Here is a 57,671-nt window from a genome sequence, read left to right as displayed (position 1 = left end):
CGACGGCAAGCGCCCAGAAAATCTTTTTAGCAAGCGTGCGTGCACGATTACGCAAGTCGCCTGTCACACGCAGGGTCAGGAATACAAGGCCGTGATACAGGCAGAGTAGTGTTATCAACAAGCCACCCAAGACACTGTATCCATTGACGATATCAAAGAAGCCCGCGTGCATGTTCATGTTCTTATCAATTGGGAGTCCCTGAACAAGTGTCGAGAAGACAACGCCCCACAGGAACGGTGCAAGCAGTCCGGCTACGAAAATCAACCAATCCCAAGTTGCCGTCCATTTCGAATTCGGAATTTTAATTCGAAATTCGAAAGCAGTCCCGCGACCAATTAATAGGAAGAGCATCAGAACAAGTGGGACGTAAAAGCCACTGAAAAGTGTTGCATACCAATTCGGAAAAGCAGCAAACATTGCGCCGCCTGCAGTAATCATCCATACTTCGTTGGCATCCCAGAATGGCCCGATCGCTTGGTTCAAAACGGTTCGTTCGTCCTTATTGTGAGCGACAAACCGAGTCGCCATCCCAACACCATAATCATAGCCTTCAAGAACGAAAAAGCCAATAAACAGGACTGCGATAAGTAAAAACCAGAGGTTACTCAGTAACAATATGATACGCCTCCCCGTCAAATGGATCACTGGATTCCATGGCATCTTTCTGATTCAACGTCGGTCCTGCCTTAAACGTTTGAACAAATAGATAGACCATAATGATGCCAAGCAGTGTATACGCACTGACAAAGACAATGATAGAAAAGAGTAATTCACCAGCCGAAACATTAGGTGAAACGCTAGCAGCTGTCTTCATGAACCCGAAGACTGTCCAAGGTTGACGGCCGATTTCCGTCATCAACCATCCTGTCGTACTACCGAGATAAGGTACAGCAATTGAGGCAACAAACGCACGGAGTAACCATTTGCTTTCCGTCAGTTTATTTCTCCAAAGTTGAATCACGCCAATAATGCTGAGCAAACAGAGGATGCCGCCCATCACAGTCATCACACGGAAACTCCAAAATGTCGTTTTAACCGGAGGAATATAGTTGCCAGGTCCATATTTTTTGACATATTGGCTTTGAAGCGTGTCCATTCCCTTGACGTTACCACTGAATGTACCATAAGACAAATAATCGAGAAGATAAGGTATTTTAATTTCTGCGGAATTTGTATGATTTTTCGTATCAATGGAAGCACTCAGCGTCCAAGCTGCAGGACTGCCACTGTCTTTCCATAATCCTTCACTGGCAGCCATCTTCATCGGCTGTGTTTTAACCAGATACTGTGCTTGAAAGTGGCCAAAGAACGTGAGGAGAATTGATGAGAACAAGCCGACAGTCAATGCGATTTTCATTGATTTCTTGAAAAATTCAGTATTGCGTTTCTTAAGCAGGGCAACAGCGCTGATACCAGCGACGACAAAAGCACCCGTTGCAAAAGAGCCAAATACGGTATGCGGGAATTCAACCCACAACTGACCATTAGCTAAAAGCGCGCCAAAATTATTCATAACTGCTCGGCCATGTTCAACAGAGAAGCCGACAGGGTGCTGCATAAAAGAGTTTGCTGTTAGAATCCACAAAGCGGATATTGTCGTTCCGGCTGTTACAAGCCAGATACAGAGACAATGCACCTTTTTCGAAAGACGATCCCAGCCGAACACCCATAAGCCAATGAAAGTTGATTCAAGAAAGAAAGCCAGTAATGCTTCGATCGCAAGCGGTGCACCGAAAACATCACCCATAAACCGTGAATATTCGGACCAGTTCATACCGAACTGAAATTCCTGTAAAATACCAGTGACAACACCAATAGCAAAATTAATTAGAAAGAACTTTCCCCAAAATTGAGCCATTGACTTATAGACTTCTTTTTTCTTGACAACATACAAAGTTTCCATAATTGAGACCAACAAAACAAGACCAATTGATAATGGCACGAAAAAGAAATGGAAAATTGTTGTTGCCGCGTACTGAAATCTTGCCAAACTCAATACGTCCATACGCTCTCCTCTTTTCTCTATAATAAACGAGTGACAGTTTTTTGAGAGCGCTTCAATAGTGACGAAAGCACTACTCTTGTAACAGGTGTCACACATCACACTTAATACTTTACAACTTTTTGTAACACTTCTAGCCGCCTTTTGTGTCAAATCATTGTCTTATGTGTGACTTATTTTTGTACATTATTTGTCAATTGATATCCATTATCAATTATTAAAATAAGCAGGCATACAGGCGATAAATTGTTATAGCCATTCTTCTTTTCACGACAAAAATCAGCTATTCCAGCAATTAAAGCGCTATTTTCAAAGAAATTTAGAACGTCTATTGTTATTATTTGGGAAATCCTTTCCGATTGAAGCGCTATCATATAAAAAAACAAGCTAATATACCAGAGATAAAAAAATCACAACGCGAATTGGTTTATTTGTTCCGCAGTACTCGCAACGACAAAAATCACAACCGAATGAGTAGCAAAGTCATACGCTTTATTTTTGATAAGACAAACCGGTCTACCATGTCCTTTTTCAGCAGTTACGCTACGGCTGCTTGCCTCTTCACTACGTTTTAGCTCCAAAATTATGTACATGCTGAACTCAGAAAACTTGGCAAAGCCAAGTCCTTTTTCAACAATTGCGCTTCGGCTGCTTTTCCCGCAAAGCGCCAGAGCACTGCGCTGCATTTTTGTGCAAAAATCCTTATACCTTCTCATCTCTGCACAAAAAAGGAAATTTTCCATCAAAAAGGAAAATTTCCTGTATAAACAAATTTATTTTCTTTCAAAGCCTGTGTATTTCCATACTCAATCCCGCTTATTAAAATAGGCGTTTAATTGGCCTTTAATCATTCGTTCACGAACTTTTGCATCATAACGCTTGCCCTGTTTTTTTTGCATTTCTTTTCTGAGTTCGGAAGTTTGCATGCCATCTTCCATTTTATTCGCAATGTCCATCAACGCTTCTACGTCTGAGAAAGAATATTTACGATTGCCACGCTCTGAGCGTTCAGGAAAAATTAGCTTCCGCTTCTCATAGTAACGAATCTGTCGTTCACTTAATCCCGTTAATTCGCAGACTGTTCCGATTGTAATGACTTTCTTGTAGAGATAGGCATCTTTTTGCGAGTGCGCCGCCATTGTTCACGCCTCCGTTTAAGCATTCATTTTTAACGTCCATTCGCCAATTTACTTTGTAAGATAATATTACATCAAGACTTTGTAGCATACAATTATATTGTCAGATATTTTTACATAGAAATGGATTCATTTTTGATAGTTGGGTACAATAATAAAGAATTAATTGCGCTTATTGCAACCTATTCAAGAATTTCGAAAGAGGTATCCCGAGATGAACCCTCGTGTTGCAAGAAAAGATAGGACCATTAAAGAACAAAGGAAACAATTTATCATTGAACAATTACTTGATAAAGGGATTTATAAATGCAGAAATCATCAACTATATGAATTATCGCTTGATGAACTTGAGAACACATATCAACAATTATCCTGTGCGAATTAAACCTCATAATGTTTCTTACCTAGGCCTGTTATGTGCCTGTGCCCGAATAATTAAAAGGGACGTCTAAAAAGTCGAACATTCGACTTTAAGACGTCCCTTCGTGTTTAGATTTGTTACCAAACAAAAAAATCATGCTTTTTGCATTCAAAAACGAAATGTCTATTATTCACGATTATTTTCGTTCATTTTTCGGTGAAAAGCACCTTCTTCAGCATCACGAACCCGGTGAGCTAACCTGCTTGATGCATCAGCCGCAATGCTGGCGACCAAATCGTCTAAAAAGGTATTCACTCGTCCATTTTTCATTTGATCTAATTCACCAATAATTCTTGGCTTCACCTTATCCAGATAACCAAAAGTTGTCGAGGCAATGCTTCCAAACGCCGAAACAGCTCCGAGAGCAATCGTTTCGTCAACACCGAACAGTCCTTCGTCCTGATCTATAAGTGATTGAAGCGGTTCATCGAGCAGTTTCTTTTCTGCAAGTTTATCCAGTTCAATGCCGACAAGAATCGCATGCTGCAGCTCACGTTTTGCCAAAACACCGGTCACGTTTTCAATGCACATGGCAAGCGATAAATTCCGCACAAATGGCTTTTGCAAGTCAAAAACGATCTGTGCGATATCTTCAATCGACACACCGCGATCTTTCAGTGCGCGTACAGCTGCTTCTTCAACTGCACGAGAGGTCACACGTTTTTTATTTGCCGAAAAAAAAGTGGCATCTTGAGGAAGACCGGGTGCGTACGTCATTTTCTTCGAGAATTCCTTTTTGTTTAACATCAGTGATGAACTCCTTTCCTGATCAGCACGGTGCTGCTCAAGCACCATTTAATAATAGCCGTCAATCCAAACGGCGCAGAAATCCTTCTATCCATTTTATGTTACTTTAATGAAAAAAATGAGTAGCGTGAACGAATTACAAAAATTCATGGAAATATGATCCGTTTCTCCCCTGTCTCTGTTGAAGTCGGTTGTTGTTATTAATCGTTTTATTGGCCATGTGTTTGCTTGCCGCGGGCGTACCGCGAGCCTCCTCGACTAGGCACTAATCTGCGGGGCTCTCTGGCACGCCGTTCCCGCAAGGCACCATCACACATTGCCTTTTTGGGTAAACAGCAACATTTAATTATAACAGAGCGTTTCCCTGATAATCGATACAAACAAAATTAGATATAAAACGACTTCGTATAAAATCAAAACCGTGCAGAAAACTAAATAAATAGATCCGGTCTGTTTGCGCAGTCGGCACTATTTTTTGCACGGGGGGATTATTCTGGAATCTTATGGGGCAATTATCATCGAATTGACCGTCGGCCTGTTCGGCCTGCTCTTATTGACAAAAATCATGGGGCGATCCTCGCTATCAGAAGCTACACCACTTGATCTGATCGCCATGATCGTTGTCGGTGATTTTGTCAGTGAAGCAATTTACGATCCAGAAACATCAGTGATTAAAATTCTTTTTTCGATCTCTTTTTGGGGATTTTTAATCTACCTGATTGATTTAATCACACTTAAATTCCATAAAATGCGTGCTTTTATTGAAAGTTCACCTGCAGTCGTTATTCACGGCGGAAAAGTTGATCGTGAAGTAATGCGCAAAAATAGAATGGATATGAACCACTTGCAAATGCTACTGCGCGAGCGAGAAATTTTTTCAATTCGTGAAGTGGACTACGCCATTTTAGAGACGAACGGAAAAGTCTCCGTTATTCGCAGCCCGGACTATCAATTTCTCAATCGCCGAGATAGCCAAAGTTTGCGTCCGCCGGTTACCATGTCCTATACATTAATCAGCGATGGGATTATTCTTGATAAAAATTTGTCTGCTGCCGGTAAATCGAAAAGATGGCTCAAAAGCGAACTACAAAGCCGGTCGATACAGAACCCCGCATCCGTCATGCTCGCAGAATGGCGTAAGGAAGACGGCTTGTATGTGCAAACTTATGAGGAATCCTGATCAGTTACAACAAAAAACCGGTGTTTGAAAAAACACCGGCCTTTTTCTACCCGAATTGACGCTTATTCTTTGGTTCGCTGATCGATGACTTGAATCGGCACTTTTTCATTTCCCAACTTCGGAAACCCGAGAATCTCGCGATTGATATGCGGTTCGGAAATATGTGCGCGAACAGAGTCAGACGAAGCAGACGCTTGCCCACTCTGCTTTACAATTACTTCATCAGCATAGATGATCAGCTTATCCACATGAATGATTTTGGGTTCATTTTTCTTCGCCTCAGCCAATTGAATCCCTCCATAAGTCTGTTCGCCACACTATATGCAAGCGGAAGACAAACCGGACCCAATCGACGTGCTCGATTTTCTTAAAAAAGCGGCAGAGAAAAGATTATATACTAATAATATTGAACCCGGCATCCACGTGAATCGTTTCGCCTGTAATATTTTTTGCGAGGTCACTGAACAGGAATAATGCGGTGTTGCCCACGTCTTCCGGACTGATCGATCGACGAAGCGGTGCTTTTTCTTCAATGACTTTTAGTACACTATTGAATTCGGCGATGCCTTTGGCTGACAAGGTACGCACCGGACCTGCTGAAATACCGTTCACACGAATATTGTCTTTGCCAAGATCGTTTGCAAGATATTTAACGCTCGCGTCAAGACTCGCTTTCGCAACGCCCATCACGTTATAATTCTTGACAACGCGTTCGCCGCCGAGATACGTCATCGTCACAACGCTGCCGCCATCGGTCATTAATGATTTTGCTTCCTTAAGGACCGCTGTTAAAGAATAGGCACTGATATTCTGTGCCAGAAGAAAACCATCACGGGTTGTATTCATATAATCGCCGTCTAATTCATCTTTCTTCGCAAAGGCAATGCAGTGAGCTAATCCGTGAATCACTCCTGCATCCTCTTTGATCTTCGCGAAAGTGGCAGCAATTTCTTCGTCGCTTGTCACATCACATGGGTAAAATAAACTTTCTTTGCCTTCCAATGTTTCAGCGAGTTTTTCAACTGGTTCACGGAAACGTTCATTATTATAAGTGAAAATCAATCGAGCTCCGGCCTTGTCAAGCGCCTGAGCGATACCCCAAGCGATGCTCCGTTTATTGGCCACACCCATAACGACATATGTACGACCCTTCAATGTCAGATCCATGCTTCAACCTCCTGATAGTTACCAAACTTCCAAAATATATTATAGCAGAAACCGTTAGGCAAGTCCTTATTGTCATGTTCCGCGCCCTCAATACAGCCTAGGCAAAAAAACGGTTATAGGATGCCACGATAAAGGGTTCTGCCCCAGACGCTTACCCCTTTTTACCTGTTTCTTTTTTTATTGCTTTAAGCTATCATTATTGAAGTGTCACTTGATTGACAGGACATCAAACTGAAGCGCTCGAGGGACTAAAAACATGATGACTAAAGACTCGTTATCAAAAATTGATTATATATTACTTTTCATTATTTTTTTATTAGGCTGTGTCAGCTACATCGCGATTTCAAACGCGCCAGGACTTAATGGTGGACGTGCGATCGGAAGCGCGCATCGTCAGATTTTCTGGTATGTACTCGGTTTTATTGTTTTTGCCGGTTTTAGTTTTTTGGACTATGAACGTTTGAAACGGATGCACTGGCTATTTTATGGGTTCGGCTTATTTATGTTGTTCGGTCTAACACTTGCGAAACTCGGTCTGCCGATCCCGCTCGCCAACCAAACAAACGGTGCTTGGAGTTGGTATTCTTTTACAAGTTCTATAAAATTGGAACCTGCCGAATTTGTAAAAATCTTTTTGATTTTATCACTGGCTGCGATTATCGATAAACATAACGAAATGTATCCAATACGGACGGCACATGAAGACTGGCTGTTACTCCGCAAAATCGCCTATATTTCGTTGCCGCCGTTTGCCTTGATTTTCATTCAACCCGATCTTGGCAGTGCGCTCGTACTTTTTTCAATTATCGTTTGCATGACTGTCGTCAGTGGCATCCATTGGAAATTTATTAGTGGCATCCTTTCGACCATCGTTGCCGGTTTAATATTCTTTGCGATTGCCTGGTTCAAATTTCCTCAACTTGTCAATATTGTTCTGGAAGCCCACCAGCGCGAACGGTTCTATGCCTGGACCAATCCCTATCAGTATTCCTCACAAGCCGGTTTTCAGCTGATTCAATCTCTGAACTCTATTGGCTCGGGACAATTTTTTCACCACGGTTATAATCCGGCGATCACGCTCCCAGAAGGAAATACCGATTTTATTTTTGCGATAATCGGCGGAACATACGGTTTCCTAGGTGCAGTGATTGTCATTCTACTCTATTTTCTTCTGCTCTCGCGTATTGTCCGAACCGCGAGCGGGACGCATGATCCATTCGGCAGTTATATTTGCACAGGCATTATCGGCCTGCTGATGTTTCAGATTTTCGAGAATATTGGCATGACGATCCAAGTCATGCCCATTACTGGAATTACCCTTCCCTTTCTCAGTTATGGAGGGAGCTCACTTATCTCCAGTATGATTTGTATGGGCCTCGTGCAAAGTGTGCGCATGCAGACGCATCGCTTTATGTTTTCTTGAAGCACCCGCTCGCGGTGCTTTTTTTGTCAGCGGAATGAAGCATTCAGAAAAACTTGGCAGAGCCAAGCTTTTCTAATAAATAGAGAATGATTAGGCAAACAGAAGGGGAATACTAAAAAAAACAATTGTCTCAGGGGCTGAATCATTGTGTTTGACATTATTGGCGACGTGCATGGCTGCTTCGATGAATTTAAAAAGTTAACGATTGCCCTAGGCTATGCGTGGGTATCGGACATCCCCGTTCACCCTCAGGATCGTCGTCTAATCTTTGTCGGTGATATCACCGATCGCGGGCCTCAATCTGTGAAAATGATTGAACTGACAGTCAAACTTGTCAACGAAGGCAAGGCCTTGTATGTTCCTGGAAATCATTGCAATAAACTTTACCGTTATATGCAAGGACGAAAGGTTCAGATTATTCACGGACTCGAGACAACCGTTCATGAGCTGACGCTTCTTTCTCCCGCCCGACGGATGGCCGTTTCGTCAGGCTTCATACATCTCTATGAACAATCAAATTTGCTCCTACGTCTCGATAACGAGCGACTCATAGTCTGCCACGCCGGCATCAAAGCCAGCGATTTAACACGACCAATTGATAAAAAGCTGCGTTCAATTTTGCTTTACGGCTATACTACCGGACGAACAGATGAACAAGGTCATCCGGAGCGTCTGGATTGGGCCAAAGATTATCAGGGGAAACCTTGGATCGTCTACGGGCATACGCCCGTCACCGTTCCGCGTTGGGTCAACCACACGCTGAATCTCGACACCGGATGCGTGTTCGGCGGCGCGTTAAGTGCCCTTCGTTATCCGGAGATGCTCACCTGCTCCGTGCCCTCATCGATGCCAAAGATGCCCGAACACTTTAGAGCTTTTCCAGAACAAGAGACGTATCTGCAAGCCGTGCCATGTCCGGTGGATAGGCCGCATGCAAATGGATCAATTGATCGGTAAAGGGATGAACGAATGAAAGTTCAAAACTGTGCAACGCCTGTCTCGAAATTTTTTCCATTGGACCGCCATATAAATCGTCACCAAGGAGCGGATGGCCAATCGAAGAAAAATGAACGCGGATTTGGTGCGTCCGGCCCGTCTGTAGTTGGACAAGAACGAGCGTACGATCTGGGAAACGTTTCAGAACTTGATAATGGGTAATCGAGCGACGTCCATCGATCCAATCCACTTGACGCTCAATGACACTGCCCTCACGACGCCCGATCGGCGCATCAATTGTTCCCGCATCATTTTTTACTTCTCCGGAAACAAAAGTTAAATAACGACGATGGACTTCTTTATTTTTTTGCATCTTAAAGAAGCGTTCATGACTGAAGCGGTTTTTAGCGACGAGCATCAAACCTGATGTATTGCGATCGAGCCGGTTAATGATATGAACCGTTGAAGCAAGATTCTGCTTTTCAAAATACGCGAGCAGAAAATTGGCAAGCGTCCCTTGAGGATATTGATGCGAGGGTATCACAGGAATTCCAGCGGGTTTGTTGACGACCAACAGTTCGTGATCCTCATAGACAATAGCCAAGGGCTGTTCCTCGCTTTTCAAAAACGCACTATGCGCCTCTGGAGGAAAAACGATGGTTAGTCTCTCGCCTGCTTTCAAAATATGGCGAACCGTTCGTTCTTCACCGTCAATCAGCAATTTTCCACCCTTGTATTTAATCGCCGAAAGCGCTCGGCGTGACACGCGAATTTCTTTTTTCAAGAATTCTCGGAGCATAACCCCGCTATACGATTGATTGATAACCTTTTCAATTTTGTAACAATGCTTCATGAAAAAACCTCATTTTATTTTCTTGACATTATATCCTTTACTTATTTATCGATCCACGGTTTATCCTGCCACGCTGCGCATCGCTATTCATTAACCAATAAATGAATCCCGTACCCGGCGCCAGAAAGGAAAAGGTCGAAAGCGGGCAAAACAGATTTTTTCCTTTGCCACGGCACATTCAATCTCCTCCACCTTTTCATGCAGGGTGGCTATATGATCGATACTCAAATTAAAACCGCTGGCGTCCACTGGGCGTACCTGACAATGATGATGCTTAGGCAGGATAATCGGTGAACCGAGCGTTCGATAGACACGATTATTGATCGACGCAATCTCCGTCAATTGAATCGATTCAAGTGATGGATGAACAATAGCGCCGGACAAACCTTTATTGTAGGCCGTTGAGCCCGTCGGTGTCGAGAAACAGAGCCCGTCACCACGAAAACTCTCAAATAGTTCATGACGGATAAAGACGTCTGAGACGAGTAATCCCTCAGCGCTACGAATCGTGCATTCGTTCAATGCGAGATAGTTCGCAGACTCCTTGTTATCCTTAAAGGTCACTGACACACGCAGTAGCGGATAGATCACACTTGTATATTTCCTATTCGCTATTGCCTCAATAAGCAGCGGCAATTCCTGAGCGGTCCAATCTGCATAGAAACCGAGATGTCCGGTATGGACACCGACAAATGCTGTCTGCCCCAGCCGCGCTACATAGCGATGAAATGCCTGGAGCAGCGTACCATCACCGCCGACCGAGATAACAAGATCAGGGTTCGCCGCATCATAGCGAAAACCGATCCGGGTCAATTCACGAACAAGCCGTGACTGCAATTGATTGGAAAACGAGTCTCCACGTGTTTCAATAGCAAATGTCGTCAGGTTGCCAAGCTCTTCAGTTGCATGTTCCCCGGATAACAAGTCGTCTTTCATTTTGCCGTTCCCCCCGGCCAAGACTCAAGATGTTCTTCTGCATTCTTTTGCGAAAACCGTTCCTGTGCCGCCCATATTTCCTCACGTATTTGTGACATTTCTTCATCCAGACGAAAAGCGGCTTCAGCAGCACGCAATAAGCGTTTTTTTACATCCGTTGGTATATTGCCCTTATATTTATAATTCAGCGAATGCTCAATGGTCGCCCAAAAATTCATCGCTAAAGTTCGTACTTGAATTTCTGCAAGAATTTTTTGTTCACCCGTAATCGTCTGTACGGGATACTCGACGACGACATGGTAGGAACGATAGCCGCTTTTTTTCTTATTATTAATATAATCGCGTTCCTCGACCACAACAAAATCGGTCCGCGCCCGAATCCATTGAACCACTTTCATAATATCGTCGACGAATTGACACATGATACGAACACCGGCCAAATCCTGCATTTGCGTATTCAGTTGATCGAGCGGGATATCTTTACGTCTCGCTTTTTCCAATATGCTGGGCACGGGTTTCACCCTTCCAGTCACAAACTCAATTGGCGAATTCTGTGACGAGGCACCGCATAAATCGCGATAGCCGCGCAGTTTGACCTTTAATTCATCAACGGCCTGACTATATGGTGCAAGAAATACTTTCCAATCCATAATCCAACCACCTGTCTTTACTCACAGCAACTGGGCAATCGTTTCGTTTCTTCTCAAAGCCTAAAAAACATCTTTGTTATTTTCCAGAAATCGCATCATTCTGCTGTTGTTTCTTCTCTTTCATTATGTCATAATTTATTGGAAGTTACGAGTTTATCCTGGCAATCAATGAGAATCAATAAGCAACAGATTTCAAGGAGCTCCGGAAATGACTCAAGAATTGGAAATTGAATTTAAGAATATGCTCACTGCTGAGCAATTCAACAAACTATGTCTCTATTTTGAATGTACCCCCGCATCCTTTTTCAAGCAGGTGAATGACTATTTCGATACACCGACACTTGCCCTCCGCGATCAGCATTCGGCACTTCGAATCCGCCACCTCCCAGGGATTCACGATCTGACGCTGAAACAGCCGCATGATGGCGTCATTCTTGAAACCCATCAGCAGCTTACAGACGATGAAAATCAGGACATGATTCATTTCGGTGTGATGCCTGCAGGTGATGTGGAACAGCAAATCACTCAGATGGGCATTGATGTGGACAAACTGATACATCTTGGTCAGCTGCGTACAGAACGCTGTGAGTTTCCATACAAAGGCGGCACATTATTCCTCGATCACAGCTTCTATTTAAAGCACGAAGATTACGAGATCGAGATGGAAACATCAGACAGCCTGAACGGGAAGCCGCTTTTTGAACAATTGTTGCGTGCGCACAATATTGAACGTCAGCCTTCGGCTAGCAAAATCGCTCGACTCTACAAGGCACTAAAAAAGGCTTGAAAAAACATGCATTGATATTACAGATAAAGGAACAAAAAGGAGAAGAGCCAAATGAATGCTTCGATCACACCGGATATGTTGACGAAATTACTTGCAGTTGCATCATTCCCGAGTGATACCGGAGACGAGGCAAACAATGCTGCGAGCAGCAATTCCGCAGATTTTTCCTTGCTGCTTGGCTCGCTATTGCAGTATCTCGATAACACGGGCAGCAATTCCACCACCTCTATGAGTAGTAGCTTGAATCCAGGAGGCGTGTCTGCGACCCAAGCCCTTTGGGATCAATTGTCGCTGAATCAATCCCTAAATCCAATCAACAGCAAGAAGCAAACGACTGCTGCATCAACAACTGTATCACATTCGTCTGCAAGCGATAATTTCACAGCGATTATTCATCAGGCGGCATCAAAATACGGTGTTGATCCATCACTAATCCGCTCAGTGATGGAGACCGAATCAGGCGGAAATAAGGAGGCTGTCAGTGCGACTGGCGCTCAAGGGCTGATGCAATTAATGCCTGCGACTGCCCGAGCACTTGGTGTATCCAACAGCTTCGACCCCGTTCAGAATATTGAAGGCGGGACGAAATACTTAAAACATTTGTTAAATGAATTTCAAGGAAACACACGTCTTGCACTGGCGGCGTACAATGCCGGTTCCGGTAGTGTCAGAAAATATGGCGGCGTTCCACCCTATTCAGAAACCGTAGCTTATGTCGATAAAGTGATGAATAAACTCAATACATACTCCGTCTAAACAATTTCCCTTTATGAGATGCGACTGACGGAGCAATTTTACCTTGCAAACAATTTCGCTGATTATTCAAAGAAACCCCCAACAGCAATGAGCTGTTGGGGGTTTTCGACTAATAAATCTTTAAAAATTAAAATTGACTGTCATCCACTTGATTGAGCCAAGAAGAAACCGCATCGATTACCGTTGATACACAGCCCTCTTTAAATGGGGACTCAAGTTTCGCTGTTTGAACCAAATCAAGGAATGATTGACTCCCTCCCTGCTTGCACAGGTGGAGATAATCTTTCCATGCTGATGCAAAATCCTCTTGAGACTTCTTCCAGAACTCAAACGCGCATACCTGAGCAAGCGTATAGTCGATGTAGTAAAACGGTGATTCATAAATATGACCCTGGCGCTGCCAGACGCCGCCGCGCTCAAGATAGTTCATGCCATCATAATCCCGATGCGGCAGATATTTCTGCTCGATTTCTTTCCAGGCTTGCTTTCGCTCTGCAGGAGTCATCTCCGGATGTTCATAAACCACATGCTGGAATTCATCGACACTCACACCGTACGGCAAGAAAAGTAAGGCTTCACTTAGATGGGCAAATTTTCTTTTTTCCGTTTCTTCTTTGAAGAATAAATTCATCCACGGCCAGGTGAAGAATTCCATACTCATCGAATGAATTTCTGCACCTTCGTACGTTGGCCAGCGATAATCAATTAAATTATTTTTTGTCGAATACACTTGGAATGCATGTCCAGCCTCATGAGTCAAGACGTCAATATCTCCTGCAGTTCCATTGAAATTCGAGAAAATGAACGGCGACTGATAGTCAAAGATATACGTGCAATAGCCGCCTCCAGCCTTCCCTTTCGTCGCCAGCAGATCCATCAGATGGTGATCGATCATATAATCGAAAAATTCTCCGGTTTCAGGCGACAATTCATGATACATTTTCTTGCCATGCTTCAAAATCCAATCGGCATCGCCTTTTGGTTTCGCATTACCCGTTTTAAAATAGTAGGGTTCATCATAAAAATAGAACTTTTCCACTCCGAGACGCGCGCGTTGCCGCTCGTACAGTTTATTCGCGACAGGAACGACATAGCGACGAATCTGCTCACGATAGTTCTTGACCATTTCTTTGTCATAACCGATTCGCGCCATTCGGTAATAGCTCATCTCGGTATAATTTGCAAACCCAAGCTTATGGGCAATTTCTGTACGAATTTTTACTAAGTGATCATAAATTGTATCGAATTCCTCTTCATGATCAGCGAAGTAACCGAAATAAGCAGCCGTCGCAGCCTTACGTACCTCGCGATCCTCCGATTCACGATCGGCCATCAACTGCGCCAACGTCCGTTCCTCGCCGTCAAAAGCTATTTTCGCCGCCGCAATCAATTTAGTATACTTAGAAGCCCACTTATTTTCTTCCTGCATTAGTGGGATTACATCATCGGAAAACGACTTCAACTGAGCGTTAGCGAGCGAAAAAAGCTGTTTTCCCCATTTTTTTTCAAGTTGCGCCTGATATGGCGACTGCATTAGAAGCTGATAAAAGGCAGTTGTTTTCCCCTCGAATAGAGGCATCGTCTCATCCATATAATCGTTCTCTTCCTTATAGAAGGGATCTTCGGTATTAATCGTATGTCTGATTTCGACGAGATTAAACAGCGTATCCAAATGTTTCCTCAGTTCATTCACTTGCAGAAAAGCCGCTTCTGCTGCTTCAAAAGATTTCGCAGATCGAAAAGCATCAAATGCGTTTTCGAATTTTTTTTCATACGCCGCAACTTCCGGGCGCGTGTATTGAAAATCCTCAAATACTGTCATCGCCAATCACCTCGACACTTTCCTATCACTAAAGGCCGTTCCGACCTCCTGCTTCCATTATAAGGTTGATTACAAGTGAAGGAAAGGAAGCCCTGGGCAAAAGAGAAAAACTTAGCTTTGGCTTAGCCAAGGCCTTGGACGATAGCTAAGTCATATATTTTCTTAATTCCAATGAAACCGTATACATTCCAGCGTATAAAAAAAAAGCCGGGCAAAACGTCCGAACTTTTTTTGATCGAAGACTATAGGGTTAAATATGTTGACCAATCATTCGGTGATGGCTGCGATGGCGGCGGTAATCGCCATGGAGCACCATCCGATGAACAATTAGTGTCACTACCACACCGCATAAGCAAAGCACAACAACGGCAGAAACGACACCCATCCAGCCAAATCGCTGCAGAAATAGTCCGCCTGTCGATCCAACGATACTCGATCCTACATAATAGAAGAGTAAGTAAAGTGAGGACGCCTGCGCCTTTTCCCGCCTGTTTGCTAGAATACCGACCCAGCTGCTAGCTACTGAATGACCGCCGAAAAATCCGAAAGTGAAAAGTGCAAGTCCAAGAATTTTTACTGGCAGCGAAACGGCCATAGTTAGTGACAAACCGCCTGCCATCAAGAGCAGACAAAAACCAATGACACCTGACCGGCTCATGTGATCGGATATTTTCCCCATAACTGTTGAACTAACTGTTCCGACCAAAAAGATGATAAAGATGAAGCCGACAACGGTCTGACTGAGATCATAAGGGGGCTGCATTAACGGTATACCGATATAGTTAAAAACCGTCACAAAGCCGCCCATCAATACAAAACCAAGCACATAGAGCATGACAAGCGCCGGCGATTCTATATTTTCAATAAACCCTGCCATCGTCCGTTTTAACGACGTCCGTTTCGCTTTAAAATGTTTTGATTTCGGTAGAAATATGATAAAGCAGGCACACATGATTAAATTGAGGAGACCGAGGCCGGCAATGGCGATATTCCAAGAAAAGTGATCGCTGAGAAAACCGACAATCAAACGGCCGGACAAACCGCCAATACTATTGCCACTAACGAAAATGCCAATGACATAACCGAGAACTTTCTTATCAAACTCTTCATTTATATAAGCCATCGCGATCGATGGATACCCGGCGAGTAACGCACCTTGAATAAACCGTACAGCAATCAGCAATGGTAGATAATCGATAAAACCAATGATTATTGAAAGTATTGCGGATGACAAAAGTGCCAAAATCATCACTTTTTTTCGGTTAAACATTCCCGAACAAAACGAGACAAACAAAAGACAGATTGCCAAAGCACCAGTCGCTCCTGACAATGTCAGACTGGCAAATGCCGGCGATACATGAAATTTGTTTGCGATGACCGCAATGACCGGCTGCGTACTGTATAAATCGGCATACATGATAAAGCTGCCCAGAAACAGGGCTATTAATGTCTTTTTGAAGCCCTTGTTTTCTGGTGATAAATAATCCATGAAAGAGTCCATCCCTTCTGTTTCTTGGTAAAATCCATAGTATGACAGATTACTGGTGATGTCTAATATAATTCTTGAATAATAACTATGCACCGAGGGTAATAATACAAGCGACTCTGAGTGTTTTCAAAACTCAGAATCAAGCAAGTGACGTGTTATTGAAGCGTCAGTGAAAATCTTGAGTACCTAATCAGCTTTTCTCTCTTACTGTGCGTTTTGTCAGCAATTCGAGCGCCACTGAAGCAACGCGTTACTTACTTCATGCGAAAGGCTCAAATTTTGTTTTTTTATAGAATTTATGTATCTTTTTCATGCGCATTAGGAATATTATGGTATCTTAGAATTAGGTAAGTATTGACTATCGGAAGTCCCAGGAGTGATTGGATGGAATGGCAGCAAATTGAATATTTTCAAGTAGTCGCGCAACTGCAGCACATGACAAAAGCTGCAGAAGCGCTCTCGATTTCTCAGCCCGCGTTGAGCCGATCCATTGCCCGTCTTGAGGAAGAATTAGGTGTCGCGCTTTTCGAACGTCAAGGGCGGAGTATTATCCTCAATCAATATGGACGGCTGCTGCTGAAACACGTGAATAATATTCTAAAGGAAATAGATGATACAAGACGTGAACTGAAAACTTTAATGGATCCAGAATATGGTGAGGTTTCGCTTGGGTTTCTGCATACACTCGGCGTCAATGTTATTCCCGACATTTTGCGTTCATTTCAGAAACTGCATCCCAATACAAAGATTAAGCTCTATCAAAACAACAATACAGCATTGCTCCATCAGCTTGAAACGGGTGAAATTGACCTATGTTTAGTCCATCATTCTTTTGATGAACCCCATATCCTTTGGGAAAAATTATGGGAAGAAGAACTTTTTCTAATGGTCCCAGCTGATCACGCACTTGCTGAGAAAACCAGTGTGTCCTTGAAAGAAATAGAAAAGGAACCGATCATCTCGATGAAACCTGGATACGAACTGCGGAAAATTGCTGACAAACTTTGCCGAAAGGCGAATTTTGTCCCAAATATTACTTTTGAAGGCGAGGAAGTGACAACACTTGCTGGACTTGTCGCGTCCGGTCTTGGTGTCGCCCTGCTTCCTGATCAAAAGGACATCGACGAAACCAAGGTTAGAAAGGTTCACATCACTTGGCCAAGTTGCAAACGACAAATTGGACTTTCTTGGTATGAAGGCCGTTATATATCCCCTGCTGTAAAGCAATTTATGAAATTTATTTTTCAGAAATACAGTCAGACGCACGTCTTTTAAACCGCTCCTTCAACACGTTTTATCGTTTTTTAATCGCCGCTATTAACGAGCAATATAGAATAGGTTATTTTGCAATAAATGCGCTTCGGCTGCTCGTTTACCGCGGGCGATCCGTGAGCCTCCTCAAACAGGCTGGAATCTGTGGGGGCCACCTGGCTCGCTTTTCCCGCAAGCGTCTCGCGCCTTCGCTTAATATTTCATCAAAAGCCATATACATTCTTATCTTTTTAGAAAACAGAAAAAAGCACATCAGCTTGGCCGAAAGGGCCGTTGATGTGCTTTTAGTTTTCTACTTCTTTTTTTCTTCTTGCTTCAAACAATTGCAGAAAATAGCGATAATCTTCTTCACTTAATGCAGAATTTCTGACAGGAAGGCTTTCACCATGTTTCATCTGCTGAACAACGCGCTGCTCTTCCTCGTTATGAAAACAGCCGATAATTTTATTTGTTTCTAATATATTCGTAAATGCTTGCGGATCAATTTGTTTAATTAATTGTTCCATCCGGTACAATTCATAGTGGCTGATAACGATCATAATTGAACAATGCTCAGCTCCAGTAAAACCACCGTAAGACGGGATAAGGGTCATGCCGCGATCAAATTCGTTCTGAATAGCCTCAATCAATTCATCTTTTTTATCCGTAATTGTGATCACAGTCAATTTTTGATATTTTGTATGGATCAAATCAATCACATAACTGTTAACAAAACGTGAAATCAATGTGTAGAGCGCAAATTGCCACTCATAGACCGCACCCGCAATTAAGATAATGATGCCATTCAAAACAAGAAAATAGCGACCTGAAGATGCATTTTTGTTTCTTCGCGTGAGGTAGATGGCAATAATATCAAGACCACCCGTAGAAATTCCGAATTTCAAAGCCAAACCAACACCAATCGCTGAGATCATGCCACCGAAAATTGAGTTGAGTAGTATATCCTTAGAGAGCGGATGGACTGGCAAAATAGATAAGAATAACGCTGTAAATAAAACTGTTACAAAACTGAAAAAGGTAAAACTTTTGCCAACCTTCTTCCAGCCTAGCCAAGCAATCGGCAAATTCAACAGCAGAACTAGCAAGGCAATAGGTAGATGCACAGGTCCCCAATCATATAAGATATCAGCAATTAATTGCGCAGCACCGTTAATACCTGAAGCATACACATGTGCCGGTATTAGGAAGAGATCCATACTTAATGCACATAGAAACGCGGAACAAAGTGAAATAGACAGTTTCTTTCCCAATTCTTGCAGCGGCATTTTTTCTTTCATGCTCTACTTCCTTTGCTTGCAAAATGTGTTATCGATAAATCCCGAAAAACATGAGAAATATTTTACGGGTCTCAAATTATAGCACGTTCTGCGACCGAATCAACGGCTTTTCTTTTTGTCGTAATTATTAATTAATATGCAAATTGAGAATAGCTATTTGTTTGCAGCTGCTCTAGGCTGACACGTATAGTATCGATTATTTGCCCTCAATTCGCGCTCTTGTTACAATATAGAAAGCTGAAAAAGATAAGATCTTTTGAAAGTTTCTTGATTGGTGAAAAGCATAGTTGACAAGTTAGCATTTCACTTAAGAATAATTATCGCCTTGATCCATGAAACAGCGGTATGAAAATGATGAGAAACAGGTTAATTCTGCCTGGGAATTGAGAGGTGATAATCAATGACACTTCATAGAGAACATACATTTTGTGAAGGAACTCGAGAAAATATGACGTGCTCCATTATGCAAAGCAACACTCATTTCTCAAAGGTCGAGATTCTCTGCTTTATTGATCCACTTTGCCCAGAATGTTGGGGTATTGAGCCGCTGATGAAAAAGCTTATTCTCGAATATCATGATTTCTTTACAATACGATATATTCTAACGACAAGGCATGACACAGCGAATCGCTACCAATTCTACCATGCCAAGACCATTGCTGAGGAGTGGGATAAATGCGCGAGACTTACCGGGATGTGTTGCGACAGCGATATCTGGTTCGAAAACCCGCCCTCTCCTTACGCAGTTGCCTTAGCGATTAAAGCAGCCGAATTTCAGGGACAAAACGCCAGCCATCGCTTTTTGCGACGGATTCGCGAGCAAATTTTTCTTCGCAAAGAGGGACTCTGTCAATTTGATGATTTTCTTGAGGCAGCAGCAATGACTCAATTAAATCTAGAGGAATTTCAGACGGATTTTCATTCCTGTCGATCGATCAAAGCGATTCAGTCGGATCGTAAGCTGGCAAATGAGCTATCGATAACTGAACTGCCTTCCCTTGTCTTTTCAACACCGGCTGCGGAATCAGAATCAATAAAGGTAAGCGGTAGATACGACTATGCAGTTTATGTGCAAATTTTAAAAGAATTGATCCAGCACAGAGTACAGGCGGCACCGCATCCGACTTTAGTTGATTTCTTCGCTACGGAACTCTTTCTGACAACAAGGGAAGTATCCGTTGTATACGACTGGACTGAGGAAGAAACACTTAAAGAATTGCGCAAATTACAGCTTAAAAATATCATTCAGCCGGTTGAATTAAAAAGCGGTATCTATTGGAAACATATTTGTCAGTAGCCTGTCATAATTCTAAAGAGAAAACGTGTTCCGAAACTGAAGGGAGCGGGCATTGTGAAACAATTGGCTTTGATTCCTCTGACGCTTCTTTTGATTTTCAGTATGTATCATTTTTTGCTCGGACTGATGCATCTTGAATCGTTGCTACTAACCGGATGTTTTCTTTTCTTTAGCCTACTGCTGACCATTCGCCTACTTACCTGGCAGAGAAATCGTAACTAAAAAACTTGGCTTAGCTAAGTCCTTGGGACACAGCTGAGTCTTATTTTTTTGCATATTAAATTCTGCTGAATGCTTTACCCTTTTTTGCAATACATTCGCTTCCGCTGCTCAGTGTTCCCGCAGATGACTCACACATTGCTTTTGGGTAGCAAAACAACATTAAATTTAAAAAATAGCTATCTTTTAAGCAAAAAGGGCTTGGAATCGCAGGATTCCAAGCCCTTTTTTATACGTGAAGTCTGTATAAAATTTCAGAGGAATTAAGCATAAGAAAAACTTAGACTCAGCCTTCGTCAAATTTATCTAATCTTACTCAATCGAATAGCAAAGATTCTGTCTCATCTAAGACATTTTCAAATACATCCATCGCTTGCTGAATTGACTTCGGATCAGCCATATCGACGCCTGCCTTCTTCAGCACATTAATCGGATAATCCGAGCTTCCGGATTTCAAATAATTTTTATAACGTGCAACCGCTGGCGCGCCTTCCTCAAGAATCTGTCGGGACAACGCTGAGGCAGCGCTGTAACCGGTCGCATACTGATAAACATAGTAATTATAATAAAAATGTGGAATTCTCGCCCACTCCAAGCCAATCTGTTCATCAACAACGATATCTGTACCGAAATACAACTTATTTAAATCATAGTACGTTTGGGTCAAGAAGTCAGCGGTCAGAGCGACACCTTCCTGTGCCTTTTGATGAATGATATGTTCAAACTCAGCAAACATTGTCTGCCGAAAAACAGTCGCTTTAAAGCCCTCCAACTGATTATTCAGCAAATAAAGCTTTGTTTTCTTATCGTCTGTATGCTCAAGCAAGTAATGATTCAATAAAGCCTCATTGCAAGTTGAGGCCACTTCTGCAACAAAGATTGAATAGTCGGCATACGGATATGGCTGACTGGTTCGTGAGTAATAACTATGCATCGAATGACCAAGCTCATGAGCCAAAGTAAAGGTACTATTGATATTGTCCTGCCAGTTCAGAAGAATATAAGGCATCGTTCCGTAACTGCCGCTAGAATAACCGCCGCTTCGTTTATTTTGTGTTTCACGGACATCGATCCAGCGTTTTTTTAATCCTTCGCGAATGACTTCGAGATAATCTTCACCAAGCGGGGCAAGCCCCTTTAGCACGAGGTCCTTTGCTTGATCGTATGTGACCTCAATTTTGGCATTGGCAACAAGCGGTGCATAAAGATCATACATATGCAGCGTATCGAGTTTTAGGGCTTTCTTTCGCAGCGTGACATAGCGGTACATCAATGGCATATTTTTATGAATCGTTTCGACTAAATTATCATAAACCGACTCCGGTATATGATTAGCAAAAAGAGCAGCTTCCCTTGCACTAATATAGTTTCTTGCGGACGCATAAAAATTATCCCGTTTGACTTGGCCGCTTAATGTTGCGGCCAATGTATTTTTAAACGCGCCATACGTTTTGTAGATGCCTTCAAATGTCTCCTTGCGGACACGCCGATTTTCACTCTCCATAAATCGTCCATAGCGCCCGTGGGTAATTTCAACGGCATCGCCGTTTTCATCCGTAATGGTCGGAAATTTTAGATCTGCATTATTCAGCATGCCGAACGTGGTTTGTGATGCATCTGTCACATCACCTGCGGCAGCGAGCAGGGCCTCTTTTTCAGCATCAAGCACATGGGGACGAGTCCGTGTAATTTCATCGATGGCATGACGGTAGAGCCGTAGCGGTTCACTATCATTGAAGAAACGGTCAAGTTCTTCCGGAGTAATAGCAAGTATTTCTGGTACAACAAATGCAAGCCGGCTGCCAACGATGGTTGCCAGATTGCCCGCACGATCATGCAGGGCCTGAAAAGTCGAGTCTGCTGTATCTTGATCATTTTTCATATGCGCATAAACGTAAACTTTATAAAGCAATTCAGTTAGTTCATCCTGTTTTTTCAGTAGCGCATACAAATTATCAGCAGATTGGCCGATCTTGCCTTTATAGGTCTCTGCTTCTTCCATTCGATCCTTGACCATATTGAATGCTGTCTCCCATGCCGCAACACTTGGAAAGATCGCTTCCAAATCCCATTTTTCTTGTACTGGAATTTGATCTCGAGTAGGAAGAACTGTTGTTTTTTTATCAGCCATACAAACACCCCCACCTTCAATGTTTCCTGACACCAAGCGTGATTGCACACTGGTATACGAGTAGAAATCTAATGCTATCGTACCGCTTTTTTCCATTCTGCGCAAAAATAGAATCCCCATAGTCTCTATTTGTCCAATTTTTGAATATAGAGTCTGTCTTGTTTTAACAAGTGGTCAAGTGACGTCATATAACGGATGCTTTCTCCTATATAGGAATAAGCCTGCTGTTTTTTCGCAACAAGATGTAACGCCACAAGTTGTTCAAGATAGACTGCCAGAATCAAGTCAATTCTGGATTCAGAAACAAGCGGAAGTCGGCGCATCGTAAAAAGCGCTTGACCACCTTTTCGGACAGTCACCTGAATAATTTGTGGGATAGTTATCCAGTGTCCTCTAGCTTTTTCAAGTATATAGCAGATCCAAGTTTGCCAAAGATAAGGGGGATTTTTAAAGTGAATATACTGTTCATGGGGAATCCCGCAGAATGCCGGGTACATAGAGAAAGTAAAGTGCCATTGGTAAGCCTGTCTGCGTAGCCAATCCTCCTCATTGCTGACTTTCCGATAGACATTGAGACGCTGTTTCTTTTTTTGTTGCACCCAGCGTTCAATTAAATTATTGATTGGCGATTGAAAATCCGGATAAAACAATTGATAAGGATGTACCTGATCAAGAGGCAGATCTATTTCTTGGGAAATAAAAGAGGTTTTTGTACAGGAGTGGATATTTGAAAAAAATATAAATAGTTTTCGATGCGGATCATAAAAGCAAATATAATACGAAGAAGAAAAAAGAGAGTGGCTTTTTTGCACGGACGGGGGCGCGCGTCGGATCGAACTGGTTTCAAACGCTGAGAGAATCAATCGGTCTTTTCTAAATCTAATCCTGTTGCTGCCAAAAATCCAGATAGGAAGAATACCAGAATGGCAATACCCACAGGTTCGACGTAAATGAACGTCTTCAGGAATATCGCTGCATTGGTACTCAATTGCAATCGGTTCAATACCATGTAAGAAGATATCCGCTCTTTGTTTCAAAGTCTTTAAATAGTATTCCAGTTCAGCCTTTCGACCATTTCGAATGGTCCATAAATATAAATCTTCTTTTCCGCGTAAATGCTGGTCAGTTTCTGGTTCACCATGCACTTGACAATCGCTGTCAGGATAATGCGCAAAATACGGTTTTTTCATTGTCCCTATTTTCAGGCACAATTGACTCTTGCAGACTGGGCAAAAAAACTGATGCTTCTTGCGATCGCGAAGCAACTCATCTCTTGTCTTATTTACTGACAAGAGCGAGAACTGCGTACCATTTTCCAGAAGAGCCACAAGCAACAGCATCACCTCCTAAGAAATCTATGCCTCGGCTGCTCGCTTGCCGCGGGCGCCGCGCGTCTCCTCAGACAAGCGAGAATCTGCGGGGTCTCACTTGGCTCGCTTTTCCCACAGGTGTCTCGCACCTTTGCTCATTCTTATCCCTTAAAAAAACAAATTTTTCCACCAGAAAGCCACAAAAAATGGACAGAGAGGAAAGAAAATTTATCTGTCCATTTTGCGTATTTAATTCAAGCGCGGAAATTTTGCTTTCAAGAGCTGCAAAGCCTGCTCAGCAATGATCTTCTTGCCATATTCTTCAATAACGGATTCAGTGACACCAGTATCCAAACCATACTCCAAAATACGGCTAAGCAACGCATCTTGTTCCTCTTCTTCAGAGTCTTCCGAGAAAATGACTTGAAGATAATATTTATTGTGATAGGCGTAAAGAATAGACGCGGTCTGATCTTGCAAATCTAAAGCATGACTAAGCGTAATCAGATCTTCAATATCTTTAAATTCAATAATAAAAGTAAGATTTGGACTGTCATCCTCTGTCTGTTCAATGCGATCATTTTCTCCATCTGACAAATCTGTCTCTGTTCCGTCTTCCAAACCGGATTCACCATCGTTGCGTACGGGTATTTCGAGATGTTTATCCGGAGATACAGGAATCTGCAGATTAGCGCCATCTTTCGAAATCTGCGCTCGAGTCACTAGAATTTCCATTCCCTTTTCCAATGCTTGAACCCGTATCCATAACGGACCCTCCAATGAAAAAGATTCTTGACTATGTGCTTCATCCATAATTTGCCAAAATAATTCTTCGCTTCGTTCCTTATTAAACCATATTTCCTCAATATCAAATCCGCGATCCTCAATGTCTAGATAGCTAATATAAAACTTCAGTGTATTTTCATTAATTCGCTCAATCTTCATCATACTCTCTCCCTTCTTTATCGATGAGTTTGGGGAGTGACTTAGGAACTGGATTTTATTTTGCGACTTCTTAGGTCATGACTTGCTTATTTTCTTTACTTGCCCTCTTCATGACAGCAATCAAACGCTCTGCTAAAGACGCTAAAAAAGTCTGCCTCACTCAATATTCGGGTGATGTAAAGCTTTGACAGTTTCTCAGGATATGAGACAACTTATCGTACTTTCATTGTATGATAAATTAGGGATGAATGAAATAGTTAAACAAACGTTTTTGAAATATTCCGCAATTAACCAATTCAAATCGGCTCCTATTCATCCTATTGTCGCGGTCGGTTGAATAGAACAGAACACCGATCTGAAATACGGGTCTTTGGGAATGATTGAGGACAAGTTTGCATACGTTTGAATGGTGACCGCGGAAAGGGGTACTCGCTATGTCCTTAGATTACGAAACCATGCTTTTTATCGTTAAAATAATCTTTATCGACATTATATTAGGTGGAGATAACGCAGTAGTTATTGCCCTTGCCTGCCGACGACTACCAGAAAGAAAAAGGAATAAAGCGATCTTTCTCGGCACGGGAATCGCTGTCATTGTCCGAATCTGCTTGACAGCTATCGTTGTCTCATTATTAAATATTCCTTTTTTGTTGTTCGCCGGTGGCTGTTTTCTAATCGTGATTGCGTTCCGTTTGATCACGAACAGGGAAGAAAAAATACATGTTCAGGCTGGTACCTCTTTATTTATTGCTGTCCGAACAATTGTCTTTGCAGATATAGTCATGGGTTTGGACAATATGTTGGCGATTGCTGGTGCGGCTCACGGACATATCGGCTATATCGCCATTGGCCTCCTTGTCTCTGTGCCCATTATTGTATGGGGCAGCAAACTAATATTAATTGCCATGGAACATTTCCCTGTCCTCGTCTATTTGGGAGGAGCTGTGCTCCTGTATACCGCTTCAGAAATGATTCTCTCCGAGCCGAAACTGCTTCCACTTCTCTCAGCGGTTCAAGGCTTGGCACACCTTCTGCCACTAGTACTTATTGCTTCAGTTTTATTGCTCGGCTGGCTGATGAATCTTCATACATCAAGACAAGTGTCCGAAAAATGAGCGTTCCATGACTCATTAAGAATAAATAATATGAAAGCCTTTTAATTGATAATTTTTGTTTGTAAAAGCTTTAATTATTTCTCAAATAGAGGTAAATAATTTGACTAAAGCCTCCGTGAGTAATTGTAAATAATATAAGAAAAACTTGGCATAGCCAAGTCCTTTTTCAACTATTGCGCTACAGTTGCTCACTTGCCCCTAAAATCGCTACAGCTTAACGCACGAAAAGGCCGAAGCGTTTTCTCAAATTGAACGCTTCGGCCTTCAGTATATTTCACGAAACCGCATCGGTTTAGTTAACAAGGCGCTGTGCTTCTTGCAATTGGAACGTGCGAACTTTCCGAGGAAGGAAACGGCGAATTTCATCATCATTGTAACCGACCTGCAATCTTTTCTCATCCAACATGATCGGGCGACGCAAAAGTCCAGGATTATCCCGAATTAATTCGAATAAGTCTTGAATCGACATGGAATCCAATTGTATGTTTAATTCTTGAAAAGATTTCGATCGTGTCGAAATGATTTCATCTGTGCCATCTTCAGTCATTCGCAGAATTTCCTTGATTTCCTCAATGGAAAGCGGTTCCGAAAAAATATTGCGCTCTTTGAACGGTATGTCATGTGCCTTGAGCCAAGCTTTCGCCTTTCTGCAAGATGTGCAGCTTGGAGATGTATATAGTGTAACCATATGTCACCCTCCTTTGGATACTTGGATAGAATAATTGTTTATCACTGAGGCTATTTTTATTATATAATAATTCTTCTAATAATCATACCTTTTTTTATTTGCAATTTATCACATAATTCGACATTAACATCGAATTTTCTTCGATATATGTAAAGAAATCAATTCTCACCGTCACATATTATACACATAGTCAAATCAATGAAATGGGCTCATCTTAGAATTTTTCCGCCCCAAAAATTGCTTCGATTGCTCATTCTAACCGCATGCTTTATAGCGCTCTCATCATCTCCATATGTGTTCACGCCCCTGAAAAAAGATCCAAACGCAAAGAGAGAAACTCTCTTCAAAGAAAGTTTCTCTCATCTTTATTGTTCATCCATTTGTTTGAACGTTTCGTTATGCCGGCAGCTTCACATTCGATGAAGGGACATCCTGCGACTTGGGCTGCAATTGTCCAAGGGTCTCTTTCAGCCACTTTCGAATTGAATTTTTACGTCTGCGCCTGACATTCTTTGGTTTCACGGATTCTCGCCTCCTTTTTATTCTGCGCACTATCTCTCTTCTAATAACATTGTCAACCCGTAAGCTTTTGCTGTCAAGGGGGCTATTGTGTCATTCTGTTGATTCAGAAAGCAGCATTAATTCACATTTCTCAGTTCTATTATATGAAGCAAGCACCATTTTGAACATACGATCGTTGTGCGCTAGCCAAGGTCTTGATATAAAAGTTCAACCTATGCTAAGCTTATTCAATCCCATTATGTGATGCTTGCCCTACTCTTAATAATGTATGTCAATCCAACAGCTTTATTCATCAACGCGAAAGGATGATGATCATGCGAACGGTAACACTTGTCGGCGCACTGATACTTGGCGGTATGATTGTTCTTTATACTTCTACCGGCTGGCCGTCGATGCTCGCCATTAAAATAGGGCTCCTTTTCGAGCTTATCCTATATTTCATCCACTTACTTTGTAAAAGGCGTGGATGATATAAGCCAGGCTATCCCTGGTCTTTATTTTGCAACAACTGAACTTCGGCTGCTCGCTTGCCGCGGGCGACAGGGCGCTTAAGCTACATTTTTTCACAAAAAGCAATAAACGGCAGTTATCCGTAAAAAAAACCATTAGATAATTGTATCTAATGGTTTTTTTAAACTGGACGGATGGTCTTATTAGCCCATCGTTACGCTGTCGTCATGCAAGTGACAGGCGACCCAGTGTCCTTCTTCGACTTCATGCCAATTCGGGCGTATCTCCGCGCAGACTGCTTTTGCGAACGGACAGCGTGTCCGGAAGCGACAACCACTCGGCGGATTGATCGGACTTGGCACATCGCCTTTTAGAATAATTCGTTCGCGACTGCGTTCGATTTCCGGATCAGCAACAGGAATGGCCGACAACAACGCTTGCGTATAGGGGTGCAATGGATGATCGTAGAGCTCATCACTTGTTGCTAACTCAGCCATATTCCCTAGATACATCACCCCGACGCGATCGCTGATGTGTTTCACCATCGAAAGATCGTGGGCAATAAAGAGGTAGGTCAGGCCGCGTTTTTCCTGCAATTCCTGCAACAGATTGACGACCTGGGCCTGAATCGACACATCTAGCGCAGAAATCGGTTCGTCGGCAATAATAAAATCAGGTTCGACCGCTAGAGCCCGGGCGATACCGATACGCTGCCGTTGCCCTCCACTGAATTCATGTGGATAGCGACTCGCGTGCTCTTTATTCAGGCCAACCGTTTCAAGGAGATCATAAACTCTCTCAAGTCTTTCCTTCTTGGATTTAACTAAGCCATGAATATCTAGCCCTTCGGCAATAATATCATTGACCATCATTCGTGGATTAAGCGACGCGTACGGATCTTGAAAAATCATCTGCATTCGACGAGTCAGCTCTTTTTTTCCACTGGTACCAAGCGAGCCTGCGATGTCTTTACCATCAAAAACAACTTGGCCAGCTGTTGGTTCATAGAGGCGAATAATCGTTCGACCTGTGGTCGATTTACCGCAACCTGATTCACCGACTAGCCCAAGTGTTTCACCTTTATAAATGTCAAAGCTCACGCCGTCGACAGCTTTCAAAGTATCGTTGCGCGAAACCTTAAAATATTTCTTCAGATCTTTAACTTCGAGCAATTTTTCTTTATCCGCCATGAATCATTCTCCTCCCACACCAATAGTCTTCGGCGGTTCCACTTTCGGCGCGCGCTCATCCTGAAGCCAGCAAGCGGCTTTCTGCGTTTCAGACAGATGTGTATATGCTGGCATCTGATCGACACATACCTTCATCGCATAAGGGCAACGCGGCGCGAATGGACAGCCTTTTGGCGGATTGCTGAGATCCGGTGGCGTTCCAGGTATCGCCTGAAGTTTATCTGTTTTCGCATGTAACTTTGGCATTGACGAGAGGAGTCCCCAAGTGTATGGATGTTTCGGATTATAAAAGATTTCGTCGAGGGTGCCGGTCTCGACAATTTTTCCGCCGTACATAACCGCGACCCGCTGAGCCATATTGGCAACAACACCAAGGTCGTGTGTGATCAGAATAATCGCTGTCCCGGTGTCTTTTTGAATATCACGCATCAGGTCAAGAATCTGTGCTTGAATCGTTACGTCCAGAGCTGTCGTCGGTTCATCGGCGATTAAGACTTTTGGATTGCAAGCAAGAGCGATAGCAATGACGACACGCTGCCTCATCCCGCCGGAGAATTGATGTGGATATTCTTCCACTCGTTTCTCGGGGTTGGGTATACCGACACGTCTCAACAAGTCGATGGCGCGTTCACGTGCCTGGCTCTTACTCATATGCTGATGAAGGATCAGCCCTTCCATGATCTGTTTGCCAACCTTCATTGTCGGATTCAACGCTGTCATCGGATCCTGAAAGATCATCGAAATATCTTTGCCGCGAAGTTTCATCCAATCCTTTTCGGTGTTGGCGACAAGATCTTTCCCTTCAAAGACGATTTGTCCCTCTTTAATTTTCCCAGGAGGATTCGGAATCAGACCCATCAATGCTTTTGAAGTGACTGATTTTCCGGAACCGGATTCACCAACAATTGCCAACGTCTCGCCTTTATTGAGTTCAAAAGTAACGCCGCGTACCGCCTGAACGTGCGCACCGAATATGTCAAATTGAACCTGCAAGTTCTTTACTTCCAATAGTTTTCCCATCATTTTTCACCTCCCATTTAGCGACGCAGCTTCGGATCAAGCGCATCGCGAAGTCCATTTCCGATCAAGTTGAATGAAATCAGCAGCAAGCAAAGTACCAAACCTGGATAGAGCGTTTGATACGGCTGCAATTGCAGAACTTCATAGCCGCTGTTAATCAGCGAACCGAGCGATGCCTGTGGATCACGAATACCGAGGCCGATAAAGCTGAGAAACGCTTCAAAGAAAATAGCGGTTGGTATCGAGAACATCGTGTTGACAATAATCATACCCATTGAATTTGGAATGAGATGTTTGAACAAAACACGCTTATGGCTTGCGCCAAGTGTGGTTGATGCCAATATGAACTCTTGATTTTTGAACTTCAGCACTTCCCCACGGACAATTCGCGACATGGGTACCCAGTTAGTTAACAGAATGGAAATTGTTATAGTTGTAATTCCTGGTTTCATAATCAAAATCAAGAGAATTGTAAGAATCAAGCTCGGAATACCAGAAATAATTTCTATGATACGCTGCAGTATATTATCAACAGCGCCCCCGAAATAACCAGAAATACCTCCGTATGTAACCCCGATAAAAACGTCTGCGAGTGTTGCAATCAATGCGATCAGTAGCGAAACACGTGTCCCATCCCACGTTCTCGTCCATAAATCACGACCAAGCTGATCTGTGCCGAACCAATGATCCTCATGGACATTGTGTTGTTGGTAAATATCAACGCCTGCTTGTTCACCGCTGAAAAAAGGCAGGAAGGAAAGAGCAGAAATCTTCGGTGGAAGATTTGATTTATTTAAGTCCTGTGTATTAGCGCCGTAATGATTGAAATAAGGACCAAAAATGGCAAGTAAAATAATTAGTGTCAGAATCACTAATGAAGCCAGTGCGCCTTTATTCTGAAAAAAGCGGCGCATGGCATCCCGCCAGACACTGACGACATTTTCAGAAATTTTTTCACTCTCGGATTGTGCCAGGTCAGCCGGCTGAAACATTTCATTGGTAATCTTTTCATTTGCAGACGTCATTAATTATGTCCTCCTGAAACACGTATTCTCGGATCAATGACACCGTACAGCAGATCGACAATGAAAATGGTTAATATAAACAGAGCGGCATACAATTCTGTTGTCCCCATAATCATCGGGTAGTCATTGGTAACAATTGATTTGACGTATTGATCGCCGATGCCCGGAATACCGAAGATGTCCTCAATAACAAGCGAGCCTGTAATGATCGCTGCCGTCAGCGGTCCGAGAATTGTAACAACTGGAATTAATGCGTTGCGGACAGCGTGCTTGAAGACGACTGCGTTTTTTGACAATCCCTTCGCTTTAGCCGTCACAATATAGTCCTGATTAAGGACTTCGACCATTTCTGTACGCATAAAAATCGCGACTTCAGCGAGCACACCAACAGCTAGTGAAGCAACCGGTAGCACATGAGAACTTGCGCCTTCCCAGCCAGCAACTGGAAAGAGTGGGATCGCAACGCCCAAGAAATACTGAAGAATTCCCGCGAAAATGAATGAAGGAATAGAAATTCCAAGCATTGAAAAAATCATCGAACCCCAATCAAGAAATTTTCCCCGATGCAATCCTGCAAATATTCCTAGCAATGTGCCAAGGATTGCCCCAATAATGATTGCTTCGAATCCTAAATTCATCGAAACCGGGAACTTCTGAAAGAGGAGTGTTGTTACCTCTTCATTCCCATATTGGAAAGAGGTACCCATATTGCCTTGCAACAATTCCCAGATATATTTCACATATTGAATGGCAAGCGGCTGATCCAAACCATATTCATGCATTAATGCCTGTCTCTGTGTCGGGTCAAGTTTCGGATTCAGAAACGGCGTGCCCGGCAGCATTTTCATTGCGATAAAGGTCAGCGTGACTACAACAAAAAACGTCACAATCATAAAGCCGATCCGTTTTAGCACATAGCGTCCCAACTGATATCTCCTCCTCTATAAAGCTCAAAGAATCTATCTTGTCTTCCATCATTGTCAAATTAAATGTGCGTTATCCTTTTAACTCATTAAAATAGTGAAGGAGAGTATATGCCAAAGCCGACATATACTCTCCCTCCAAACAAGGTTCACATAACCAGTCTATCCTTCAAATTGTTAATGCTTCGTAATATACGTCTGTGCAAAATCATATTGCGGTCCATATGAAGGCATTGAGAAGTCTTTAACATACGATTTTTGAGCCCAAGTGTATCCTGATTGATAAATCGGAACGATTGGGTAATCAGCCATCATAACTTTTTCAGCTTGGAGCATGTCATTCCAACGTTTCGTTGGGTTGCCAGTTTGAGCTTTACCATCATTAATCAATGCATCGAATTTCTTGTTAGACCATCCAGTTGTGTTTTGCGGGTTGCCCGTTGTCCACATATCCAGATAAGTCATCGGATCCTGATAGTCTGGGAACCAACCGCTGAATGCCAAATCAAATTTGAATTCTTGATTCAGTTTCAGGTAGTTCGCCCAAGGCTGTTGGTTAATCGTTACAGTCACGCCAGGAAGCTTTTCAAGCTGATTGGCGAGGTAAGAATCCCATTGTTTGTATTGAGCGCCATCAGAGCTGAGGAAGGTCAGGTTCAGTTTCTTGATGCCAAGTTCTTTCTTTGCTTTGTTCCAGTATGCTTTCGCCTGTGCTGCAGAGCCTGCAGAATAGCCGTTTACCGGATCAGCACCACGGAAGTCTTTGCCGTCTGGACCCTTAGTGAAGCCCTTCGGAACAACATAGTTCGAACCAACAGAACCGTCATTGAACAGAACTTTAACAAAGCTTTCGCGGTCAATCGCTGCGTTGATCGCTTTGCGCAAGTTCAAGTTTTTCAAGTTCTTGTTTGTTTTCTGGTTGATATAGAGGAAGAAAGTACCTGAATTCAGAGCTGTGTGAATGTCAGATGCATTTGTCTTCTTCATTGCGTTAACATAGTCGCCAGTCAGGCCGACCATGTCAATTTTATTCGTTTTGTACAGATTCACACGAGTCGCAATGTCCGTCTGTACTTGAAAATTAACTGTAGTCAGCTTCGTTGCTTTTGCATTCCAGTATTTCGGGTTCTTTTTGTAAGTCCAGCCTGAACCTTTATTCCATTTCGAGAGAACGAAAGGACCGTTGAAGATTAAGTTCGAAGCGCCCTGTGCAAAATTTTTGCCCTGTTTCTTAACAAAATCTGCACGCAGCGGCATGAATTGCGGCTGAGACAAAATGCTGTAGAAGAATGGAGGAACCGGAGCATCGAAAGTCACTTGCAGCGTTGTGCTGTTCAGTGCTTTAACACCCAGCTTGTTGTACTTGCCATACCAAGCTTTGTTTGTCGGATCTTCAATTTTAGAAGCATTCTTAATACCTGAAGCAGCAAATAAGAAGTTATAAGCAGGTTTCGCTGCTGGGTCGTTCTGACGATGCCAGCCGTAAACGAAATCTTGAGCCGTTACAGGCTTGCCATCGGACCACTTGATGCCCTTGCGAAGTGTGAAAGTAACGGTTTTCTTATCCGCGCTGATTTTCGGAGCTCCAGCTGCAAGATCCCATGCGTATTTGTTATTGTGCATTCTTGTCAGACCGGCTTCTGTCATAGAAATAACGTTTGTTGACGTTGTGTCGGTTGCCAAGTTCGGATCAAGCGTCGGAATATCAGCAGTCGAAGCCAAGTTCAACGTCTGATCCTTTGCTAGTCCAGTGGTGCTTTTGCTGCTGCTGCTTGAGCTACCGCATGCGGAAAGCACAAGACTCAGTGCCAGTACAAAGCTCAGCACTAATGACCATTTTGCTTTACTCTTCATAAAGCAATGACCTCCCCATAATAAATTATCTGTTTTTTAGGTCAATTCAACGTGCATCGCGGCACGCTTAACCTACAACCGATATTATACAAGTTATTCTTGCAAATTGCATTCTTTTTTACAATTATCTATTGGTTTCTGATTTCTTTCGACATAAAAATTGTTGTTCCATAGCGTTTTTTTTAAGAAAATATTTTTTACTTTATGGCATGAATTCTGACATCTGATCGGAGCTTGCCGCAAACTTTAAACTTCGTTATGATAGGGCGGAGGTGTTGCGTGTGAATCGAAATAGACTTTATATTTACTTGTCATTTATTGAAATCTTTTTTATTTTTATCATCCAATTATTTATGTGGCCACGATACTCACTGCTAACTTTCGCCAATGCCAGCTTCATTATTGGCTTATTTGCTCTCATAATTGGTCTGATTATTTTTGTCATTCAAGGCGGCTTCTTCGATTTCATCTACTACAGCTTCAAAAAAGTTCGGCATTCGTTCAAAAAAGATTCGGATTTGGTCGGTCGCTTTGAGCCACGCGATGGTTCACGAGCAGTGATCACATATCCGCTTATCTTCTCAGGTATCGCTTTATTTATCCTCTCCTTGATCCTTTCTCTTTACGTCTGAAAATGGCGGTCACGAAAACATCCATAACCAATAGAAACAAAAGCCGAAGGATTTGTCCTCCGGCTTTTGTTTCTAAGTAATCGATAAAACCACACCATTAAATAAAACAATCAATGTTTTGTAATATACGCGCCTGTAAAGTCAACAACTGGTCCGTAAACTGGATATTGAAGGCCTTTAACGTAAGGCTTTTGTGTCCAAACTTGACCGTCCTGATCGAGCGGGATAATGCCGTTATCTTTGATCAAGATTTTCTCCGCTTGCTGCAATTCGCGCCAACGTTTGGAAACGTTGGCTTCTTTTTCAGCCGAAGCAATCAGCTTGTCATAGGTTGTGTTTGACCAGCCGGATGAATTCTCAGGATGCCCCGTTGTAAACATGTCAAGATAGGTCATTGGATCCTGATAATCCGGTGCCCATCCAGCATATGAAAGATCAAATTTAAAATCTGTTTGCAGCTTTAGGAAATTGGCAAATGGCTGCTGATTAATTGTGACATGAACGCCTTTAAGTTTTTCGAACTGGCCAGCAAGATACTGATCAAAATTTTTCAGCTGATCACCGTCCTGAGTCAGGAAATTCAGATTCAACGTTTTTATCTTTAATTCTTTTTTCGCTGTTGCCCAGTCTTTCTGCGCCTGAGCTTCACTACCCATTGGATAGCCAGTTGGCGTACCTGTTCGGAAATCTTTTCCATCAGGACCTTTAACAAAGTCTTTCGGAACAGCAAAATTTGAAGGAACCGATCCGTTCTTCATCAATTGTGTGACAAAGGCCTGGCGATTGATCGATTCACTCAAAGCTTTTCGTAAAGCGGCATTGCGCAGGTATTTATTCGTCTTTTGATTGACGTATAAGAATCGCGTAGTTGAAGTCAGTCCGTAATGAACTTCTTTCGGAATGGTCTTCTTCAGTTGATCTGCAAAATCTCCTGAAACACTTTCTATGGTATCGGTAGCCCCCGTTTTATAAAGATTAACGCGTGTTGCTTCTTCCGTACTAATCTTGATGTTTATGTTGGTCAAATGAATTTTTTTTGCATCCCAATAATTGTTATTCTTGACATAAGTCCACCCTGATCCTTTATTCCAGCTTTGGAGCTTGAAAGGCCCGTCATAAAGCAGAGCGTCTGGACTCATGGCATAATTTTTTCCCTCTTTCGTGATGAAATCCTGTCTTTGCGGGAAAAACCCTGGTGTTGAAAGCAAACTTAAGAAAAATGGCGGCGCCGGCTTTGAAAAAGTCACTTGTACTTTGTCAGTGCCAATCGCTTTGATGCCCAATTTTTGATATTTACCATACATTGGATCTTTCGGATTTTCGATTTGCTCCGCATTTTTAATTCCAGCAGAAGCGTACAAGAAATTATAAGCAGGCTTTGCTTTCGGATCATTTTCATGCTGCCAGCCATAGACAAAGTTCTGCGCGGTAATCGGTTTGCCATCAGACCACTTAATGCCCCTTCTTAATGTAAACGTGTACGTTTTCTTGTCTGAACTGACCTTCGCGCCTGACGCCAGATCCCACTGCACTTTGTTATCGTGCATTCGTGTTAGCCCGCTGTTCACCATTTCCAATACATTCGTTGATTGCGTGTCGGTCGCTTGCGTGTAGTCTAATGTCGGAATATCCGAAGTTGTCGTGACTCGCAACACTTGTTTGGCAGCAAGCTGGTTGCTGCTCGATGATGCCGATGAACCGCTGCCCGAGCATGCTGACAACACAAGAACTGGAACGAGTGCAAGCGGCGCCAAACACTTTGCCCATTTTGTTTTTTGCATGTTATCCCCCCTAATTTCTTGTAGACAGGCCCAGTCATGAAAAAAGTGCGCTATGTAAACTGCATAACCGTTTAAACTGGCAAACCTTGGGATCATTATACACCTCTTGTTCTATTTATGAAGAGCAAATAACTATTTTTTCATATTTATCAAAATTATCTATTCATTGTCAATTTCATTTTTATACGAATACTAATCGATCGATACAGGAAAAATCACTCCAAATAAGCGATAATTTATTCGAATCCTTGCAACGATCAAAATAGAGTTTGCATTTCTGACTCAAAATCACTATACTGGTAATCAATAAAATTCATTGACGATGATAAAGAATAGTAACCCGCCCGAGTGCCTTTAGAGAGTCCCAATTGGTGAAAACGGATGGCCGATCGGACGGGCGAATGGACTTTGGAGTTTCGAACTGAACCTATTCGAAGAAGTAGGAGAGACGGGTTCCGCCCGTTATAGCGGGACCGGCTGAATCGCATTCAGTCGGAGCTGAGCTGTTTACGTCCGAGTGACGGAAACAATGAGGGTGGCACCGCGGTCTATTCGTCCCTTTTGGATGAAGGGCTTTTTTTTATACACTTTTTTAATGCGTACGAACGAAAACAGAGAGGTGGAAGAGTTATGTCACGAATTTTTTCAGGTGTACAGCCGACGTCAATCCCGACACTTGGCAATTATTTAGGCGCCATGCGTAATTTCGCTGCGCTTCAGGAGGGCAATGAATGTATCTATTGTATCGTTGATGAACACGCAATTACGGTTCCACAAGATCCGGCGGAAATTCAAAAGAATATCCATAACCTTGCGGCACTGTATCTGGCGATCGGCATTGATCCGAAACGGTCGATCCTATTCATTCAGTCTGAAGTGCCTTGTCACGCGCAACTCGGCTGGATCATGCAATGCACGAGCACAATGGGTGAACTGGAGCGAATGACACAGTTTAAAGATAAATCGAAAGGCAAACAGGCCATTCCTGCTGGTCTGCTCACCTATCCGCCGCTGATGGCTGCCGATATTCTGCTCTATCAGACCGAGCTCGTTCCAGTCGGCGCTGATCAGAAGCAACATATGGAACTGACGCGTGATCTCGCAGAACGCTTCAATAAGAAGTACGGCGAAGTATTTACCCTGCCGGAACCTTATATCCCGCCCGTTGGCGCTCGAATCATGTCACTTGCGGAACCGACTAAGAAAATGAGTAAGTCTGATTCCAATCGTAAAGCAACAATTTTCACTTTGGATAGTGAGAAAGATATTATCAAAAAGATCAAAGCCGCAACGACCGACACTGAAGCGTCGATTCGCTACGATCGCGAAAGCAAACCTGGTGTCTCTAATCTGCTCGATATTTTCTCACTCTGCACCGGTCGTTCAATTGACGAATTGACAACCGCTTATGAAGGAAAAGGCTACGGTGCGTTTAAAGCCGATGTTGCCGAAGCTGTTGTCGCTACCCTGAAACCGATTCAGGAACGCTATCAACAGTTAATTGGATCACCTGAACTGGATCAAATATTGGATGAAGGCGCAGAGAAAGCGTATGAAATTGCAAAGAAAACGCTGAAAGCCGCAGAAAAAGCACTCGGCATTGGCCGCGCCAATCGCTGACTAGACACTAATAAAAAGAGGCTACATACTATCGAAAGCCGCCCGACAAATGCGTCCGGCGGCTTTCCTTTTACGTGTTAAAAGCTTTATTGTACTTTCGGTCCGTGTTCGAGTTCCCATAGTTTTTCAAAATAAGACTGGCCTTTTATCATTCGTTCGCAAATACTTGCATGACGTTCAGACCAACCCGCGCTCATTCCACTGATCAGCTCGTGCCACGCTTCGTCAAACGTCATATGTCTGCTTTCTTCATAGCGGGTTGGAAACCACTCCGTAAACCAATAGCGCATCTCTTCAACACTACCTGTCGTATGCAGCTGGTCCAGTGCCATAAAAAGCAGTTGTTTCAGCTGTCGTTCCCGCCGCGTCAGCCCAATCATTAAGTCAGGGCTAAGTGAAAGCAAATGATAAGCTTTTTTTTGAGTCACAGGCATAGGATATTTTTCAGCAAGCATTTTTTCCGCCTTCTCCAGCACAATGCTTTCTTGGCGCGGAATCAAGCGGCTTTTGCGGACAGGAATCGCATAGCCCAATGTATCGGCAGCGATGCAACGCATGCCATCGGTCGCGATAAAACAATATTCTATAATTTCACGTTGATTATTCTTGCAGATAACACTCCGGTTGCGAACATCTTTGAGCAATTCCTGAGGAAGATCCTGCAGATCATTCTCAATAGAATCAAATAAAGCATGATCGATCTTTATCAGCGGCACTTGATCGAGCAGTTCAATAAAATCATGTTTGCGCCATTCATAAAATGCACAGACATTGTACCCATTTTCTTCACCTTCAAACCAATTGACCCAGACATCACTGATAATCTCCATGAATGCTTCGTCCCCTCATTTATTCTTTGAAAACATTATGGACAGCAAATAAGAAATTTATTCCACATCTGGCGGAGCTTCTGATCAGCATCATCGGATCAAATTATCATCTTAAGAAAAACTTTGGATAGCCAAGTTTATTTGTAAAAATTGCGTTCCGGCTGCTCGCTTGCTGCGGGCACCGCGCGTCTCCTCAGACAAGCGAGAATCTGCGGGGTCTCACTTGGCTCACTTTTCCCGCAAGGCATCAGCGCACCACGCTCCATTTTTGTACAAAAATCTTTCTTAACGTATTAAAAAGAGCGGGAGGCATGCCTCCCGCTCTCGCAAAATACTATATCTAATTAGTCTTGATATTTTTTAAATACAACAGTGGCGTTATGACCGCCAAAACCGAAGGAATTGCTTATTGAGATAGTTACATCCTTCTTTATCGCTTCGTTTGGCACATAATTCAAATCGCAGGCTTCATCCGGTGTCTGATAGTTGATGGTTGGCGGCACAACACCGTCTTCAATCGCCTTAATTGCAAAAATCGCTTCAATACCGCCTGAAGCACCTAGCAAATGCCCGGTCATTGATTTTGTCGAACTAATCGCCACATCATAAGCATGCTTACCGAAAACTGTCTTCACCGCTTCAGTTTCCATCGAATCATTGGCTTCTGTGCTTGTCCCGTGGGCATTGATATAATCGACCTGATCAGGGGTCAGGCTAGCATCTTTGAGCGCATTCTGCATCGCTCGGACGGCGCCGCTGCCATTTGGATCCGGACGAGTCACGTGGAACGCATCACTCGTTACGCCGTAACCAACAAGCTCAGCAATGATATGAGCGCCTCTATTCTTCGCCGATTCCAAATCTTCAAGGAGCAGAACACCAGCACCTTCACCCATGACAAATCCATCACGATTTTTATCAAAAGGACGGCATGCCGTTTTTGGATCAGGATTTGTCGATAGCGCACGTGCGGAGGAGAAACCAGCAAATGACATATTGGTCAACGGTGCTTCGCTGCCGCCGCAGATGATCGCGTCATTTTCACCGCATTGAATCGCTCGAAAAGCGTTGCCAATCGAGTCGGTTCCCGTTGCGCAAGCGGAAACCGAGCAGGCATTAATTCCCTTGGTGCCAAGTAGAATCGAGATTTGTCCGGAAGCCATATCCGGAATCATCATTGGCACGAAAAACGGGCTAACGCGCCGCCATCCCTTTTCAAGCGCCGTGCGTAATTCTTTTTCGTAGGTTTCCATGCCGCCGATTCCTGAACCGACCCATGCACCCGTACGTTCTGCATTTGTCTCATCAATTGTAAAACCTGCATCTTTAATCGCCATTTTGGCTGCCGCGACAGCAAACTGAGCAAAACGATCCATGCGGAGCGCTTCTTTATGATCAATAAAATCAGTCGGATTAAAGTCCTTGACCTCACCGGCAACTTTTGCACGAAAATCATCTGGATTGACTCGTGTGACGGCACCAATCCCTGACTTTCCGGCAATCGCGTTGGCCCATGTCGTTTTCACATCATTGCCAAGCGGTGTCACGGCTCCAAGTCCGGTAACTACGACTCTTCGTTTCATTAAATTCTCTCCTTTACACAACTTGGTTCTGAAAAAAACTAGATGATTTCTTCATTATAATTAATTTTCGTTCCTCACACAAAGAAAGGCAGTTGAACCGTATTAACGTCCCCAACGGATCGTTAGAGCGCCCCAAGTCAGCCCGCCTCCGAAACCGACCATGACAAGAACGTCCCCGTCTTTAATCAGTCCATTCTCGAGTGAATCAGCAAGTGCAAGCGGTATCGACGAAGCTGATGTATTCCCATATTTCTGTATCGTTTTGATCATTTTTTCTTCAGGAATGCCAAGCCGTTCACGTGACGCTTCCATAATGCGAATATTCGCTTGATGCGGAATCAGATAATCAATATCATCTTTCGTAAGTCCTGCTTTTTCAACGACATTGACCGCTGACTCGCCCATCTGTCGAACTGCGAATTTAAAGACTTCACGACCATTCATCCGAATCAGACTGCCCTCTTGATACAAGCTCTTTCCACCGCTACCATCAGCGCCAAGTTCATAGGACAAAATCCCTTTGCCTTCAGAGACCGGACCAACAACAGCAGCCGCAGCACCATCACCGAATAAAACGGCCGTCGCCCGATCTTTCCAATCCGTAATCTTAGATAACTTCTCGACACCAACAACCAAAATATGTTCATAAGCCTTTGTATCAACGAATTGTTTTGCAGTAACAACACCATAAATGAAACCGGAGCATGCAGCACTTATATCCATTGCAGGAATGTGGCGTGCGCCCAAACGATCCTGAAGCATGCAGGCAATAGATGGAAATGGCTGATCTGGCGTAATCGTTGCAACAAGAATCATGTCAATATCGTCAATTGTCAGTCCGGCGTTTTTAATGGCATTCTGAGCCGCTGCAAAGGCCATATCCGAGGTATCCACCGTATCATCGGCGATATGCCGTGCCTCGATGCCCGTGCGCGTGCGAATCCATTCATCCGAGGTATCCATCATTTTTTCCAAATCAAAATTAGTGAGTACGCGTTCGGGAACGAATTTACCCATTCCCAGTATTCCTGCGGACATCCGCAAATCCCCTCTCAAAATATAACAGTATATATAATGAACTGGTACTAATATTAATACAACGAGCATCTTTTGTCCAACAAGCCTTTTCGGCACCAAATGGCAACGGCCGAATAAAATGGTAGTAATCCTAGATCAGTTCTGTCAGGGGGGAGGGAAAACAATGGTTCAGCCTGGGCAAAACCCACGCGATTCGATTTACGATCCCTTTTCATACATGATGTTCGGGTCTCAGATGCCACCCGTTCAACCACCACAGGGATTTCACCCGAACAACAGCATTCAGCCACCGATGCCGCAGCAGCCAAACATGATGAAACCGTTTCTGGATCAGAACGGACATTTTGATGTTAGCAAAGTCGTTAACGGGGCCACGCAACTCGTTTCGGTCATTAATCAGACAGCACCGGCAATCAAACAGCTCTCACCACTTCTGAAATTCTTTCAAAGATAGTTGACCTTCTGGAGGGACAAACGCCCTCCTTTTTTTGCCCTTATGCATGCTCACCGATAAGCTGTACAATTTTTTGATTCATTGCCGATGCCTTCGGTTGATTTGTAAAAAAATGAACGACTTCAATTCCGCTGAACGAGGCGTCAGGCAGCTGGGCCGCAAATCTACAGACTTGATCGTCACTTTTCTCGGTAGCTTGATCCGTCCTAAAAATAATGGCTTTTTCTGGCCTGACATTCTTTACGTGCTCAATAAAAAAAAGTTCCATTTGATTGGTCATAAAACCTTCCGGTGTCTCTGGTAATACTTGCTGACGAAGATCCGGTGTCCTTCCACCGTATATCGCCGTCGAGGACAGATAGAAGAAAAAACGGGTAGCCAGTCGGTCTGCTTGTTCAAATACCGCTGCCATTCTCGCTTCCAATTGGAGTTGCGCTTTCGGATCGGCCCGAAGCATATCCAACAGGTAAACGATCTCGGCCCGAGGTATCGTTGTTGCTTTCTCTGCACGATGGAAAAGCGCGTTTCTGCCGAAAAAGAGCGAACGCTCTTCTTCCAATTCCCGTTCTGCAGCAGTGAGTGCGGAACTTAATGTATACACCGTTGTTCCACGGTTCAATAAAGTCTCTGTGATCCGGTAGCCGCAAGAGGACAAGCCGCCAAAAACAAGTGCGTGTCTCATCATCCACCTCCGCATTTTCTCCTTCTATCAGCTTATGAACTTGGTGGATGATCTAGTCAGCAATGGATAATATATGTGAGGATTTGTTCATTTGTTCTTGATATATCTATCAGAGAAGCTTGACTTCATTGAGTTTTTTTGCATCAATTGCGCTCCGGTCGCTTGCTCGCCACAGGCGCCATCACACATTGCTTTTTGGTCCGAATAACAATAGTAAATTTAAGATAGCTATTATTTAAAAAACCCTTCCTGACTGATCAGGAAAGGTTCAAGGACTGGAGATTCAATCATCTGAAATTCCTAGAGCGATTCGCGCATACCGCGACATCCGCTCCTTTGTCCACGGCGGATCCCAGACAAAATTGACCTCGGTTTCATTCAATTCTTCAATCTGAGAGAGCGACTGCTTCACTTCATTGGACAAAGTAGCGGAAAGCGGACACCCCATAAAAGTTAGCGTCATGGTGACAACCACGTTCTTATCTTCATCTATATCAACGCCGTAAACGAGTCCAAGATTTACAATGTCAACTCCAAGTTCCGGGTCAATGACTTCTTCCAGCGCCTCAAGCACCCGGTCCTTCAATTCTTCAGATACTTCTTCAGACACTAAAAATCCCCCCCTTCCATTGGATTTATCCGTCGGATGGGACGTAAACCCGAATGGATATCCGATACATATCCTTCATTTTGCGCGCCCGTTCTTTGGATAGTATTATTGTACTCGATTTATCCTTTCATTTCATCTGTTTTGAATTCACATGTAAAAATAGCCTGCTGCCATCGTGTTTTAATTTTTGTACAAAGTGCACAAAAAAATACCAAATGATGCTGTCATTCTGCCCTACCCTTTATGTAAACGTTTGCTTTAAAATAATTATATATTAATGAAGGAAGTGAACAGGTTATGGCAGAATTGCAGCTCAAACATATTTATAAAATCTATGACAATCAGGTCACTGCAGTCAAAGACTTTAATCTGAACATTGCCGACAAAGAGTTCATCGTTTTCGTTGGCCCTTCTGGCTGCGGTAAGTCAACGACGCTTCGAATGATAGCTGGTCTTGAAGAAATTTCCAAAGGGGATCTCTCTATTGATGGAAAAAAGATGAATGATGTCGCACCAAAGGATCGCGATATCGCCATGGTCTTCCAGAACTATGCGCTCTACCCGCATATGACCGTCTTTGATAATATGGCTTTTGGATTAAAACTACGCAAATTCTCAAAAGAGGCGATTAACAAGCGTGTCGAACAAGCAGCTGAGATACTTGGAATAAAAGACTATCTCAATCGCAAGCCAAAAGCATTGTCCGGTGGACAAAGGCAGCGCGTTGCACTTGGGCGGGCTATTGTCCGAGATGCCAAAGTATTTCTGATGGATGAACCGCTCTCCAATCTGGATGCCAAACTCCGTGTGCAGATGCGTTCAGAAATTGGCAAGCTTCATCAACGCCTTCAGGCAACGATGATTTATGTCACACATGATCAGACAGAAGCGATGACCATGGCTGACAGGATTGTTGTCATGAAGGATGGTGTCATTCAACAAGTTGGTACACCTAAAAATGTTTATGACTATCCCGTCAACTTATTTGTTGGCGGATTCATCGGTTCCCCGCCAATGAATTTCTTCAACGGACGGATCGAAGGGGAACGTTTCAGAGGTGATGGCATTGATCTGAAATTACCTGAAGGTCGATTAAAACTCCTACGCAACAAGTCTTTTATTGGAAAACAGGTTGTGATGGGCATTCGGCCTGAGGATATGCATGATGAGCCTGTCGTTGTCGAATCGAATTCAGATAGCGTCGTCAGCGCGAAAATCATAATTGCCGAGTTGACCGGTGCAGAATTCATGCTTCATTGCACAATGGGTACCAATCAATTTATTGCCCGTGTTGATGCGCGAACCGACTACCATCCGCAGGAACAGGTGAAGCTTAGCTTTAATCTGAATAAAGCGCATTTCTTCGATCCGGAGAGCAAGCAATCACTAACAGTTGACTAAGAAAGAGGATGCCGCAACAGTCACTTTTCAGACCTTGAGGCATCCTCTTTTTTGTGTACTTATTGATCTCTGTGCTGGAAAAAAACTATGAATGAATCCGATTGAGCTGCCGCTTAATTAAAGGGTTGCTAGATAAGCGAGCGTTAGACCGTCCATTCGTCTCAAAGAAATTCCTGTTTCCTCATGAAATTTATCGATGCGATATTGAAGCGTATTCCGGTGTAGAGAGAGTTTTTTTGCAGCTAGACTAATCGTTCCTTGCGCTTCCCAAAGCGCTTGAATGATCGGCCGCCAAAGTCTGTCTTGTCGAATCGCTTTGTTGATTTCTGCCAGAATCGCTGAATCCTTAATCGTCGCTTGTATCCATTGAAAATAACGCGATTCAACAGAAATGACTTTTGACCCGACGAAAACTTGTTCGTCGAACATTCGACTCTCTTCTTTATATGCTTCACGAAAATGTGAAGCTGTTCGATAACGGAGTCCGATCTGAAAACGGCAGGTGACCGAAAAATCACTTTCTAATGTATTGGCAATCGCCAATAACTCCTCAGCATTGATCATTCTATCCTGCTCAATGATTATGCCACTATTTAGTGATAAATAGATAAAGACTGCTGAAGATGGAAAAAAAGACGCTAATGCTCGCCGCCATTCAGTTAAGATATGCTGTTCAATCGACGACTGTAGCCTAAAGAAAGTAAATCGCAACTGTTGCTGTATCATGTAATCCGGTAGCGGTTTATCAAGGAAAAGATAATTATACCAACCATGGGATTTTTCAGAACAGGCAGGAACACGTTCTTGCTGAAATAGCCCGTGTAACAAAACACGCTCCCGATCAGTCAATTGATTGGATGAAATAGCGAAATAATACGCATCATTTTGAAAATAAAACGAACCCTTATTAGGGGTAAAAGGCCTATTCTGAACAATCATTTCTGGATAAAGCTGTTTTAACTTTTGAATATTCATCGACACAGGCCTCGCTTCCTTTACAGACAAATCCATCAATAATTGTGTCTCAAAATGGTTGGTTTTCTCTGAAGGTAAATAGCCGCTTCATACGGACGCAACTGCTGTTTTGAAGGGGTATCAGCCGTTCCTGGTAAATTGCTTAATAGCAGGTGCCACTCGCCCTCCATACCGGAATAGACTGCAGGCTCCTCACTGATATTCGCCAAAATTAGCAGCGCTTCCGTGTTTGTCGTACGTGTATAAACAAATAATTGGGGATCGTCAGGGAGAAACAGTTGAAAGTCACCCTCCGTAAAAATATCAAGGCTGTGCCGTAGCTGGATTAGCTGCTTATAGTAATAGAAAATCGAATCCGTATCCTGTAAGGCCTGTTCCACATTAATTTCTTTATAACGTGGATTCACTTTAAGCCAGGATTGTCCATCAGAAAACCCGGCTTGCTTATTTTTGTTCCATTGCATTGGCGTCCGTGCGTTATCCCGCCCGATCCGTTCGACCGCGTGACGAAACGCCTCTTTTGACAGGACTTTATTTTCGATGACCAATTCATTGTAAGCATTGTGAATTTCAAGGTCATTATAATCCTTTAAATCATAATGACAATTGACCATACCAATCTCTTCACCTTGATAAATAAATGGTGTCCCTTTTAAGCCGTGAAGGATTGTCGCAAAAGCCTTGGCGCACGGCACTCGATAGGTCGTGTCATTGCCAAACCGCGAGATCACTCGACCCTGATCATGGTTTTCGAAGTAAAGCGTGTTCCAGCCGTGATCAGCCAATGCCTCCTGCCATTTTGCTAGCACTTTTTTTAATCTCACTAATTGAAAAGGGCGTAATGCCCATTTTCCAGCAGGCGTTCCCTGCTGGATATCTACACTCATATGCGCAAAGCTAAAAATCATATTCAGCTCTTTGCGCCTCGGATCCGTATACTTTTTCGCTGCGTCAATATCTGAGCCATTGGCTTCACCGACCGTCATACACGGATATTGTGATAGGACTTCACGATTCATTTCCTGAATAAACTCATGAAGTCGCGGTCCGTTGGCATGCCACTTGCCAAGTACATATCTTTGATCACCAGTTGCCGGGTAATCAGGAAAGTCAAGAAATTTCGAAATCCCGCCAATCACGTCCATTCGCCAGCCATCAACCCCCTTGTCCATCCAAAAGCGCATGATGCGGTAGACTTGTTGACGGACTTCTTCATTTTCCCAGTTGAGATCAGGCTGCTCTTTCGCGAAGTAATGCAAATAGTATTGACCCGTTTGCTGATCCAGTGTCCAAGCGGAGCCTGAGAAATAGGAGCCCCAATTGTTCGGTTCTGATCCATCTGTCTTCGGATCTCTCCAGAAGTAATAATCGCGATATGGGTTATCCTTAGCTTTCCGGCTTTCCTGAAACCATTGATGCTGATCAGAGGTGTGATTCACCACAAGATCCATAATCACCTTTATCTTTCTAATATGTGCTTCTTTGATCAGGTGAAACATGTCTTCGTTCGTGCCGAACTTTGGGTCAATCATCCGATAATCGCTAATATCGTAGCCATTATCTTTTTGCGGCGACTGATAGACTGGGCTCAGCCAAATGGCGTCAACACCTAATTCGGCCAAGTAGTCTAACTTCTGTAGAATACCGTTCAGATCGCCGAAACCATCCCCGTCAGAATCTTTAAAACTACGCGGATAGACTTGATAAATAACAGCTTTTTTCCACCAATCACGCATTGATATTCTTCCCTTCTCGAGAACAATTTCCTATTATGCTACTTCACCGATCCTTCAGTCATTCCTTTAATAATTTGCTTCTGCGCAAAGAAATAGAAGATAATTATTGGCAAAATAGAAATGGTCAACCCAGCAAGTGCCAAATTCCATTGTTTCGTATACTCGCCAAAGAAATAGAACATTTTCAGCGGTATCGTCTGCGTGTCCGGTGCATTGATGACAAGCGATGGAAGCAAATAGTCGTTCCAAATCCAAATGGCGTTCAGAATTGCAACCGTTACCGTGATCGGTTTCAACATTGGAAAAATAACATACCAAAAGGTCTGCCAACGGTTGCAACCATCGATACGAGCCGCTTCGTCTAATGCGGTTGGAATCGACTTCAGCGATCCATGGTAGAGGAAGATAGAGAGACTGGATCCGAACCCAAGATACATGAAGATAATCCCAATTCGGTTGAGCATATGGACTTTACCAAATATCGAAACGAGCGGTATCATGACCGACTGAAAGGGGATAAGCATAGCAGATGCAAAAATCAGGAAAATAATCCCGCTGATTTTTTTCTTTGTCCGTACGAGCGCGTAGGCAGCCATCGATGAAAAGATAATGATGATGCTAACGCTGACAATCGTAATCAATACTGAATTCGTCAGTGATTTCAAAAAATCCAGTTGTTGCATGGCGTCGGGATAATTAGAAGCAGAAAATGGGTTTGGAAAGCCCAATGTGTTAACAAAAATATCCTTTTTAGTTTTCAAAGAATTGACGACCATTAAATAAAAGGGTAACAACCAGATAATACCGAGTAAGAATGACACCACTTGAATCATTCGAATCGACATGTGTTTGTTCTTCATTAAACTTCCACCTCCCGTTTCTTGCTATAGTAGACTTGTGTTAACGAGATGATGGCAACAATGAGAAAGAAAACCACTGCTTTGGATTGGCCAAGCGCCATATTATTTTGACTAAAAGCCGTATTATAAATATCCATTGCGAGCATTTGAGTCGAATCATAGGGACCGCCTGCGGTTAATGAAAGGTTCTGATCATATAATTTAAACGAATTAGACAATGTCAGAAAGACGTTTATCGTGAAAGCTGGCGCAATCATCGGTATCGTAATATGCAAGAAGCGTTGCCAAGCACTCGCCCCGTCAATCTCAGCCGCTTCAATCAGTTCATGATCGACATTCTCAAGGTAGGCGATATAGATGACCATAATATAGCCAGCATATTGCCAGCTCATCAGGATAATCATTCCCCAAAAGCCCGTTCCTGGTGTGGCTAGCCACGACTCAAGCGCTGATACGCCAATCACATTGCCAACGGCGGCAAACGCCTTGATAAAAATAAACTGCCAGATAAACCCGAGAATCAGACCGCCGATCAGATTCGGCATGAAAAACACCGTGCGCAGTAAATGTCTGCCTTTAAATTTCTGTGTCACAAGCATGGCAAGCGCGAGTCCAATCACGTTTTCCATGATAATAGCCACAACTGCAAATTTTGTTGTGAACCAAAGCGCATTCAAGAATGTCGTACTTTGAAAAACATTGATGTAATTTTTAATCCCAACAAAACGTGTCGCGATAATTCCATTCCAATCCGTAAACGAATAATATATCCCGAAGATTAAAGGGAGTATCACAACAAAGAATAATGCGAGCATGACCGGAGCAAGAAAGAGCCAAAACCATGTATTGTTGTTTTTCATTTGAATTTCTCCCATCCTAGCCGCGATAGTGTCTACCCTGACTTAACACGTGGTGCTTTTTAAGGTGTCGTGGCGTATCCACTTGTTCTAATCTGTTTTTTTCTCATATATGAAAAGAGGGTGAAGCAAATCAATAATTTGCTTCGCCCCAGATTTTCAGCCTTTATTGATTTCGACTTGTTTTCCAAGCATTCTGGCTATCTTTAACCAGTGCATCCCAACTCATTTTTCCACTTGTATATTTTTGAATATCCACACCGAGCGTATTCATGCCCCAACCTGTTGGATAACCCATGAATACCCAACCGATAGTTTTCTTCTTTTGGGCATAATCATAAATTTGTCTTGCCAATGAATCTTTAATTTTCGATGTATCATAGCCTTTGTAAGCCGGGATAAATTGGAAGTCTTCCAAGACCATCTTTTTGCCGGTGTTCGATGTGTACATCCAATTCAGAAAATCTTTTGCAGCTTTAATTTCTTGAGCACTCTTATTTGAATTGACCGCCCAATACATTGGCACACCAACAGGAATGCTGTCTGTCTTAAACCCGTCTACTGGAATTGGGAGCAGACCGATGCCAGAGTTTTCAAATTTTTTATTGATCCCAATAATGGTTGGCGACACCCAATCACCTTGCTGAATCATCGCTACTTTACCATTCGAGAAGTATTGTTCTACTTGTGCTGAATAATCAAGACTTGCCGTCGGTTGAACAGAATATTTCTGCTGAATATCCAGATATTGTTTGAATTGTTTTCCGTATTTAAATGAAACGGTCTTCGACTTGAACGCTTTAGTCACATCTTGATTAAACTCAGGTGAGAGAAAGACATTCGACGAATGCAAGCCAGTTACCCATGTTTCTTTTGCTGGAAGCGCATAGACGGCTTTAAGCCCAAGAGCCGCTTTTTTATCATTCAACTTTTTTGATACACTTTCCAAAGCCGCAAGCGAAGTAATCGAAGCCGGATCGATTCCTGCTTTGGCAAATATCTTTTTGTTATAAAGGATGCCGTAGCCTTCTTCGTTATACGGAAGTCCGTACACTTTACTGCCTTCCGTCACACCATTCAAAGTTCCTGGAAGCGCTAGTTTTGCTGTTTTCGTTCCTGACAGATCGGCGAGTTTTCCCTTCCAATCCTTCACATCAGAAGGACCACCTATATTGTAGATCGTTGGTTCATTCCCTGAGGCGAATTTTGATTTAAGTGCTGCACCATAATCACTGCCGCCACCGACAGTCGTAATCGTCACAGTAACATTCGGGTGCGTCTTCTCATATTCTTTCGCAAGTTGACTAAATTGCTTTTTAAACTCTACTTTATACTGAAAAATATTAATCGTTACCTTTTTGCTGCCTGAGCTTCCGGAACCTGAACACGCGGTCAGCGCAACAACCAATAATAAACTGATAACTGCCATCAACCACTTCTTTTTCATGCCGTCACTCCCCTTTTTCTGTTAGCAGATGGTCACTTCTCTCTATTTGACCGTCAGCCACTTAAATGTATGCGTTTACATTAAGCGCATATTTATCGTAACACGCTCTAGTAACGGTCGACAATCAGTAGCCCGATGTTACCGTTAACATTTTTTTGTTAAAATTTGCTATTATTTTTTGCTATGGGTTCACTTGCCGCAGGCGCACCGCGAGCGGCCAACAGCTAGAATATACGGGATCTCGCTGGCACGCGCATGGACAGAGCCAGTGCAATTTTCGCGGAATGGCGATGTTAAATTGATTGACGCTTTAGGATAATCGATACTTCTTCACCACAATACATGTACGACTACGCTTCAGCAAAAATTCTGAACTGTTGGCAAGGAACGAAGAGATTTGTACCGTCGACTCTGTAATCGTTCCAAAGATCAAAAAGCAATACATTGCTTTCATCTAGCGATAATGTCTGATCATTGTTCCCATGGTTAAAAAAGAAGTATAGTGTTCGATCTTGGTACACTCTGCGAAAACAAAGCAAATCCTTAGCATTGTCGACAATCAACCAGTCCAATCTGCCATAAGTCAAAACGGGCTGATTATCCTTTCGCAATCGAATTATTTTTTTTACAAAAGCCATCATTTCTAAATCTTGTTTCTCTTTATCCCAAATCATACATTTTCGGCAGAGCGGATCATTGGCTCCATCCATACCCACTTCTGTTCCATAATAAATACAGGGGGAACCCGTCTGCGAAAAGAGAAAGGCTAAAGCCAGTCGGACTTTTTGCTTGTCCCCTCGCGCTTTTGTCAGAATCCGAGCGGTGTCATGGCTGTCCAGCAAGTTGAATGCAACTTCGCTCACCTGCGCCTGATAGTTCATATAATGGGCGTTTATCGCGCTAACCGCCTGAGTTGCCTTAAGTTTATTCTCAATGAAATAATCAATAATTGTTTGCGAGAGCGGATAATTCATTACACTGTGAAACATATCGCCTTGAAGCCAATTCCAAGCATTATGCCAGATCTCGCCAACGATATAGCAGTCGCTTTTCTCACCTATCACTGCCTGATGAAAGGCGCGCCAGAATTGCCCATCGACTTCATTTGCCACATCAAGCCGCCAACCGTCAATGTCAAATTCTTTGATCCAATAAAGAGCAATCCTAAGTAGATAGTCGCGCACTTCCTGGTTCTCCGTATTCAATTTCGGCATTTTTGGTGTAAAAGCAAACGTATCGTAGGACAATGTCGTTTGCCCCTCAATATTTCCGTTTTCGCCTTCTTGCACTGGGAAAGAGCGTATATAAAACCAATCCTTATATCGCGAGTTTTCTCCATGACGAATAACATCCTGCCACTGCATCGAGGTACTGCCGATATGATTAAAAACAGCATCTAACATGACACGAATGCTTCTTTTGTGTGCTTGCTTTATCAATGTACGTAAGACTTCTTTATCGCCAAAATGGGGATCAACTGAAAAATAATCCAATGTATCATATTTATGATTAGTAGGGGCTGTAAAAATAGGGGTTAGATAAATACCGTTGATTCCCAGATTTTGTAGATAATCCAGATGATCAATAATCCCCTGGAGGTCACCGCCGAAAAAATCGTCACGTCCCGGGTCTTTGCTTCCCCAAGGGAGTGTCTGGACGGGTGAGATTGCGGGGTTGCCATTGGCAAAACGTTCAGGAAAGATCTGGTACCAAACTGTTTTCTTGACCCAATCCGGTGCTTTGAAACAATCATTCTCGTGTATATATGGATACTTAAAAAAGTTTTCTGAGAAGCTAAAAGATAATGCACTATCTTGCATCATGCCACGATCACCATAAAAAATCGTTTCATCTTGAACCGAAGTCAGCACAAAGGCATAGTGGAGCCGGTAAAATGGCAATGCAACTTCGGTAAACCAGTAATCATGCAGCTCAGTTTGCGCAGTAAGGCGCATGTCTTTTTGGTTCAAAGCAGGTACGATACGTCCATTTTCATTTTTGTGATTTTCATAGGGATCACCAAAAAAACAGACGACAGAGCGAATATCCCCTTTTTTTGTCCGAATCCGCAAATGGAATGTTTTCCGGTCATAGGGATAAGCAAACATGCTGCATGGCTGATGATAAATGGCTGCTTCTTCCATTTCCACATTTTCCTCCCGCACATTTGTGATCGCTTGTTTCTCTCGTTATTATCGTAACAAAAATACGGAGATAAACAGTAGCATGTCGAAAAACAGTACGTTACTCACGCGCGTTCCTTGAACATTATGACGCGGCCTTGTATTACGCGGTTGGTGAAATAACTAGCATTGTCGAACCGTCGACTGACGAATAATCAATTTTGGCTGGAAAATACGGCCAACTTGTTTATCACTTTTGTTATTATTTATTTTTTTCAATAACATTCGAGCAAGTTCCTGACCCATTTCAATGACCGGTTGTCGCACCGTGGTCAGTTTCGGATCAGCAATCTGATCAAGAAAGACACCATCAAAACCAGTCACTGCGACATCGTTTGGAATCGAATAGCCAAATTCCTGCACCGCTCGAACTACGCCGAGACCAATACGGTCGGAAGCACAAACAAAAGCGGAACCCGGACGAAAATTATGCAGGAGGTGCATGGCCTTTGACTGGGCAGCGTGTGAACTATTTTTCATAAAATAAGTGGTCTTTGTCAATCCAAATTCGCTCATCTTTTTCTCATAGCCCCTTTTCCGCGCTTGCATGAAGGGTTCATTGAGATCTATACCAAAAAAGATTATATTTTCAAAACCAATATCAATCAAATGCTGTGTTGCCATCATCATTCCTTGTTCATTATCCACATCAACAAAATCATAGCCTCGTTCATTCTGTCCGAAAAGAACAACAGGTTGCTCAAGCGGAGCAATAATCTCATCGTAATCTTTGGTACGCATCCCTGTCACAATTAAACCATCACATGATCCGATTTGACGCGAATGTCGTGAAACGAGCTGCAACGCATAATAGTGTTTATCTAATTCTTTGGCGATTCCTGATAGAAGATTCATATAATAAGGCTCAGTGGTGTCCATTTCTTCCAGAATCAAAACTTTAACAATTTGCGTTCGATTCTGAACCAACGCTCGTGCCGCAAAGTTAGGAATATAATTCAAATCTTTCATCGCCTGATAAACAAGACGACGCAATTCAAGCGACACTTTATCTGGATGGTTAATGACGCGAGACACCGTCATTTTTGATACAACAGCCAGCCTTGCAACATCCTTAATCGTTGCCATATGGTTGCCTCCGATCCACTGAGGTCGTATCTATGTCTCATTATAACATGGCCGCTTGCTCCACCCTTGTTTAGAGATTCAAAAAATGAAAACGTGTTCAATTATACACTCGTAAAAAAGTAAAAGTATGACGTGAGACGGTATCGAGCACCAATACTATTGCTTGAATGACTAAAACATTCGGCAACTACATTTCTCGATAATCAGAAAAGGACTTGGCATAGCCAAGTCCTTTTCAACAATTGCGCTTCGGTTGCTCGCTGCATTTTGTGCAAAAATCTTTATACTTTCTTATTTCTAAATAAACCGGCCTCCTTCCGAATGACTCGGTGGAAACCGGCTTACGATTTGTCATCATTTTACGATCACCGATCAACAATATCGACGTGATACGTTTCCAGCCATTCGTTGATCATTGCGAGATGGGCGATCAGCTGCGGACCGGTCATTAACTGACCGAACCATGGAACTTTAAATGAGGCACCGCCAGTGTCAACGATCGATTGTATTTTTTGTTTATCCATTATTTCAAGCAGTGGCGCGTTCGGTTTATCCAATACCTGTTGCAGCCAAGATGAAACGCCTTTTGTATAGTCCGGATGGTAGGTTTTTGGATACGGGCTTTTCTTCCGGTATAGCACATCGTCCGGAAGATAGCCTTTAAGCGCTTTGCGTAAAATTCCTTTCTCGCGGCCGTCAAGCATCTTCATCGCCCACGGCACATTCCATAGATACTGCACAATCCGGTGATCGGCAAAAGGCACGCGCACTTCGAGGCTGGCACCCATACTCATCCGGTCCTTGCGATCAAGCAGTGCGGTCATGAACCAGTTGAGATTCAGGTAGAATAGCTCGCGCCGCTTGGCATCGACACCGGTTTCACCATCAAGTCTCGGTGTCTCAGCAACCGTTTCGTTAAAGCGCATTAAGGAATAATCTTTCAAATGCAGGCGACTGCCCCATTTGTCATTGAGCAATTCCTGGCGTGCATCCGTCGAGCGCATCCATGGGAAACCCTCTTTTGCCGATGTTTCTGGACTGTGAAACCACGGATAACCACCAAAAATTTCATCGGCGCATTCACCCGATAACGCAACGGTGAACTCCTTTTTAATTCCTTCGCAGAACCAGAGAAGTGAGGAATCGACATCGGCGTAACCCGGCATATCACGGACATGAATCGCTTTCTTCAAGTATTGAACGAGCTGCTCATTGTTAATGACCAGATTATGATGCTCCGTACCAAGGTAGTCAGCGACTTCCTGAATAAATGGTGCATCGCTGTTCGGCTGAAATTTACTTGTATGGAAATATTGATCATTATTAATATAATCGATTGAATAGGTGTGCAGCGGTCCCCGCCCTTTTTCTTTAAAATATTCCGCTGCGAGCGCTGAAATGCCGCTTGAATCAAGCCCTCCAGAGAGAAAAGTCGTGACAGGTACATCAGCAAAGAGCTGCCTTTCAACGGCGTCCTTCAATAAAAAGCGGATCTGTTCCGCCGTCTCCTCCACGTTGTCGGTGTGTTCCGCACTCTTCACATTCCAGTAACGCCAGATTTTCAGGCCGTTTGCTGTAAATGTCATCGCGTGTGCCGGACGCAGTTCATCGATGCCCTGATAGATGCCATGCCCCGGCGTTCGCGATGGTCCAAGACCAAAGACTTCCGATAAACCTTCGCGATCAATCGATGGCTTGATAGTCGGATGTGCCAAAATCGCTTTGATCTCCGAACCAAAAAGCAATCGATTGCCTTCATGGCTATAAAACAATGGTTTGACGCCCATTCGATCGCGGGCGGCAAACATTAGTCGACGCTTTGCATCCCAAATAACAAAAGCAAATATCCCGTTAAAATGCGCCAAACAATTTTCGCGCCATTCGATATAGGCAGTCAGCAAAACTTCAGTATCCGAATGTCCTTTAAATCGATAGCCTGCGCGCAGCAAATCCTCTCTGATTTCTTCCGTATTATAAAGTTCTCCGTTATACACAAGAACATAATCGTTGCCTTCTGCCGTCTTCTTCATCGGCTGGCGGCCGTTTTCCGGATCAACAACGACTAGCCGGGCATGCCCAAACGCCGCTTGCTCCGACAGCCAAACAGCCAAATCATCTGGACCGCGTTTGGTCAGTGTCTGCGACATACCCAACAACGTTTTTTCTTCACCGCGCAGATCGTTCTGCCAGTCAATCCAGCCTGTAATCCCGCACATTAAGGTCATCCTTTCCTGATCATCCAGACCAATTTAGTTACTCCACCATCTTATGCAAAAAATCTGGGCATGTGAGAAATGGACTGAGGTACCTGACAAACGACAGACAATATTTGACCATTTACGGACGGAAAAAAGAAGATTATTATGAAAAATATATACACTAGATCTCATACAACACAGAGGAATGTTTGCGTGAAAAAATTATTAGTCTGGATTGTCTCAATGCTGACACTGATCGGTTTCTCCTATCTCCTTCTTTTTATCATATCCAGCAAATTCAGTCCTGCAGCCGATCATGTTCCCTTTTTGAATGATGATCGCGTGATCAGCCAGAAAATAGAAGCCTATCGACCTGTTTTCAAAAAATATGCGCGCGTTTACGGGCTCGAAAACAAAACTGATTTATTGATGGCAATGGCGATGCAGGAGTCTAAAGGAAATTCGGTGGATGTGATGCAGGCTTCAGAAAGTCAAGGACTGCCAAGGGACTCGATAAAAGATCCGACCGAATCCATTGCAGCTGGTACAAAATACTTTAGAAAATCGCTTGACCAGTCAAACGGAGATGTTCGTTTGGCACTACAAAGCTACAATTTTGGTATTGGCTTCACTGACTACGTACGGGCACATGGTGGTCAGTACTCACAAGCACTCGCCGATCAATTTGCGAAGAAAAAAGCAGCCGAATTCGGTTGGCGTTCCTATGGTGATCCGCATTATGTCAGCCATGTTCTGCGCTACTATTATAATGAGAAGGAAAAGCAAGCAATCGCCAAGAAAAGTGATTCATAAAAAAGCCCGCTGAAGTGCATCGCTTCAACGGGCTTTTTACAAGAGTAATTAATGTAGTTGATTTTACGTGAAAAATGCGATATCCCCGACTGACGCGCACAAGCGTGATTGTGCTAAGCATGCGCTGAATCGACGTATTTGCAGAATAGATACTTTAGCCGAAAAAGCGGTCCTCTTTTTGAATTGCGGCACTTATAAGCAGAACAATTGCCGTGGTTAAATGCATAATCATCCCAACAAAAGGAATCCAAGCAATTAAACTGGTCACGATTCCAAGGATGCTGCCTGCATAGGTTGCCCTCTCCTGCGCGCAAAAAATCAACGTCACAATGTGGAGGATCAATGCCGCGCCAAGTGGTGACCATCCGAGACTGATCACGAGCAAGCCGCCAAAAAAAGGAATACCAAGCAATGCCTCAAACCCAGCCGAAACCCATTTAAGAATTCGTGATGCCTTCATCAAGTCACTCCTTCAATCAAAGATCAGAAAAACTTGGCATAGCCAAGTCCTTTTTTAACCATTGCGCTTCGGCTGCTCGCTTGCCGCGGGCGCCGCGCGTCTCCTCAGACAAGCGAGAATCTGCGGGGTCTCACTTGGCTCGCTTTTCCCGCATGGCGCCAGCGCCTCGCTGCATTTTTGTGCGAAAAGCTTTATACTTTCTCACTAAAAAAAGGCTTAATATTGCGCTACATATCAAATGATTACTTTAGCTTTCTTTCTTTGCGAAAAAGACCAAACACAGCGATCGTTTCGACGATATTTGTGAACGCGAATGGATCAATTGACTGAATAATTCTTCTTAATTCATAGAGCTCGTACCTTGTAATGACAATCATCAATGTGTCGCGATCACGGCCAGTAAAACCGCCTTTTGAAGGAATTCGTGTTATACCGCGTTCAAGATGGGCATAGATAGCTTTTTGCAATTCCTCCGCTTTATCCGTAACCACCCATGCAGTCAATTTAACATAACTGGTATGAATTGCATCGACGATTCGCGTAGCAACATATAACTCGAGCAATGTATACAATGCACGACGCCATCCAAAAAGAAAACCAGCGGAAAGAATAATCACGGCATTTAATGCAAACATATAAAAACCGAACGGCCGATCCTTCACGCGCGAGAGAATCATCGCAATGATATCCATGCCCCCGGTGGATGCGCCGAATTTCAATGTAATACCAACACCAACAGATTGCACAACGCCTCCAAAAACCGCGTTTAATAAAATATCCTCGGTTAATGGATGCACAGGAATGAATTCCATAAATAAAGTTGTGAGCAAAACACTAATTGCACTGTAGAACGTGAATCGATGGCCAACTTTTATCCAACC

Annotated in this window: 54 protein-coding genes and 1 pseudogene (2 of these 55 cut by a window edge); 16 read left to right on the top strand and 39 right to left on the bottom strand. The window is 43.2% G+C overall.

Annotated elements, in window-relative coordinates:
- The 4 genes from cydB to JOC27_RS00740 all read right to left on the bottom strand — a co-directional run.
- Positions 1-619, bottom strand: partial view of a cytochrome d ubiquinol oxidase subunit II gene (gene cydB, locus JOC27_RS00755; protein ID WP_205005135.1) — the 5' portion only. It extends 398 nt beyond the left edge of the window; 619 of the gene's 1,017 nt are visible here — the first part of the coding sequence; its start codon is at positions 617-619; its stop codon lies off the left edge, out of view.
- Positions 603-2,006 (bottom strand): cytochrome ubiquinol oxidase subunit I, encoded by a 1,404-nt coding sequence (locus tag JOC27_RS00750; protein WP_205005071.1) that lies wholly within the window; start codon positions 2,004-2,006, stop codon positions 603-605. The genes cydB and JOC27_RS00750 overlap by 17 nt, the downstream gene beginning before the upstream one ends.
- A 407-nt stretch (positions 2,007-2,413) precedes the next feature.
- Entirely contained in the window at positions 2,414-2,749 is a 336-nt protein-coding gene (locus JOC27_RS00745) for a hypothetical protein (RefSeq protein ID WP_205005070.1), read from the bottom strand.
- A 60-nt stretch (positions 2,750-2,809) separates the two neighbouring features.
- Positions 2,810-3,142, bottom strand: coding sequence for a MerR family transcriptional regulator (locus tag JOC27_RS00740; protein WP_205005069.1), 333 nt, complete (start codon positions 3,140-3,142; stop codon positions 2,810-2,812).
- A 211-nt stretch (positions 3,143-3,353) separates the two neighbouring features.
- On the opposite strand from JOC27_RS00740, the gene JOC27_RS00735 reads away from it, so the two are divergent.
- The gene (locus JOC27_RS00735; RefSeq protein ID WP_205005068.1) at positions 3,354-3,524 is read left to right on the top strand and encodes a Fur-regulated basic protein FbpA; all 171 of its coding nucleotides are present in this window, start codon (positions 3,354-3,356) and stop codon (positions 3,522-3,524) included.
- Between the two features lie 162 nt (positions 3,525-3,686).
- Here JOC27_RS00735 and JOC27_RS00730 read toward each other — a convergent pair whose 3' ends face one another.
- Positions 3,687-4,277: a phosphatidylglycerophosphatase A family protein gene (locus JOC27_RS00730; RefSeq protein ID WP_415641004.1), complete on the bottom strand. Its 591-nt coding sequence runs from the start codon at positions 4,275-4,277 to the stop codon at positions 3,687-3,689.
- Between the two features lie 484 nt (positions 4,278-4,761).
- On the opposite strand from JOC27_RS00730, the gene JOC27_RS00725 reads away from it, so the two are divergent.
- A complete protein-coding gene (locus tag JOC27_RS00725) occupies positions 4,762-5,487 on the top strand; it encodes a DUF421 domain-containing protein (RefSeq protein WP_239529247.1) in 726 nt (241 codons plus the stop codon).
- Positions 5,488-5,549: 62 nt separating this feature from the next.
- On the opposite strand, the gene JOC27_RS00720 is transcribed toward JOC27_RS00725, so the two are convergent.
- The gene (locus tag JOC27_RS00720) at positions 5,550-5,774 is read right to left on the bottom strand and encodes a hypothetical protein (RefSeq protein ID WP_205005066.1); all 225 of its coding nucleotides are present in this window, start codon (positions 5,772-5,774) and stop codon (positions 5,550-5,552) included.
- 103 nt (positions 5,775-5,877) lie between these two features.
- Positions 5,878-6,654: an enoyl-ACP reductase FabI gene (gene fabI, locus JOC27_RS00715; protein WP_205005065.1), complete on the bottom strand. Its 777-nt coding sequence runs from the start codon at positions 6,652-6,654 to the stop codon at positions 5,878-5,880.
- A 256-nt stretch (positions 6,655-6,910) separates the two neighbouring features.
- Between fabI and JOC27_RS00710 the strand changes: the two genes are divergently transcribed.
- Together JOC27_RS00710 and prpE are read left to right on the top strand one after the other, a co-directional pair.
- Positions 6,911-8,077: an FtsW/RodA/SpoVE family cell cycle protein gene (locus tag JOC27_RS00710; RefSeq protein ID WP_239529245.1), complete on the top strand. Its 1,167-nt coding sequence runs from the start codon at positions 6,911-6,913 to the stop codon at positions 8,075-8,077.
- A gap of 144 nt (positions 8,078-8,221) precedes the next feature.
- Positions 8,222-8,959: pseudogene (gene prpE, locus JOC27_RS00705) on the top strand (bis(5'-nucleosyl)-tetraphosphatase PrpE); the annotation flags it as partial.
- On the opposite strand, the gene JOC27_RS00700 reads toward prpE, so the two are convergent.
- From JOC27_RS00700 to yjbM, 3 genes are all read right to left on the bottom strand, one after another.
- Positions 8,946-9,866, bottom strand: a complete 921-nt coding sequence (locus JOC27_RS00700) for an RluA family pseudouridine synthase (RefSeq protein WP_205005064.1) — start codon at positions 9,864-9,866, stop codon at positions 8,946-8,948. The pseudogene prpE and the gene JOC27_RS00700 sit on opposite strands and share 14 nt — an antisense overlap.
- A 90-nt stretch (positions 9,867-9,956) precedes the next feature.
- Positions 9,957-10,751 (bottom strand): NAD kinase, encoded by a 795-nt coding sequence (locus JOC27_RS00695; protein ID WP_239529264.1) that lies wholly within the window; start codon positions 10,749-10,751, stop codon positions 9,957-9,959.
- Positions 10,752-10,798: 47 nt separating this feature from the next.
- Entirely contained in the window at positions 10,799-11,452 is a 654-nt protein-coding gene (gene yjbM, locus JOC27_RS00690) for a GTP diphosphokinase (RefSeq protein ID WP_205005062.1), read from the bottom strand.
- 208 nt (positions 11,453-11,660) lie between these two features.
- Here yjbM and JOC27_RS00685 point away from each other — a divergent pair, with 208 nt between their 5' ends.
- A complete protein-coding gene (locus JOC27_RS00685) occupies positions 11,661-12,239 on the top strand; it encodes a CYTH domain-containing protein (protein WP_205005061.1) in 579 nt (192 codons plus the stop codon).
- Positions 12,240-12,290: 51 nt separating this feature from the next.
- Positions 12,291-12,995, top strand: a complete 705-nt coding sequence (locus tag JOC27_RS00680) for a lytic transglycosylase domain-containing protein (RefSeq protein ID WP_239529244.1) — start codon at positions 12,291-12,293, stop codon at positions 12,993-12,995.
- 127 nt (positions 12,996-13,122) lie between these two features.
- Here the strand turns inward: JOC27_RS00680 and JOC27_RS00675 are convergent, their stop codons facing one another.
- Together JOC27_RS00675 and JOC27_RS00670 are read right to left on the bottom strand one after the other, a co-directional pair.
- Positions 13,123-14,817, bottom strand: coding sequence for a M3 family oligoendopeptidase (locus JOC27_RS00675; protein ID WP_205005060.1), 1,695 nt, complete (start codon positions 14,815-14,817; stop codon positions 13,123-13,125).
- A 250-nt stretch (positions 14,818-15,067) separates the two neighbouring features.
- Entirely contained in the window at positions 15,068-16,306 is a 1,239-nt protein-coding gene (locus tag JOC27_RS00670; protein WP_205005059.1) for an MFS transporter, read from the bottom strand.
- 384 nt (positions 16,307-16,690) lie between these two features.
- Here JOC27_RS00670 and JOC27_RS00665 point away from each other — a divergent pair, with 384 nt between their 5' ends.
- Positions 16,691-17,581: a LysR family transcriptional regulator gene (locus JOC27_RS00665; RefSeq protein WP_205005058.1), complete on the top strand. Its 891-nt coding sequence runs from the start codon at positions 16,691-16,693 to the stop codon at positions 17,579-17,581.
- A 281-nt stretch (positions 17,582-17,862) separates the two neighbouring features.
- Here the strand turns inward: JOC27_RS00665 and JOC27_RS00660 are convergent, their stop codons facing one another.
- Positions 17,863-18,855, bottom strand: coding sequence for a YitT family protein (locus tag JOC27_RS00660; protein WP_205005057.1), 993 nt, complete (start codon positions 18,853-18,855; stop codon positions 17,863-17,865).
- Positions 18,856-19,255: 400 nt separating this feature from the next.
- Between JOC27_RS00660 and JOC27_RS00655 the strand changes: the two genes are divergently transcribed.
- A complete protein-coding gene (locus tag JOC27_RS00655; protein ID WP_205005056.1) occupies positions 19,256-20,152 on the top strand; it encodes a DsbA family protein in 897 nt (298 codons plus the stop codon).
- Positions 20,153-20,206: 54 nt separating this feature from the next.
- The gene (locus JOC27_RS00650) at positions 20,207-20,374 is read left to right on the top strand and encodes a hypothetical protein (protein WP_205005055.1); all 168 of its coding nucleotides are present in this window, start codon (positions 20,207-20,209) and stop codon (positions 20,372-20,374) included.
- 313 nt (positions 20,375-20,687) lie between these two features.
- Here the strand turns inward: JOC27_RS00650 and pepF are convergent, their stop codons facing one another.
- From pepF to mecA, 3 genes are all read right to left on the bottom strand, one after another.
- Complete coding sequence (gene pepF / locus JOC27_RS00645; RefSeq protein WP_205005054.1) at positions 20,688-22,502, bottom strand: oligoendopeptidase F; 1,815 nt, start codon at positions 22,500-22,502, stop codon at positions 20,688-20,690.
- A 125-nt stretch (positions 22,503-22,627) separates the two neighbouring features.
- Positions 22,628-23,830 carry a competence protein CoiA gene (locus tag JOC27_RS00640; RefSeq protein ID WP_338062750.1) on the bottom strand — a complete coding sequence of 401 codons (1,203 nt, stop codon included), beginning with the start codon at positions 23,828-23,830 and terminating at the stop codon, positions 22,628-22,630.
- 231 nt (positions 23,831-24,061) lie between these two features.
- Complete coding sequence (gene mecA / locus JOC27_RS00635) at positions 24,062-24,760, bottom strand: adaptor protein MecA (RefSeq protein WP_338062747.1); 699 nt, start codon at positions 24,758-24,760, stop codon at positions 24,062-24,064.
- A gap of 431 nt (positions 24,761-25,191) precedes the next feature.
- Between mecA and JOC27_RS00630 the strand changes: the two genes are divergently transcribed.
- A complete protein-coding gene (locus JOC27_RS00630; protein WP_205005052.1) occupies positions 25,192-25,872 on the top strand; it encodes a TerC family protein in 681 nt (226 codons plus the stop codon).
- Between the two features lie 292 nt (positions 25,873-26,164).
- On the opposite strand, the gene spxA is transcribed toward JOC27_RS00630, so the two are convergent.
- The gene (spxA, locus tag JOC27_RS00625; protein WP_205005051.1) at positions 26,165-26,560 is read right to left on the bottom strand and encodes a transcriptional regulator SpxA; all 396 of its coding nucleotides are present in this window, start codon (positions 26,558-26,560) and stop codon (positions 26,165-26,167) included.
- A gap of 396 nt (positions 26,561-26,956) precedes the next feature.
- A complete protein-coding gene (locus JOC27_RS13500; protein WP_275587754.1) occupies positions 26,957-27,082 on the bottom strand; it encodes a hypothetical protein in 126 nt (41 codons plus the stop codon).
- 314 nt (positions 27,083-27,396) lie between these two features.
- On the opposite strand from JOC27_RS13500, the gene JOC27_RS00620 reads away from it, so the two are divergent.
- Positions 27,397-27,552 carry a hypothetical protein gene (locus tag JOC27_RS00620; RefSeq protein WP_205005050.1) on the top strand — a complete coding sequence of 52 codons (156 nt, stop codon included), beginning with the start codon at positions 27,397-27,399 and terminating at the stop codon, positions 27,550-27,552.
- Positions 27,553-27,735: 183 nt separating this feature from the next.
- On the opposite strand, the gene JOC27_RS00615 is transcribed toward JOC27_RS00620, so the two are convergent.
- The 5 genes from JOC27_RS00615 to JOC27_RS00595 all read right to left on the bottom strand — a co-directional run bounded on the left by JOC27_RS00615 (position 27,736) and on the right by JOC27_RS00595 (position 33,544).
- Positions 27,736-28,722 (bottom strand): ABC transporter ATP-binding protein, encoded by a 987-nt coding sequence (locus tag JOC27_RS00615; protein ID WP_205005049.1) that lies wholly within the window; start codon positions 28,720-28,722, stop codon positions 27,736-27,738.
- 3 nt (positions 28,723-28,725) lie between these two features.
- Positions 28,726-29,742 carry an ABC transporter ATP-binding protein gene (locus JOC27_RS00610; RefSeq protein ID WP_205005048.1) on the bottom strand — a complete coding sequence of 339 codons (1,017 nt, stop codon included), beginning with the start codon at positions 29,740-29,742 and terminating at the stop codon, positions 28,726-28,728.
- A 17-nt stretch (positions 29,743-29,759) separates the two neighbouring features.
- A complete protein-coding gene (gene opp3C / locus JOC27_RS00605; RefSeq protein ID WP_205005047.1) occupies positions 29,760-30,767 on the bottom strand; it encodes an oligopeptide ABC transporter permease in 1,008 nt (335 codons plus the stop codon).
- Positions 30,767-31,693, bottom strand: a complete 927-nt coding sequence (locus JOC27_RS00600) for an ABC transporter permease (RefSeq protein ID WP_205005046.1) — start codon at positions 31,691-31,693, stop codon at positions 30,767-30,769. Before JOC27_RS00600 ends, opp3C begins: the two co-directional genes overlap by 1 nt.
- 174 nt (positions 31,694-31,867) lie before the next feature.
- Entirely contained in the window at positions 31,868-33,544 is a 1,677-nt protein-coding gene (locus JOC27_RS00595; RefSeq protein ID WP_205005045.1) for a peptide ABC transporter substrate-binding protein, read from the bottom strand.
- 281 nt (positions 33,545-33,825) lie between these two features.
- Here JOC27_RS00595 and JOC27_RS00590 point away from each other — a divergent pair, with 281 nt between their 5' ends.
- Complete coding sequence (locus tag JOC27_RS00590; protein ID WP_205005044.1) at positions 33,826-34,176, top strand: DUF3899 domain-containing protein; 351 nt, start codon at positions 33,826-33,828, stop codon at positions 34,174-34,176.
- A gap of 110 nt (positions 34,177-34,286) precedes the next feature.
- Here JOC27_RS00590 and JOC27_RS00585 read toward each other — a convergent pair whose 3' ends face one another.
- Complete coding sequence (locus tag JOC27_RS00585) at positions 34,287-35,957, bottom strand: peptide ABC transporter substrate-binding protein (protein WP_205005043.1); 1,671 nt, start codon at positions 35,955-35,957, stop codon at positions 34,287-34,289.
- A 630-nt stretch (positions 35,958-36,587) separates the two neighbouring features.
- Here JOC27_RS00585 and trpS point away from each other — a divergent pair.
- Complete coding sequence (gene trpS / locus JOC27_RS00580) at positions 36,588-37,577, top strand: tryptophan--tRNA ligase (RefSeq protein WP_205005042.1); 990 nt, start codon at positions 36,588-36,590, stop codon at positions 37,575-37,577.
- 86 nt (positions 37,578-37,663) lie between these two features.
- On the opposite strand, the gene JOC27_RS00575 is transcribed toward trpS, so the two are convergent.
- The 3 genes from JOC27_RS00575 to JOC27_RS00565 all read right to left on the bottom strand — a co-directional run bounded on the left by JOC27_RS00575 (position 37,664) and on the right by JOC27_RS00565 (position 41,028).
- Positions 37,664-38,407 carry a DUF3603 family protein gene (locus JOC27_RS00575; RefSeq protein ID WP_205005041.1) on the bottom strand — a complete coding sequence of 248 codons (744 nt, stop codon included), beginning with the start codon at positions 38,405-38,407 and terminating at the stop codon, positions 37,664-37,666.
- 344 nt (positions 38,408-38,751) lie between these two features.
- A complete protein-coding gene (gene fabF / locus JOC27_RS00570) occupies positions 38,752-39,990 on the bottom strand; it encodes a beta-ketoacyl-ACP synthase II (protein ID WP_205005040.1) in 1,239 nt (412 codons plus the stop codon).
- 102 nt (positions 39,991-40,092) lie between these two features.
- The gene (locus JOC27_RS00565) at positions 40,093-41,028 is read right to left on the bottom strand and encodes a beta-ketoacyl-ACP synthase III (protein WP_205005039.1); all 936 of its coding nucleotides are present in this window, start codon (positions 41,026-41,028) and stop codon (positions 40,093-40,095) included.
- Positions 41,029-41,191: 163 nt separating this feature from the next.
- On the opposite strand from JOC27_RS00565, the gene JOC27_RS00560 reads away from it, so the two are divergent.
- A complete protein-coding gene (locus tag JOC27_RS00560) occupies positions 41,192-41,482 on the top strand; it encodes a YppG family protein (protein WP_205005038.1) in 291 nt (96 codons plus the stop codon).
- 40 nt (positions 41,483-41,522) lie between these two features.
- Here the strand turns inward: JOC27_RS00560 and JOC27_RS00555 are convergent, their stop codons facing one another.
- Positions 41,523-42,164, bottom strand: coding sequence for an NAD(P)-dependent oxidoreductase (locus JOC27_RS00555; protein WP_205005037.1), 642 nt, complete (start codon positions 42,162-42,164; stop codon positions 41,523-41,525).
- Positions 42,165-42,447: 283 nt separating this feature from the next.
- Positions 42,448-42,774, bottom strand: coding sequence for a metal-sulfur cluster assembly factor (locus JOC27_RS00550; RefSeq protein ID WP_205005036.1), 327 nt, complete (start codon positions 42,772-42,774; stop codon positions 42,448-42,450).
- 297 nt (positions 42,775-43,071) lie between these two features.
- Between JOC27_RS00550 and JOC27_RS00545 the strand changes: the two genes are divergently transcribed.
- Complete coding sequence (locus JOC27_RS00545; protein WP_205005035.1) at positions 43,072-44,175, top strand: ABC transporter ATP-binding protein; 1,104 nt, start codon at positions 43,072-43,074, stop codon at positions 44,173-44,175.
- A gap of 117 nt (positions 44,176-44,292) precedes the next feature.
- Here the strand turns inward: JOC27_RS00545 and JOC27_RS00540 are convergent, their stop codons facing one another.
- From JOC27_RS00540 to asnB, 8 genes are all read right to left on the bottom strand, one after another.
- Positions 44,293-45,150 carry a helix-turn-helix domain-containing protein gene (locus JOC27_RS00540; RefSeq protein ID WP_205005034.1) on the bottom strand — a complete coding sequence of 286 codons (858 nt, stop codon included), beginning with the start codon at positions 45,148-45,150 and terminating at the stop codon, positions 44,293-44,295.
- Positions 45,151-45,185: 35 nt separating this feature from the next.
- A complete protein-coding gene (locus JOC27_RS00535) occupies positions 45,186-46,886 on the bottom strand; it encodes a glycoside hydrolase family 13 protein (RefSeq protein ID WP_205005033.1) in 1,701 nt (566 codons plus the stop codon).
- A 38-nt stretch (positions 46,887-46,924) separates the two neighbouring features.
- Complete coding sequence (locus JOC27_RS00530) at positions 46,925-47,746, bottom strand: carbohydrate ABC transporter permease (RefSeq protein ID WP_205005032.1); 822 nt, start codon at positions 47,744-47,746, stop codon at positions 46,925-46,927.
- Positions 47,746-48,606, bottom strand: a complete 861-nt coding sequence (locus JOC27_RS00525; protein WP_205005031.1) for a carbohydrate ABC transporter permease — start codon at positions 48,604-48,606, stop codon at positions 47,746-47,748. The genes JOC27_RS00530 and JOC27_RS00525 overlap by 1 nt, the downstream gene beginning before the upstream one ends.
- A 163-nt stretch (positions 48,607-48,769) precedes the next feature.
- A complete protein-coding gene (locus tag JOC27_RS00520; RefSeq protein WP_205005030.1) occupies positions 48,770-50,050 on the bottom strand; it encodes an ABC transporter substrate-binding protein in 1,281 nt (426 codons plus the stop codon).
- Between the two features lie 350 nt (positions 50,051-50,400).
- Positions 50,401-52,194 carry a glycoside hydrolase family 13 protein gene (locus JOC27_RS00515; protein WP_205005029.1) on the bottom strand — a complete coding sequence of 598 codons (1,794 nt, stop codon included), beginning with the start codon at positions 52,192-52,194 and terminating at the stop codon, positions 50,401-50,403.
- A gap of 162 nt (positions 52,195-52,356) precedes the next feature.
- Positions 52,357-53,319 carry a LacI family DNA-binding transcriptional regulator gene (locus JOC27_RS00510; RefSeq protein WP_205005028.1) on the bottom strand — a complete coding sequence of 321 codons (963 nt, stop codon included), beginning with the start codon at positions 53,317-53,319 and terminating at the stop codon, positions 52,357-52,359.
- A gap of 365 nt (positions 53,320-53,684) precedes the next feature.
- Positions 53,685-55,535 carry an asparagine synthase (glutamine-hydrolyzing) gene (asnB, locus tag JOC27_RS00505; protein ID WP_205005027.1) on the bottom strand — a complete coding sequence of 617 codons (1,851 nt, stop codon included), beginning with the start codon at positions 55,533-55,535 and terminating at the stop codon, positions 53,685-53,687.
- Positions 55,536-55,730: 195 nt separating this feature from the next.
- Here asnB and JOC27_RS00500 point away from each other — a divergent pair, with 195 nt between their 5' ends.
- Positions 55,731-56,330 carry a lysozyme family protein gene (locus JOC27_RS00500; RefSeq protein ID WP_338062746.1) on the top strand — a complete coding sequence of 200 codons (600 nt, stop codon included), beginning with the start codon at positions 55,731-55,733 and terminating at the stop codon, positions 56,328-56,330.
- 154 nt (positions 56,331-56,484) lie between these two features.
- Here JOC27_RS00500 and JOC27_RS00495 read toward each other — a convergent pair whose 3' ends face one another.
- On the bottom strand, positions 56,485-56,790 hold the full coding sequence (locus JOC27_RS00495) for a hypothetical protein (RefSeq protein ID WP_205005025.1): 306 nt from the start codon (positions 56,788-56,790) through the stop codon (positions 56,485-56,487).
- A gap of 242 nt (positions 56,791-57,032) precedes the next feature.
- A protein-coding gene (locus JOC27_RS00490) for a YitT family protein (protein WP_205005129.1) crosses the window boundary here: on the bottom strand, positions 57,033-57,671 show its 3' portion. 225 nt of this gene lie beyond the right edge of the window; only the last 639 of its 864 coding nucleotides appear in the window; its start codon lies off the right edge, out of view; the stop codon is at positions 57,033-57,035.

It is taken from the genome of Sporolactobacillus spathodeae (assembly GCF_016908935.1).
In the GTDB taxonomy this organism is placed as follows: Bacteria; Bacillota; Bacilli; order Bacillales; family Sporolactobacillaceae; genus Sporolactobacillus; species Sporolactobacillus spathodeae.
This window is presented reverse-complemented; position numbering and strand designations above follow the sequence as displayed.

Bases quoted from the DNA above. Each gene is read 5' to 3' on its own strand.
- JOC27_RS00750 (WP_205005071.1), bottom strand. From the start codon at position 2,006: ATGGACGTATTGAGTTTGGCAAGATTTCAGTACGCGGCAACAACAATT.
- JOC27_RS00740 (WP_205005069.1), bottom strand. From the start codon at position 3,142: ATGGCGGCGCACTCGCAAAAAGATGCCTATCTCTACAAGAAAGTCATT.
- JOC27_RS00735 (WP_205005068.1), top strand. From the start codon at position 3,354: ATGAACCCTCGTGTTGCAAGAAAAGATAGGACCATTAAAGAACAAAGG.
- JOC27_RS00730 (WP_415641004.1), bottom strand. From the start codon at position 4,277: ATGACGTACGCACCCGGTCTTCCTCAAGATGCCACTTTTTTTTCGGCA.
- fabI (WP_205005065.1), bottom strand. From the start codon at position 6,654: ATGGATCTGACATTGAAGGGTCGTACATATGTCGTTATGGGTGTGGCC.
- JOC27_RS00710 (WP_239529245.1), top strand. From the start codon at position 6,911: ATGATGACTAAAGACTCGTTATCAAAAATTGATTATATATTACTTTTC.
- JOC27_RS00700 (WP_205005064.1), bottom strand. From the start codon at position 9,866: ATGAAGCATTGTTACAAAATTGAAAAGGTTATCAATCAATCGTATAGC.
- yjbM (WP_205005062.1), bottom strand. From the start codon at position 11,452: ATGGATTGGAAAGTATTTCTTGCACCATATAGTCAGGCCGTTGATGAA.
- JOC27_RS00685 (WP_205005061.1), top strand. From the start codon at position 11,661: ATGACTCAAGAATTGGAAATTGAATTTAAGAATATGCTCACTGCTGAG.
- JOC27_RS00680 (WP_239529244.1), top strand. From the start codon at position 12,291: ATGAATGCTTCGATCACACCGGATATGTTGACGAAATTACTTGCAGTT.
- JOC27_RS00675 (WP_205005060.1), bottom strand. From the start codon at position 14,817: ATGACAGTATTTGAGGATTTTCAATACACGCGCCCGGAAGTTGCGGCG.
- JOC27_RS00670 (WP_205005059.1), bottom strand. From the start codon at position 16,306: ATGGATTATTTATCACCAGAAAACAAGGGCTTCAAAAAGACATTAATA.
- JOC27_RS00665 (WP_205005058.1), top strand. From the start codon at position 16,691: ATGGAATGGCAGCAAATTGAATATTTTCAAGTAGTCGCGCAACTGCAG.
- JOC27_RS00660 (WP_205005057.1), bottom strand. From the start codon at position 18,855: ATGAAAGAAAAAATGCCGCTGCAAGAATTGGGAAAGAAACTGTCTATT.
- JOC27_RS00655 (WP_205005056.1), top strand. From the start codon at position 19,256: ATGACACTTCATAGAGAACATACATTTTGTGAAGGAACTCGAGAAAAT.
- pepF (WP_205005054.1), bottom strand. From the start codon at position 22,502: ATGGCTGATAAAAAAACAACAGTTCTTCCTACTCGAGATCAAATTCCA.
- mecA (WP_338062747.1), bottom strand. From the start codon at position 24,760: ATGATGAAGATTGAGCGAATTAATGAAAATACACTGAAGTTTTATATT.
- JOC27_RS00630 (WP_205005052.1), top strand. From the start codon at position 25,192: ATGTCCTTAGATTACGAAACCATGCTTTTTATCGTTAAAATAATCTTT.
- spxA (WP_205005051.1), bottom strand. From the start codon at position 26,560: ATGGTTACACTATATACATCTCCAAGCTGCACATCTTGCAGAAAGGCG.
- JOC27_RS00620 (WP_205005050.1), top strand. From the start codon at position 27,397: ATGCGAACGGTAACACTTGTCGGCGCACTGATACTTGGCGGTATGATT.
- JOC27_RS00615 (WP_205005049.1), bottom strand. From the start codon at position 28,722: ATGGCGGATAAAGAAAAATTGCTCGAAGTTAAAGATCTGAAGAAATAT.
- JOC27_RS00610 (WP_205005048.1), bottom strand. From the start codon at position 29,742: ATGGGAAAACTATTGGAAGTAAAGAACTTGCAGGTTCAATTTGACATA.
- opp3C (WP_205005047.1), bottom strand. From the start codon at position 30,767: ATGACGTCTGCAAATGAAAAGATTACCAATGAAATGTTTCAGCCGGCT.
- JOC27_RS00595 (WP_205005045.1), bottom strand. From the start codon at position 33,544: ATGAAGAGTAAAGCAAAATGGTCATTAGTGCTGAGCTTTGTACTGGCA.
- JOC27_RS00585 (WP_205005043.1), bottom strand. From the start codon at position 35,957: ATGCAAAAAACAAAATGGGCAAAGTGTTTGGCGCCGCTTGCACTCGTT.
- trpS (WP_205005042.1), top strand. From the start codon at position 36,588: ATGTCACGAATTTTTTCAGGTGTACAGCCGACGTCAATCCCGACACTT.
- JOC27_RS00575 (WP_205005041.1), bottom strand. From the start codon at position 38,407: ATGGAGATTATCAGTGATGTCTGGGTCAATTGGTTTGAAGGTGAAGAA.
- fabF (WP_205005040.1), bottom strand. From the start codon at position 39,990: ATGAAACGAAGAGTCGTAGTTACCGGACTTGGAGCCGTGACACCGCTT.
- JOC27_RS00565 (WP_205005039.1), bottom strand. From the start codon at position 41,028: ATGTCCGCAGGAATACTGGGAATGGGTAAATTCGTTCCCGAACGCGTA.
- JOC27_RS00560 (WP_205005038.1), top strand. From the start codon at position 41,192: ATGGTTCAGCCTGGGCAAAACCCACGCGATTCGATTTACGATCCCTTT.
- JOC27_RS00555 (WP_205005037.1), bottom strand. From the start codon at position 42,164: ATGAGACACGCACTTGTTTTTGGCGGCTTGTCCTCTTGCGGCTACCGG.
- JOC27_RS00545 (WP_205005035.1), top strand. From the start codon at position 43,072: ATGGCAGAATTGCAGCTCAAACATATTTATAAAATCTATGACAATCAG.
- JOC27_RS00540 (WP_205005034.1), bottom strand. From the start codon at position 45,150: ATGAATATTCAAAAGTTAAAACAGCTTTATCCAGAAATGATTGTTCAG.
- JOC27_RS00535 (WP_205005033.1), bottom strand. From the start codon at position 46,886: ATGCGTGATTGGTGGAAAAAAGCTGTTATTTATCAAGTCTATCCGCGT.
- JOC27_RS00530 (WP_205005032.1), bottom strand. From the start codon at position 47,746: ATGAAGAACAAACACATGTCGATTCGAATGATTCAAGTGGTGTCATTC.
- JOC27_RS00525 (WP_205005031.1), bottom strand. From the start codon at position 48,606: ATGAAAAACAACAATACATGGTTTTGGCTCTTTCTTGCTCCGGTCATG.
- JOC27_RS00520 (WP_205005030.1), bottom strand. From the start codon at position 50,050: ATGAAAAAGAAGTGGTTGATGGCAGTTATCAGTTTATTATTGGTTGTT.
- JOC27_RS00515 (WP_205005029.1), bottom strand. From the start codon at position 52,194: ATGGAAGAAGCAGCCATTTATCATCAGCCATGCAGCATGTTTGCTTAT.
- JOC27_RS00510 (WP_205005028.1), bottom strand. From the start codon at position 53,319: ATGGCAACGATTAAGGATGTTGCAAGGCTGGCTGTTGTATCAAAAATG.
- asnB (WP_205005027.1), bottom strand. From the start codon at position 55,535: ATGTGCGGGATTACAGGCTGGATTGACTGGCAGAACGATCTGCGCGGT.
- JOC27_RS00495 (WP_205005025.1), bottom strand. From the start codon at position 56,790: ATGAAGGCATCACGAATTCTTAAATGGGTTTCGGCTGGGTTTGAGGCA.